This is a genomic window from Chryseobacterium sp. BGARF1, from assembly GCF_001677955.1.
GTDB lineage: Bacteria > Bacteroidota > Bacteroidia > Flavobacteriales > Weeksellaceae > Chryseobacterium.
This window is the reverse complement of record NZ_LELA01000020.1, coordinates 1-57,671: the sequence shown is the minus strand read 5'-3', so window position 1 is coordinate 57,671 and position 57,671 is coordinate 1. Positions and strand designations below refer to the sequence as shown.

56 protein-coding genes (1 of these 56 running past the window's edge) are annotated in these 57,671 nt (G+C 33.3%); 33 read left to right on the top strand and 23 right to left on the bottom strand.

What is annotated here, in order from left to right:
• The 8 genes from AB671_RS03960 to AB671_RS03925 all read left to right on the top strand — a co-directional run.
• Positions 1-441, top strand: the final stretch of a protein-coding gene (locus tag AB671_RS03960) for a homogentisate 1,2-dioxygenase (RefSeq protein WP_066676980.1). It extends 747 nt beyond the left edge of the window; only the last 441 of its 1,188 coding nucleotides appear in the window; the start codon falls outside the window, past its left edge; its stop codon occupies positions 439-441.
• Between the two features lie 207 nt (positions 442-648).
• Positions 649-1,923: an acetyl-CoA hydrolase/transferase family protein gene (locus AB671_RS03955; protein ID WP_066676982.1), complete on the top strand. Its 1,275-nt coding sequence runs from the start codon at positions 649-651 to the stop codon at positions 1,921-1,923.
• Positions 1,924-2,041: 118 nt separating this feature from the next.
• Positions 2,042-2,824, top strand: coding sequence for a hypothetical protein (locus AB671_RS03950; protein ID WP_066676984.1), 783 nt, complete (start codon positions 2,042-2,044; stop codon positions 2,822-2,824).
• A gap of 229 nt (positions 2,825-3,053) precedes the next feature.
• Entirely contained in the window at positions 3,054-4,184 is a 1,131-nt protein-coding gene (gene hppD / locus AB671_RS03945; RefSeq protein WP_066676987.1) for a 4-hydroxyphenylpyruvate dioxygenase, read from the top strand.
• Between the two features lie 69 nt (positions 4,185-4,253).
• A complete protein-coding gene (locus tag AB671_RS03940) occupies positions 4,254-4,733 on the top strand; it encodes a hypothetical protein (protein ID WP_066676990.1) in 480 nt (159 codons plus the stop codon).
• A gap of 45 nt (positions 4,734-4,778) precedes the next feature.
• On the top strand, positions 4,779-6,026 hold the full coding sequence (gene fahA, locus AB671_RS03935) for a fumarylacetoacetase (protein WP_066676991.1): 1,248 nt from the start codon (positions 4,779-4,781) through the stop codon (positions 6,024-6,026).
• 122 nt (positions 6,027-6,148) lie between these two features.
• Complete coding sequence (locus AB671_RS03930) at positions 6,149-6,559, top strand: GxxExxY protein (RefSeq protein ID WP_066676992.1); 411 nt, start codon at positions 6,149-6,151, stop codon at positions 6,557-6,559.
• A gap of 94 nt (positions 6,560-6,653) precedes the next feature.
• Positions 6,654-7,475 carry a flavin reductase family protein gene (locus AB671_RS03925; RefSeq protein ID WP_066676993.1) on the top strand — a complete coding sequence of 274 codons (822 nt, stop codon included), beginning with the start codon at positions 6,654-6,656 and terminating at the stop codon, positions 7,473-7,475.
• Positions 7,476-7,543: 68 nt separating this feature from the next.
• On the opposite strand, the gene AB671_RS03920 is transcribed toward AB671_RS03925, so the two are convergent.
• Both AB671_RS03920 and AB671_RS03915 read right to left on the bottom strand, forming a co-directional pair.
• On the bottom strand, positions 7,544-7,753 hold the full coding sequence (locus AB671_RS03920) for a bacteriocin-like protein (protein ID WP_066676995.1): 210 nt from the start codon (positions 7,751-7,753) through the stop codon (positions 7,544-7,546).
• 80 nt (positions 7,754-7,833) lie between these two features.
• Positions 7,834-8,673, bottom strand: a complete 840-nt coding sequence (locus AB671_RS03915) for an alpha/beta hydrolase family protein (RefSeq protein ID WP_066676997.1) — start codon at positions 8,671-8,673, stop codon at positions 7,834-7,836.
• Positions 8,674-8,738: 65 nt separating this feature from the next.
• Here AB671_RS03915 and AB671_RS03910 point away from each other — a divergent pair, with 65 nt between their 5' ends.
• From AB671_RS03910 to AB671_RS03890, 5 genes are all read left to right on the top strand, one after another.
• Entirely contained in the window at positions 8,739-9,995 is a 1,257-nt protein-coding gene (locus tag AB671_RS03910; RefSeq protein ID WP_066677003.1) for a DUF4886 domain-containing protein, read from the top strand.
• Positions 9,996-10,010: 15 nt separating this feature from the next.
• Positions 10,011-10,784, top strand: coding sequence for a HipA family kinase (locus AB671_RS03905; protein WP_066677005.1), 774 nt, complete (start codon positions 10,011-10,013; stop codon positions 10,782-10,784).
• Positions 10,771-11,154, top strand: a complete 384-nt coding sequence (locus AB671_RS03900) for a DUF3037 domain-containing protein (RefSeq protein ID WP_066677009.1) — start codon at positions 10,771-10,773, stop codon at positions 11,152-11,154. Before AB671_RS03905 ends, AB671_RS03900 begins: the two co-directional genes overlap by 14 nt.
• Positions 11,155-11,173: 19 nt before the next feature.
• Positions 11,174-12,196, top strand: coding sequence for an alpha/beta hydrolase (locus AB671_RS03895; RefSeq protein ID WP_066677011.1), 1,023 nt, complete (start codon positions 11,174-11,176; stop codon positions 12,194-12,196).
• 224 nt (positions 12,197-12,420) lie between these two features.
• Complete coding sequence (locus AB671_RS03890) at positions 12,421-14,262, top strand: carbon starvation protein A (protein WP_185114079.1); 1,842 nt, start codon at positions 12,421-12,423, stop codon at positions 14,260-14,262.
• A gap of 326 nt (positions 14,263-14,588) precedes the next feature.
• Here AB671_RS03890 and AB671_RS03885 read toward each other — a convergent pair whose 3' ends face one another.
• Complete coding sequence (locus tag AB671_RS03885) at positions 14,589-16,922, bottom strand: ATP-dependent helicase (RefSeq protein WP_066677013.1); 2,334 nt, start codon at positions 16,920-16,922, stop codon at positions 14,589-14,591.
• 214 nt (positions 16,923-17,136) lie between these two features.
• On the opposite strand from AB671_RS03885, the gene AB671_RS03880 reads away from it, so the two are divergent.
• The 3 genes from AB671_RS03880 to secG all read left to right on the top strand — a co-directional run bounded on the left by AB671_RS03880 (position 17,137) and on the right by secG (position 21,021).
• On the top strand, positions 17,137-18,450 hold the full coding sequence (locus AB671_RS03880) for a M16 family metallopeptidase (RefSeq protein ID WP_066677017.1): 1,314 nt from the start codon (positions 17,137-17,139) through the stop codon (positions 18,448-18,450).
• Between the two features lie 56 nt (positions 18,451-18,506).
• A complete protein-coding gene (locus AB671_RS03875) occupies positions 18,507-20,552 on the top strand; it encodes a M16 family metallopeptidase (RefSeq protein WP_066677018.1) in 2,046 nt (681 codons plus the stop codon).
• Positions 20,553-20,676: 124 nt separating this feature from the next.
• A complete protein-coding gene (secG, locus tag AB671_RS03870) occupies positions 20,677-21,021 on the top strand; it encodes a preprotein translocase subunit SecG (protein ID WP_066677022.1) in 345 nt (114 codons plus the stop codon).
• A gap of 52 nt (positions 21,022-21,073) precedes the next feature.
• Here the strand turns inward: secG and AB671_RS03865 are convergent, their stop codons facing one another.
• Positions 21,074-21,913, bottom strand: coding sequence for a glycosyltransferase family 2 protein (locus AB671_RS03865; RefSeq protein ID WP_066677024.1), 840 nt, complete (start codon positions 21,911-21,913; stop codon positions 21,074-21,076).
• A 1-nt stretch (position 21,914) separates the two neighbouring features.
• Positions 21,915-22,526, bottom strand: coding sequence for a recombination mediator RecR (recR, locus tag AB671_RS03860; RefSeq protein WP_066677026.1), 612 nt, complete (start codon positions 22,524-22,526; stop codon positions 21,915-21,917).
• A 179-nt stretch (positions 22,527-22,705) separates the two neighbouring features.
• On the opposite strand from recR, the gene AB671_RS03855 reads away from it, so the two are divergent.
• From AB671_RS03855 to AB671_RS03820, 8 genes are all read left to right on the top strand, one after another.
• Entirely contained in the window at positions 22,706-23,308 is a 603-nt protein-coding gene (locus AB671_RS03855) for a hypothetical protein (RefSeq protein WP_066677028.1), read from the top strand.
• A gap of 29 nt (positions 23,309-23,337) precedes the next feature.
• Positions 23,338-23,805 (top strand): hypothetical protein, encoded by a 468-nt coding sequence (locus AB671_RS03850; RefSeq protein ID WP_066677032.1) that lies wholly within the window; start codon positions 23,338-23,340, stop codon positions 23,803-23,805.
• A gap of 48 nt (positions 23,806-23,853) precedes the next feature.
• The gene (locus AB671_RS03845; protein ID WP_066677034.1) at positions 23,854-24,345 is read left to right on the top strand and encodes a hypothetical protein; all 492 of its coding nucleotides are present in this window, start codon (positions 23,854-23,856) and stop codon (positions 24,343-24,345) included.
• A 125-nt stretch (positions 24,346-24,470) separates the two neighbouring features.
• Positions 24,471-25,916, top strand: coding sequence for an aminoacyl-histidine dipeptidase (locus tag AB671_RS03840; RefSeq protein ID WP_066678075.1), 1,446 nt, complete (start codon positions 24,471-24,473; stop codon positions 25,914-25,916).
• Between the two features lie 134 nt (positions 25,917-26,050).
• Positions 26,051-26,284, top strand: a complete 234-nt coding sequence (locus AB671_RS03835; protein ID WP_066678073.1) for a hypothetical protein — start codon at positions 26,051-26,053, stop codon at positions 26,282-26,284.
• Entirely contained in the window at positions 26,268-26,567 is a 300-nt protein-coding gene (locus AB671_RS03830; RefSeq protein ID WP_066678072.1) for a type II toxin-antitoxin system RelE/ParE family toxin, read from the top strand. The genes AB671_RS03835 and AB671_RS03830 overlap by 17 nt, the downstream gene beginning before the upstream one ends.
• Positions 26,568-26,644: 77 nt before the next feature.
• Complete coding sequence (locus tag AB671_RS03825) at positions 26,645-27,109, top strand: GNAT family N-acetyltransferase (RefSeq protein WP_066678071.1); 465 nt, start codon at positions 26,645-26,647, stop codon at positions 27,107-27,109.
• Positions 27,110-27,123: 14 nt separating this feature from the next.
• Positions 27,124-27,705 carry a TIGR00730 family Rossman fold protein gene (locus AB671_RS03820; RefSeq protein WP_185114086.1) on the top strand — a complete coding sequence of 194 codons (582 nt, stop codon included), beginning with the start codon at positions 27,124-27,126 and terminating at the stop codon, positions 27,703-27,705.
• Positions 27,706-28,111: 406 nt separating this feature from the next.
• Here the strand turns inward: AB671_RS03820 and AB671_RS03810 are convergent, their stop codons facing one another.
• Both AB671_RS03810 and AB671_RS03805 read right to left on the bottom strand, forming a co-directional pair.
• Positions 28,112-28,441 (bottom strand): 2Fe-2S iron-sulfur cluster-binding protein, encoded by a 330-nt coding sequence (locus AB671_RS03810; RefSeq protein WP_066678068.1) that lies wholly within the window; start codon positions 28,439-28,441, stop codon positions 28,112-28,114.
• 78 nt (positions 28,442-28,519) lie between these two features.
• Complete coding sequence (locus AB671_RS03805) at positions 28,520-29,575, bottom strand: NAD(P)/FAD-dependent oxidoreductase (RefSeq protein WP_066678066.1); 1,056 nt, start codon at positions 29,573-29,575, stop codon at positions 28,520-28,522.
• Positions 29,576-29,729: 154 nt separating this feature from the next.
• On the opposite strand from AB671_RS03805, the gene AB671_RS03800 reads away from it, so the two are divergent.
• Positions 29,730-30,500 carry a DUF3108 domain-containing protein gene (locus tag AB671_RS03800; RefSeq protein ID WP_066678065.1) on the top strand — a complete coding sequence of 257 codons (771 nt, stop codon included), beginning with the start codon at positions 29,730-29,732 and terminating at the stop codon, positions 30,498-30,500.
• Positions 30,501-31,790: 1,290 nt separating this feature from the next.
• On the opposite strand, the gene AB671_RS03795 is transcribed toward AB671_RS03800, so the two are convergent.
• The 4 genes from AB671_RS03795 to AB671_RS03780 all read right to left on the bottom strand — a co-directional run bounded on the left by AB671_RS03795 (position 31,791) and on the right by AB671_RS03780 (position 36,514).
• Positions 31,791-32,435, bottom strand: a complete 645-nt coding sequence (locus AB671_RS03795) for a response regulator transcription factor (protein WP_066678064.1) — start codon at positions 32,433-32,435, stop codon at positions 31,791-31,793.
• The gene (locus AB671_RS03790; RefSeq protein ID WP_066678078.1) at positions 32,432-34,171 is read right to left on the bottom strand and encodes an ATP-binding protein; all 1,740 of its coding nucleotides are present in this window, start codon (positions 34,169-34,171) and stop codon (positions 32,432-32,434) included. The genes AB671_RS03795 and AB671_RS03790 overlap by 4 nt, the downstream gene beginning before the upstream one ends.
• A gap of 269 nt (positions 34,172-34,440) precedes the next feature.
• Positions 34,441-35,451, bottom strand: a complete 1,011-nt coding sequence (gene pheS, locus AB671_RS03785) for a phenylalanine--tRNA ligase subunit alpha (RefSeq protein WP_066678062.1) — start codon at positions 35,449-35,451, stop codon at positions 34,441-34,443.
• A gap of 412 nt (positions 35,452-35,863) precedes the next feature.
• The gene (locus tag AB671_RS03780) at positions 35,864-36,514 is read right to left on the bottom strand and encodes a YceI family protein (RefSeq protein ID WP_066678060.1); all 651 of its coding nucleotides are present in this window, start codon (positions 36,512-36,514) and stop codon (positions 35,864-35,866) included.
• Positions 36,515-36,587: 73 nt separating this feature from the next.
• Between AB671_RS03780 and AB671_RS03775 the strand changes: the two genes are divergently transcribed.
• A complete protein-coding gene (locus AB671_RS03775) occupies positions 36,588-37,526 on the top strand; it encodes a sulfate/molybdate ABC transporter ATP-binding protein (protein WP_066678058.1) in 939 nt (312 codons plus the stop codon).
• A 269-nt stretch (positions 37,527-37,795) separates the two neighbouring features.
• Here AB671_RS03775 and AB671_RS03770 read toward each other — a convergent pair whose 3' ends face one another.
• Positions 37,796-38,128, bottom strand: a complete 333-nt coding sequence (locus tag AB671_RS03770; protein ID WP_066678057.1) for a zinc ribbon domain-containing protein YjdM — start codon at positions 38,126-38,128, stop codon at positions 37,796-37,798.
• 194 nt (positions 38,129-38,322) lie between these two features.
• Here AB671_RS03770 and AB671_RS03765 point away from each other — a divergent pair, with 194 nt between their 5' ends.
• Positions 38,323-39,528, top strand: a complete 1,206-nt coding sequence (locus AB671_RS03765; RefSeq protein ID WP_066678056.1) for an RsmB/NOP family class I SAM-dependent RNA methyltransferase — start codon at positions 38,323-38,325, stop codon at positions 39,526-39,528.
• 27 nt (positions 39,529-39,555) lie between these two features.
• Here the strand turns inward: AB671_RS03765 and AB671_RS03760 are convergent, their stop codons facing one another.
• Positions 39,556-40,512 carry a hypothetical protein gene (locus tag AB671_RS03760; protein ID WP_066678052.1) on the bottom strand — a complete coding sequence of 319 codons (957 nt, stop codon included), beginning with the start codon at positions 40,510-40,512 and terminating at the stop codon, positions 39,556-39,558.
• A 118-nt stretch (positions 40,513-40,630) separates the two neighbouring features.
• On the opposite strand from AB671_RS03760, the gene AB671_RS03755 reads away from it, so the two are divergent.
• The 4 genes from AB671_RS03755 (at position 40,631) to AB671_RS03740 (ending at position 46,191) form a co-directional block, all read left to right on the top strand.
• On the top strand, positions 40,631-42,295 hold the full coding sequence (locus AB671_RS03755) for a GLPGLI family protein (protein WP_066678050.1): 1,665 nt from the start codon (positions 40,631-40,633) through the stop codon (positions 42,293-42,295).
• Between the two features lie 318 nt (positions 42,296-42,613).
• Positions 42,614-44,281 carry an asparagine synthase B gene (asnB, locus tag AB671_RS03750; protein ID WP_066679670.1) on the top strand — a complete coding sequence of 556 codons (1,668 nt, stop codon included), beginning with the start codon at positions 42,614-42,616 and terminating at the stop codon, positions 44,279-44,281.
• Positions 44,282-44,425: 144 nt separating this feature from the next.
• Positions 44,426-45,241 (top strand): hypothetical protein, encoded by an 816-nt coding sequence (locus AB671_RS03745; RefSeq protein ID WP_066679671.1) that lies wholly within the window; start codon positions 44,426-44,428, stop codon positions 45,239-45,241.
• An 86-nt stretch (positions 45,242-45,327) separates the two neighbouring features.
• Positions 45,328-46,191: a GLPGLI family protein gene (locus AB671_RS03740; protein WP_082987224.1), complete on the top strand. Its 864-nt coding sequence runs from the start codon at positions 45,328-45,330 to the stop codon at positions 46,189-46,191.
• Here AB671_RS03740 and AB671_RS03735 read toward each other — a convergent pair.
• Positions 46,185-46,580 (bottom strand): hypothetical protein, encoded by a 396-nt coding sequence (locus AB671_RS03735; RefSeq protein WP_066679672.1) that lies wholly within the window; start codon positions 46,578-46,580, stop codon positions 46,185-46,187. The two genes, AB671_RS03740 and AB671_RS03735, sit on opposite strands and share 7 nt — an antisense overlap.
• Entirely contained in the window at positions 46,580-46,714 is a 135-nt protein-coding gene (locus AB671_RS22905) for a hypothetical protein (RefSeq protein ID WP_262484069.1), read from the bottom strand. Before AB671_RS22905 ends, AB671_RS03735 begins: the two co-directional genes overlap by 1 nt.
• Positions 46,715-46,803: 89 nt before the next feature.
• On the opposite strand from AB671_RS22905, the gene AB671_RS03730 reads away from it, so the two are divergent.
• Together AB671_RS03730 and tyrS are read left to right on the top strand one after the other, a co-directional pair.
• Entirely contained in the window at positions 46,804-47,427 is a 624-nt protein-coding gene (locus AB671_RS03730; protein WP_066679673.1) for a TetR/AcrR family transcriptional regulator, read from the top strand.
• A 198-nt stretch (positions 47,428-47,625) separates the two neighbouring features.
• Positions 47,626-48,825: a tyrosine--tRNA ligase gene (gene tyrS / locus AB671_RS03725; protein WP_066679674.1), complete on the top strand. Its 1,200-nt coding sequence runs from the start codon at positions 47,626-47,628 to the stop codon at positions 48,823-48,825.
• A 113-nt stretch (positions 48,826-48,938) separates the two neighbouring features.
• Here the strand turns inward: tyrS and AB671_RS03720 are convergent, their stop codons facing one another.
• The 8 genes from AB671_RS03720 to panD form a co-directional block, all read right to left on the bottom strand.
• On the bottom strand, positions 48,939-50,453 hold the full coding sequence (locus AB671_RS03720) for a helix-hairpin-helix domain-containing protein (RefSeq protein ID WP_066679675.1): 1,515 nt from the start codon (positions 50,451-50,453) through the stop codon (positions 48,939-48,941).
• 297 nt (positions 50,454-50,750) lie between these two features.
• On the bottom strand, positions 50,751-52,109 hold the full coding sequence (locus AB671_RS03715) for a PP2C family serine/threonine-protein phosphatase (protein WP_066679676.1): 1,359 nt from the start codon (positions 52,107-52,109) through the stop codon (positions 50,751-50,753).
• Entirely contained in the window at positions 52,110-53,153 is a 1,044-nt protein-coding gene (locus AB671_RS03710; protein WP_066679677.1) for a TerY-C metal binding domain-containing protein, read from the bottom strand.
• 112 nt (positions 53,154-53,265) lie between these two features.
• Entirely contained in the window at positions 53,266-53,904 is a 639-nt protein-coding gene (locus AB671_RS03705) for a vWA domain-containing protein (RefSeq protein WP_066679678.1), read from the bottom strand.
• A 92-nt stretch (positions 53,905-53,996) separates the two neighbouring features.
• Complete coding sequence (locus tag AB671_RS03700; protein WP_066679679.1) at positions 53,997-54,662, bottom strand: TerD family protein; 666 nt, start codon at positions 54,660-54,662, stop codon at positions 53,997-53,999.
• Between the two features lie 157 nt (positions 54,663-54,819).
• A complete protein-coding gene (locus AB671_RS03695) occupies positions 54,820-55,395 on the bottom strand; it encodes a TerD family protein (protein WP_066679680.1) in 576 nt (191 codons plus the stop codon).
• 389 nt (positions 55,396-55,784) lie between these two features.
• Complete coding sequence (locus AB671_RS03690; protein ID WP_066679681.1) at positions 55,785-56,798, bottom strand: lysylphosphatidylglycerol synthase transmembrane domain-containing protein; 1,014 nt, start codon at positions 56,796-56,798, stop codon at positions 55,785-55,787.
• Between the two features lie 3 nt (positions 56,799-56,801).
• The gene (panD, locus tag AB671_RS03685; protein ID WP_066679682.1) at positions 56,802-57,152 is read right to left on the bottom strand and encodes an aspartate 1-decarboxylase; all 351 of its coding nucleotides are present in this window, start codon (positions 57,150-57,152) and stop codon (positions 56,802-56,804) included.
• Positions 57,153-57,671: the final 519 nt, after the last annotated feature.

The following is a 57,671-nucleotide window of genomic DNA, read 5'->3' as shown; positions in this document are numbered from 1 at the left end:
ATCAAAAACTTCGAACCAATTACAGGAAGAATCCACCAACCGCCACCAGTTCACCAGACTTTTGAGGCACATAATTTTGTAGTTTGTTCGTTCTGTGCAAGAATGTATGACTATCATCCATTGGCAATTCCTGCACCTTACAACCACTCGAATATAGATTCTGACGAAGTTTTATTCTACACAGAAGGTGATTTCATGAGCCGTAATCATATCGATCTAATGGATTTCACCCTTCATCCGGGAGGTATTGTTCACGGACCTCATCCTGGAGCAATGGAAAGAAGTATCGGTAAAAAATTCACCGAAGAATACGCAGTGATGGTAGACCCTTTCCGTCCTCTGAAAATTACTGAAGAAGCGATGAAAGTAGAAGACCCGTCGTACAAAACTTCTTGGTTGGAAGACGAAGACCATAGCTTGGAAGACCGTTCGCAGGAATAATACAGCTTTTGGCAATTAGCTTTTAGCTCTAAACTTGTTATAAAAAATATTTGAGGACTGAATTTATACATTCAGTCCTTTATTTTTAACCAGCTTTCACCAAAACATGATAAATATTTTCTATTATTTATTTTCCGTACAAACAATATGAAGTAACTTTAAGGAATCAAAGAAAACCTTAGATTTATAACTGTAAAATTTTAGAAAATGTACAATTATATTAGTGCAGAAGAAGCTGTATATACTGTAAAAAGCGGAAACCGTGTATTCTTTCATGGAAGTGCATGTACCCCGAATCATTTAATTGACGAATTAGCAAGACAGTCGCACCGTGTTGATAATGTAGAAATTGTTTCTATTACCCAACAGGGAAATGTGGAAGTTGCCAAACCTGAATACAAAGATAAATTTTTCGTCAATTCTTTGTTTGTTTCCACACCTGTAAGAGATGCAGTGAATTCTGACAGAGGAGATTTTGTCCCGGTTTTTTTAAGTGAAATTCCGATTCTTTTCAGAAAAAACATTTTACCGCTTGATGTAGCATTTATTACAGTTTCTCCGCCCGACAAGCATGGTTTTTGTACATTGGGAACGTCTGTGGATGTTGCAAGAGCCGCAGTTGATACCGCTCAAACCATTGTCGCCATCGTCAATCCTTTGATGCCGAGAACGCACGGCGACGGAATGATCCACATCAGCAAAATTCATAAACTGGTTTGGCACGAAGAAGAACTTCCAACTGTTGATTACGGTGCCAAAGTAGGTCCTGACGAAATGCTGGTTGGGAAAAACGTTGCTGAATTGATTGATGATAGATCGACTCTTCAAATGGGAATCGGAACCATTCCGGATGCCGTTTTAAAATGTTTAGGAAATCATAAAGACCTTGGTGTACACACCGAAATGCTGAGCGACGGAGTGATTGATTTAATTCAAAACGACGTTATTAACAATAAATACAAAGGTTATCACAATAATAAAACCATTACAAGTTTCTGTTTCGGAACAAAAAAATTGTACGATTACGTAGACGACAATACCGTTTTCGCGTTCAATGATGTAAGTGCGGTGAATTTTCCGATCAATATCATGAGAAACAAAAAAATGGTTGCAATTAATTCTGCTATTGAAATTGATTTAACCGGACAGGTTTGTGCTGATTCTATCGGAACAATGCAGTACAGCGGAATCGGCGGACAAATGGATTTCATGAGAGGCGCTGCTTTAAGCGAAGACGGAAAACCGATCATCGCCATCACTTCAAGAACCAAAAAAGGAATTTCCAGAATTGTACCTTTCCTAAAACAGGGAGCCGGAGTTGTCACAACAAGAGGTCATATTCATTGGGTTGTAACAGAATACGGAAGCGTTTATTTATATGGAAAAAATCTTCGCCAGAGAGCTCAGGAACTCATCAGTATTGCACATCCTGATGATCGAGAAATGCTGGAAAGAGCAGCTTATGAGAGGTTTAAACACTAAAAAAATAAAAAATATAGCTTTTTAAATTAAAAAAGTTCTTACATTTAGGTAAAATAACCATGAAGTTTTTGGCAATCGTTTTGCCAAAAACTTTTTGTTATATATAAATAGTACGCAAATGAAGACGATTTATAATTCTATAAAAGAAAAAGTTGCAAAACATCCGAAAATTCAAGATTCAGTTTTAGGAACAGTAAATGAATGGAAAAGGAGTCATTATATCATTCTTTCAGAGATCATTAAAGAAGAATTAGCTTCGTCTGAAGAACTCAAAAACGATAAACGGTTTGAGCTCGGAAATACAATTTCGCACATTACTTTACAGCGTTTTTTTGAAAGCGATTATCAAGATAAAACACACAATGATCTACGTTTTTTAAAGACACTTGATAAAATATGTATTTTTTTAGGCTTTAAAGACCTCAACTCATACATTCATGATATTAAGGAAAATCAAATACTCGAAGAAAAGGTGATCAGTGATGTTTTCTCAAGTGATATCGTTTATCAGTATTGTGCCACAGTTTTCAATTTATATAAAAATTTCCCTGTATTAAAAATAGACCTATTCAAAGAATTGGTATTTGACAATTCACCTTTTCTTGAGAGAGCCTCAGCTTTCAGTAAAGAACTTTGTGAAAGACAGTTTGAACTTGTCACTAAAAACAACCGTTCAAATTTTGAAATATTTGATGTAAATATTGTAACAGATGAGCCTGATAAAAAGATCCTTGAGACCCAAGAATTTTGGAATCTCCTCTTCAAAGTCGGAGAAACAGGGGAAGAGCACTTTGTGAATCAGCTCAACACTCAAATTTATTTTATTCGCAAAATAGATAATGTGTGGAAAATATGGGATAATTACAACCCAGACGCAGGAAGATTAAATAATAAAAAATAAAAGCCGTAAATAATTACGGCTTCCTTTTTTGAAATAATTTTATTTTCTGCATGTTGTATCTTTAACAAATGTAGAATAAATAACAAAACAACAATAAACTTATCCATACTTAAACAAACTTTAATTTTAATTAAAAATAAGACAATCGGTTGCATAACGATTTTGTTTTTAATTATTTACAGGAATTTTGTAATTTGCAAACCATTAAATAAAAGTAAAAATAGAAAATATGTCAACACTTACATTTGCCGAAAAAATTGCTCAGGCAGAGAACTTTTTGCCAATTAACGGTACAGATTACATTGAATTTTATGTAGGAAACGCTAAGCAAGCGGCTCATTATTATAAAACTGCATTTGGTTTTCAGTCTGTTGCTTATGCAGGGCCTGAAACTGGAGTAAGAGATCGTGCATCTTATGTTCTACAGCAAGGAAAGATCAGATTGATCCTTACAACAGGTTTAAAATCTGACTCTCCAATCAATGAGCATGTAAAAAAACACGGTGATGGTGTTAAAATTTTGGCACTTTGGGTAGATGATGCATATTCAGCTTTCGAAGAAACTACAAAAAGAGGTGGAAAGCCATATTTAGAGCCAGTAACTCTTACTGATGAGCATGGTGAAGTAAGAATGTCCGGAATTTACACGTACGGAGAAACTATTCACATGTTTATCGAAAGAAAAAATTATACAGGTCCTTTCATGCCTGGTTACCAAAAATGGGAAAGCGATTACACCCCTGAAGAAGCAGGTCTATTATACGTTGACCACTGTGTAGGGAACGTAGATTGGGACAGAATGATTCCTACTGTAGAATGGTATGAAAAAGTAATGGGGTTTGTAAACATCCTTTCTTTTGACGACAAGCAGATCAATACAGAATATTCTGCATTGATGTCTAAAGTAATGTCTAACGGAAACGGTTTCGCAAAATTCCCGATCAATGAACCTGCAGAAGGTAAAAAGAAATCTCAGGTAGAAGAATATCTTGATTTCTACGAAGGTGAAGGGGTACAACACATCGCTGTTGCAACAAAAGATATTATTCATACCGTAACTGAATTGAAAAAACGTGGTGTAGAATTCCTTTCTGCTCCACCGGAAGCTTACTACGAATTGGTTCCTGAAAGAGTAGGCCATATCGACGAAGATCTTAAAAAACTTCAGTCTTTAGGGATTCTTATTGATCATGACGAAGAAGGATATTTACTTCAGATCTTCACAAAACCGGTAGAAGACCGCCCTACTCTATTCTTCGAAATTATTGAAAGACACGGTGCACAAAGTTTTGGTGCAGGTAACTTCAAAGCATTATTCGAAGCATTAGAAAGAGAGCAAGAAAAAAGAGGAAATCTTTAAGCTAAAATAATAAACAGAGTTTTGTCAGGATGCAGATCTTGACAAAACTTTTTTATAAAGCACAGTATTATGATTAAATTTTTCAGCGGACTACTACTTATCGGAACTATTTTTTTTGCCAACGCTCAATACGGATCTTTGGATGCTATACTCACAAAATTGGAGGAAAGAAAAGGCATTAATCAAAATTTGACCGATGTTGATATTGACGGTAAAAAATTTGTTTTGATCAAAGATTTCGCCGACCACACCGAAAGAAATTTCATCGTCATTAAAGGAAAAAATGCAACATACGTTGAAATGTTTGACGATAAGTCAACCAACGAAAGTACCTCTAATGTATTTTCTGGTGACATTGTGAGAAGCAGAAAAAATATTATTTCGCTGAGAGCTGACCTTCTTGAAAATAAAAAAGTCCCGATCCCGGTGACCAAAACACTGTTGCTTACAAAACAGGATGACATTCTCTACCTCATCGACGTCAACAACAAAGACAGATGGATCGATGAAGCATCTTTTTCTAAAGCGAAGATCAAAGCTAAAAAATAAGATCAACATCGGTCTTATTCTAATCTAAATTAAATTACAAAAATTATGAAATCATTTGTAGAATATTCATCTAATTCAGACTTTTCCATTCATAACATTCCTTTCGGAGTAGCGGTTTTCGATAAAGAATTCATAGGATGCGCCACAAGAATCGGAGATCAGATTATTGATCTTGCAACTTTGTACGATCTTGGATTTTTTGAAGGAATTAAAGATCTTGATGATAATATTTTTGAAGCTTATACTTTAAATGAATTTATCGAGCTTGGAAAACCTGTTACCAATGCGGTACGTCTTAAAATACAGGAATTATTGCTTGAGGGTTCTATTTTATCTAAGGATGAAAAAACAATCGAAGAAGCATTTTACGATATAGATCAGGTAAAAATGATGATGCCTATTCACATTCCAAATTACACTGATTTCTACAGCAGCATCGAGCACGCAACCAATGTTGGGAAAATGTTCAGAGATCCTGAAAATGCACTACTTCCAAACTGGAAACATTTACCGGTAGGCTATCACGGAAGAGCTTCATCAATTGTAGTTTCAGGAACTGAAATTAACCGTCCAAAAGGTCAGATGAAACCAGCAGATGCAGACAAGCCGGTTTTCGGACCTTGCAAACAATTGGATTTTGAATTGGAAATGGCATTTATTGTCAACAAAAACACCGAAATGGGAGAAAGCATCTCTACAAAAGATGCCGAAGACGCTATTTTCGGAATGGTCGTTTTCAACGACTGGTCTGCAAGAGATATCCAATCTTGGGAATATGTTCCTTTGGGACCATTTTTGGCAAAAAATTTCGGTTCATCAGTTTCTCCATGGGTTGTAACTCTGGAAGCTTTAGATCCATTCAAAACTACTTCTCCAACACAAGATCCTGAAGTTTTAGATTATTTAAAATTTGAAGGAGACAAAAATTACGATATCAATTTAGAAGTTTATTTACAGCCTGAAAATGGTGAAGAAAACCTAATTTCTGAAAGCAATTACAAACACATGTACTGGAACATGACGCAACAATTGGCTCATCACACGGTAAATGGTTGTAACGTTGAAGTTGGTGATCTATATGCAAGTGGAACTATTTCAGGAAGTGATCCTAAATCTTTCGGTTCTATGCTAGAATTAACTTGGAGAGGGCAAAACCCAATTCAACTAAGCAATGGGCAGGAAAGAAAATTCATCGACGATAACGACACTGTAACGATGAAAGCTTGGGCTGAAAAAGACGGTGTAAGAGTTGGTTTTGGTGAGGTTGCTGGTAAAATTATTCCTACTAAATAAACGAAGTTAAACACTTAAAATTTTAAAACATTAGTCACAGAGAAGTTTTATAATATCTTGCATATTATAGATCACATAAGTTTAAAAATCAAAGATTTTTAATAATTTCATGCAATACTGATATGGAACTAACAAAGAAATATATCAACGAGCTTACTTACAAAATAATAGGAGCTTGCATTGAAGTTCATAAAATTGTTGGTCCCGGTTTATATGAAGATGTTTATCATAAATGTTTAGAAAGAGAATTTGATTTGCTAGGACTAAAATACAGAAGTGAACTAGAAATTCCTTTAACATATAAAGAGCGTCATATTGACTGTAAAGTAAAATGTGATTTTCTAATTGAAGATATTATCATTTTAGAGATTAAATCTGTCGAAGAAATCCATAAAATTCACAAAGCTCAAACAATGAATTACATGAATCTCTTGAAAGTTCCAAAATCTATATTAGTAAATTTTAATGTGTATAATTTATATCACGAAGGTACTGAAACCTTTGTAAGTAAACATTTTGAAATACTCCCATAATGAAAATCTTTGATTTTCAAACTCATGTGTTCTAAAATATTTTCAATTAAACTAAAAACTCATGTGCCTTATGTGTCAAATCAATTTTATCTAAATGAAAACAGTAATCCCATCCGAAATAACTCCCGTACAACTACAAACGATAATGCAGACTGCCGTTTCGCCACGTCCAATCGCATTGGCTTCTACGGTTGATAAAAATGGAGAGATCAATTTATCGCCGTTCAGTTTCTTTAATATGTTCAGTACCGTTCCTCCAATCTTGATTTTTTCACCTTCGAGAAGAGTTCGTGACAATACGACAAAGCATACTTTAGAAAATGTTTTAGAAACTTCTGAAGTAGTGATTGGAACCGTTAATTTTCCAATTGTACAGCAGATTTCTTTGGCTTCGACAGAATATGGTGACGGAGTGAACGAATTTATCAAGTCTGGTTTAACCATGAAAGATGCTGATTTGGTTAAACCTAAATTAATTGAAGAATGTCCTGTTAATTTTGAATGTAAAGTTTTAGAAGTAAAACCTTTAGGCGATCAAGGAGGCGCTGGAAATTTAGTAATTTGTGAAGTTCAGAAAATTCATATCAGAGAAGAATATCTGAATGAAGAAGGAAATCTGGATCAGAAAAAACTGGATATGGTCGCTAGACTTGGTGGAAACTGGTATTCTAGAAATAACGAGAATAATCTTTTTGAAGTTCCAAAACCTTTAGTAACGAAAGGAATTGGTTTTGATTTACTTCCAAATGCTATAAAACTCAGCAAAGTCTTTACAGGAAATGACTTAGGAATGTTGGCCAACGTAGAAGTTTTACCTTCTGAAAGTTGTCATAATGACGAAAACATTCACCTGGAAGCTCAGAAATTATTATTGGATAGTAAAATTGAAGAAGCCTGGAAAATTCTAGTTAAGTAAATTTCAAGTTGAAATTAAAATAAAAAGGAGTGAAAATTTTCACTCCTTTTTATTTTTAAATCGAATATTTAATAACAACATTGGCTACGTCCATCAGAACCAGTAACTATTGTACCAAAGTCAGGAGCAAAGCATGATGGAGCAAGACACCTGTCACCTCCATCACTAAAATAATATTTATAACAACCTGTTGCAACACATCCTTTTGATTCCAAGCCTCCTCCAGAAATATTTTTCTGAGCTTCTCTGCTTAATTTTTTTAAGTTTGATTTTTTCATAAAAACTTTTATTTAATGGCATTAATGTTTCACTAAAGTATGAAAATTAATAGCACCAAAAATAATATTTAACAATAAAATCAAATATTTTGCTTGATAAATTCAATCGACTTTTCAACAACCTCGTTCAATCCTTTTGGTAGCGCATCATCTTCCCAAGGTTCTTTAGCTCCAAAAGTGTGATTTTCATTTTCAACGAGATACAATTCTGAAGTTGGATTTAGAATATGAAGATGTTCTGCATTTTTCACATTTACGCTTTCGTCTGAAGTACCATGAATAATTAAAACCTGAGCTTTTGCCATTTCCATTGAGCGTTCTACATCAAAACGATATTCATCATTTTTAAAGTTTTCAAAAAACTGAAAATAATGAGGCATTTGCTGTTTTGTCCTTCCATTTTCAACATAATAAACTCCATTCTCTTTCCATTTTTCAAAGTTTTCTTTTGTAGGAAATCTCTCTAAAGTATCTACGCTTGCTAAAGTGATCAGGACGTTAATTCTTTCGTCTTCATAGGTTTTAATAATAGAGGTCCCTCCTCCTCGACTGTGACCGATCAAAACAACTTTTTGCTTATCGACTTTTGAATCTTTGATAAAATGATCGATAACACATCCTAAATCCGACAATTCTTTTGAATAATTGTTATTTCCAAAAGCTTCCAAATCAGCAAAATTTTCAGGGTTTTCAACGGTAGTTCCATTATGCGAAAAATTAAATTTAACAAAGAAAAAGCCTGCTTCTGCAAACTTTTCTGCCATTATATTCCAAGCACCCCAATCTTTGTAGCCTTTATATCCATGAACGAAAATAACCAACGGCAGTTTCTCATTGGTTTCAGGATAAAATACATCAGCAAGGAAATCTTTGGTTTCTGGATTTTTAAGAACGATGTTGATCTCTTTTATTAATTTCATAAAATATTAATTATTGCATACCAAAATTACAGTTACATTTGTAATATTCACTCTAATTTAAATATATGAAAAAAACTTTACTCTTTTTATTTTTAATTTCCTTTTCATTCACAATTGCGCAGACCACAAAAAAAGTCTTTTTTGTAGGGAACAGCTACACGTACACCAACGATCTACCCGAATTGGTTAAACTCATTGCAGTTTCTACCGGAGATGTATTAAATTACCAAACCCATGCAATGGGAGGAGCTACGCTAAAGCAACACGCACAGAACCAATCAGTAACCTCAGTCATCAACCAAGGGAATTGGGACTATGTTGTGCTGCAGGAACAGAGTCAAATTCCATCGTTTCCCAATAATTATATACAGTCTGAAATGCATCCTTACGCAAAACAGCTTGCAGATCTAACCAAAGCTTCGAATGCTTGTGGCAATCCTATATTTTTTATGACTTGGGGTTACAAAACCGGTGATGCTACAAATTGTGCGAATGGAAACACACCAGTTTGTACTTACGAAGGCATGGACAACCTTATCTACAACCGATATATGGATATGGCACAAATCAATGAGAGCCTCGTTTCTCCGGTTGGAAAAGTATGGAGAACGATAAGACAGCAGCAACCTTCTATGGATTTATATTCAAGCGATGGCTCACATCCCAGCTATTTGGGTTCTATGGCTGCTGCTTATACTTTCTACACTATTTTGTTTAAAAAAAATCCTGAATTAGCAACTTTTAATGGGAATTTAACTGCTACAGAATCACAGGTTATAAAAAGTATCGTCAAAAGCACAGTCTATGACAATCTTGATATGTGGCTAATTGGAGCAAATGATGTCGCCAGTAGATTTAATTATCAGACAACTGGTACGTCTGCCATTCAGTTTACAAACCAAACACAAAATGCCACCACTTTTGCATGGACTTTCGGAGATGGAAATACCTCTACTTTAGAAAATCCTTCTCATACATATCTTGCTACAGGAAACTATCAGGTAACCCTCACGACCAATGCGTGTGGAAGAAATTCTACTAAAACAAAAACAGTTTCTGTTAGTAATTTGGGAACTCAGGAAGAAAAAATTAATCAGGTTCAAATCTATCCTAATCCTGCTCACAGTTTTATCAACATTATTACTGATCAAAAACTGTCTATTGCTTCCTTATCAGATGCTTCAGGACGTATTCTCAAACATGATCTCAATAAAACAGAAAATGGCTATAATATTCCTCTTAATCATGTAACCACCGGAACTTATTTTTTGAAATATAAGATCGGAGAAAAAGAATACACTAAAAAGATTATCAAAAAATAGTCTTAGTTTTGCATCATGTTGGATTTAAGAACAGTTACCGTACAACGCTATATACTTCCGCTTCGTGAAGGAGGATCACTTCCTGCTTTGGCAGAAGCTGATGATGATTTTAAATATGTGTTGAAATTTCGTGGAGCCGGTCATGGTGTAAAAATGTTGATCTCAGAACTTTTGGGAGGGAAAATTACTGAAGCTTTAGGTTTACCAATTCCGGAGCTGGTTTTTGCTAATCTTGATGTAGATTTTGGGAGAACAGAAGCCGATGAGGAAATTCAGGATCTATTAAAAAATTCTGAAGGCTTAAATTTAGGACTTCACTATCTTTCAGAATCGATTGCGTTCGATTCGAGTGTGAAAGTAGATTCGCTTTTAGCTTCAAAAATCGTTTGGCTGGATGCATTTATTACCAATATAGACCGTACTTTCAAGAATACCAATCTTTTGATGTGGCATAAAGAATTGTGGATCATTGATAATGGTGCTTCTTTTTATTTTCATCATTCATGGCAGAATTTTGATACCGCTGCAAAAACACCTTTCAAATATGTGAAAGATCATGTTTTGCTTCCACAAGCAACAAAATTAGATGAAGCAGACCAATTTGCACATTCAGTTTTAAATGAAACACTGTTCAGAGAGATCGTTAATACAATTCCACAAGATTGGCTGCATTGGAATGATGCCGAAGAAAATCCTGATGAAATTCGTGAAGTGTATTTCAACTTTTTGAAGACCCGATTAGAAAATTCTCAAATCTTTGTAAACGAAGCCAAAAATGCAAGAGGATAAAATATACGAATACGCCGTAATACGTTTGGTACCCAAGGTTGAAAGAGAAGAATTTTTCAATATTGGATTGGTGATGTTTTCAAAAAGAGAAAAATTTATCAAAGTAGAATTTCACCTCTGTCCTGATAAATTTAAACTGATGCGCAGCAAGCTCGATCATGATGATATCATTAAAAATCTGGAGAGTTTTAAAAATATTGCTGAAGGGAAAAAAGAAGGCGGCCCGATTGCTTTACTCGAAATTCCAGATAGATTCCGTTGGCTGACAGCTGTAAGAAGCGCGGTTGTACAGACATCAAGACCACATCCAGGAAAATCGAAAGATCTAGACCAAACTTTTGGTAAACTTTTTGAAGAGTTGGTAAAGTAGCAAACCAAAGCAATATCTTATGAGAGCACTCCACTCAAACACAAAAAATAATAGGTTTTTAAGGAACCTATTTTTTTTATTCTTACTGACGATTTCCACTTTTGGATTTTCACAAAAACAGAAAAGTACGCTCCTTTTTGAGAACGCCAATGTATCCGAAAATATTGTTTACAAAACCGATGAAACGGGTAAAGATATTCAGCTAGATATTTACCGCCCGAAAAATACAGAAAATAAAAAACTTCCTGTTGTGATGTACGTTCACGGCGGAGCTTGGGTTGAAGGTGATAAAGTAATTACTGCAAATAATTACGTTGAAAGCACCATTTTACAACTTTTAGAAAAAAACTATGTTGTGATCAGTATTAATTATCGTTTAGTTACCGAAAACATTCATTTTCCGGCACCGATCCAGGACACAAAAGATGCGGTAAGATGGGTTCGTAAAAATGCAGATAAATACAATCTTGATGAAAATAATATTGGAATGTGGGGCGTTTCAGCAGGTGCACATCTTTCGCTTTTAAGCGCTTATACTCAGGATAAAGATTTTGTGGGAGATTCAGAACTTTCAAAATATTCGGCAAAAGTAAATTATGTCGTTGATAATTTTGGGCCAACTGATATGAACAGGCTTCTTCACACCCGTGCTCCAAAACCACTTTTATTGACCGTAGGCTTAATTTCAAAAAAGATTATTGATATCAGAAGTAAACTGATCAAAGGAATAACTGGTCTAGACGGTAAAGAAAACAAAAGAGAAGTAGTAGAATTTTGTAAAACAATTTCTCCTCTAAATTATACTCAAAATACGGTTCCAACTTTAATTTTGCATGGCAACAAAGATAAAATTGCACCTATAAGACATTCTAAAAGACTCAACAAAATGTTGAAGAAAGAGAAAACAATTCATAAATTTATTATTGTAAAAAAAGGAAATCACGGGTTTTCCACAACAGAAAAAGCTTATCAGGAGGAACTTAACAATGCAATGGTCGACTTTATTTTATCTCAGGAAAAAGCCAATTCCGTCAATCATTAGAAAATTAATATCATAATATAGTTTTTCAAAAAGAAGCAATAAACAACACTTTAAAAATCAAATCATTAAACTAAAAATAGAAATATATCACTCATTATTTCGCTAAGTTGATATACATATTGACAAATTTTATACAGAAAATAATTAACTTGGTCAAATGCTTAAATTATTCATAATAAAAAAGCAAAAACATTAATTATTTACTCACATAAAAGAAAAACAACATGGAATTTCTAAATGGAATTAATGCACTGACCTTGGTATTCACCTCACTGCTTATCTTTGCGATTGCTTACCGTTTTTACGGAATTTATTTAGCCAATAAAGTGCTCCGTTTAAATGACAAAAATACAACTCCCGCCGTAGAATTTGCCGACGGAAAAGATTATGTTGCGACCAATAAAAATGTTCTTTTCGGACATCACTTTGCGGCTATTGCAGCTGCAGGACCATTGGTAGGCCCGGTTTTAGCAGCTCAGTTCGGATATCTTCCGGGAGCGATCTGGATCTTAATTGGCTGTGTTTTAGGAGGTGGAGTTCACGATATGGTGGTACTTTTTGCATCCGTAAGACACAAAGGACAAAGTTTGGCAACCATTGCATCCAAAGAGATCGGAAAAACCACGGGAACGGTTGCCGGTTTTGCTATTTTATTCATTTTAATTTTAACACTTGCCGGACTTTCTTTAGCCTGTATTAATGCAATGCACGAAGCATCATGGTCATTATTTACTGTGGTCATCACGATGCCGATCGCGATCATTATGGGATTGATCATGCGTTACAGAAAAAACTCGGTAACTTTTGCAAGTATTTTGGGCGGTGTTCTTTTAATTGCCGGAATTATTGGTGGACATAATTTAATGCAGAATGAAACGATGAACAATATGTTCACATGGGATATCACAACCATTTCTATTGCAATCCCATTATACGGATTTTTGGCTTCTGTATTGCCGGTTTGGTTGCTTTTGGTTCCAAGAGATTATCTTTCAACGTATTTAAAAATCGGAACGATTATCATGTTGGCTATTGGAGTAATTGTTATTCACCCAACCATTCAAATGCCGGCTTTAACTGAATTTATTAACGGAGGAGGTCCCGTAATTGGCGGCCCTGTTTTACCTTTTATCTTTATTGTAATTGCATGTGGAGCGATTTCAGGTTTCCATGCGGTAATTGCAACAGGAACAACTCCAAAAATGCTGAACAGAGAAAAAGAAATTTTATTTGTGGGGTACGGAGCGATGCTTGTAGAAGGTTTTGTTGCATTAATGGCATTGATTGCTGCTTGTACTTTGATGCCCGGAGATTATTTTGCCATCAACACACCAAAAGATACCTATGACGCTTTTTTAGCAACACATCCTAGTTTACACGGTGTTGATATTGATTATTTTTCAGAAAGAATAGGAATTGATCTTCATGGAAGAACCGGAGGTGCTGTTTCTTTGGCAGTCGGAATGGCTCATATTTTCAACAAAATTCCTTACATGGATCAGTTGATGGCATACTGGTACAATTTTGCAATTATGTTTGAGGCGGTATTTATTTTAACCGCAATTGATGCCGGAACCAGGGTTGGAAGATTTTTCTTACAGGAAATGTTGGGTTCTGTTATTCCTAAATTTAATGATAAAAACTGGACTCCCGGAATTATCATCAGTAGTTTATTGTTCACATTTGCTTGGGGATATCTGGTTTTTACCGGAAACGTAAGCAGCATTTGGCCACTTTTCGGGATTAGTAATCAGTTGCTCGCAGCATGCGGTTTGATAGTCTGTACCACAATGCTCATCAGATTAAATCGAGGAAAATATGCGCTTTGTTCTGCAATTCCCGGAGTTTTCATGGCGATTATTACATTTTGGGCTGGTTATATTCAGGTAATGGATATTTATATTCCAAAACAACAATATTTATTGGCAACACTGGCGGTTGTAGCAATGGTGTTAATGCTTGTGGTTTTTGTTGGTGCCTTCAGAAAATGGTATCAACTATTGCAAGTTAAAACTTCACATACCGATTTCTATGGCGAGACGGTGAAGGAACTGGTGGAAAGATAATCTGATAATATTCTTTTGTCTTGAAACAAAAGAATCAAAAATTCAAGACTTAAAAACTCCGTCTAAAATTTCAAAGAATTTCCTAAAATTTCCAAAAACTCGGGCGGAAACAGATATTAGTTATCAATCCTAAATTATTACCGCCACTCAAACAGTGGAAATTTTTAAACGGTAATTCTTTAAAATTTCTTAACGCCTCCGTTTTCTATGTCATTATTAATCAAAAAAAACAACAGAAGGCACAATACTTATTGTGCCTTCTTTATTTCATTAAAAACAGATTTTCGTTGTTATTAAATTTCCATTTTGCTTTCTAAACTGTAGATCTAAATCTTTGTCAGTTTAGCATATTTTAAAATCAAATTCTTTTCACCTTCGTGTAAGAAAACTACTTTCGCTTTGATATTTTGTGGATCTGTTCCATCTAAGAAAGCGACTTCACCAATTCCGAAACGGTCGTGTCTTACTTTGTCCCCAACCTCAATATCTTGCGAAGATGCTCCACTCGGGTTGATGATTCTTGCTGTCGCTACAGGTTTTAATTTTCTTGGCTCGGCAATCGGTTTATCCTTTTCAGTTTTAGAGATGGTTTTCTTTTCTATTTTTCTAAAGCTCTTCATTTCTGAAGGATGCTCGTCAAAAATATTAGAAGTAACCCCTGAATTGTTGATAAATCTCTTTTCGAGAGCAGGATTTAAAAATTCGATATATTCTTCATCTACTTCACTTAAAAATCGTGAAGGTTCGGCATCAGTAATTTTTCCCCATTGAAAACGGGAAGTTGCATAAGAGAAAAACACCTGTTTTTCAGCTCTCGTTAAAGCAACATAAAACAAACGTCTTTCTTCTTCCAGATCTTCACGGGTTGCCGAGCTCATAAAGCTTGGGAAAAGATTTTCTTCTAATCCTACTAAATGCACCACCGGAAATTCAAGACCTTTTGAAAGGTGAATCGTCATTAAAGAGACCATATCTTCCTCGTCATCTTTTCTTTGCGTGTCTGCAGAAAGAGCAATATTTTCAAGGAAATTAGGCAAACTAGGATCTCCATCTTCTATCTGCATCTGTTCTTCAATGAAACCCTGCATCGAGTTCATTAATTCCTGAACGTTTTCTACACGCGAAATTCCTTCCGGAGTCTGGTCGTCTTTTAAAAACTTAATCAAACCGCTTCGCTTTGCCACTTCCATCGCAACGCTGTACGCCGTTTCTGTTTTAAGCAAAACCTGAAACGCTTTGATCATCGACCAGAAATCGCTCAGTTTGGTTAAAACTCCATTATTAAATTTCAATTGCGGAGCATAAATCCCCAAATTGTCTAAAACTTTTGACACCGGAAGATTTTGTGAATCTGCAAAAACAATTAATTTATTCTGAGTCGTCTCACCAATCCCTCTTGTCGGATAATTAATGATTCTCATCAACGCTTCAGAATCATTTTCATTCACCAAAAGACGAAGATATCCGATTAAATCTTTCACTTCTTTTCTTTGGTAAAAAGACAAACCTCCATACACTTTATACGGAATATTTTTACGTCTCAAAGAGTCTTCAAACGCTCGTGTCTGAGAATTGGTACGGTATAAAATAGCGAAATCGCTGAATTTTCTCTGTTCTCTGTTTCTCAGCTCCCAAATATTTCCGGCTACGAAATTGGCTTCATCAGCATCGGAAAGTGAGCGGTACACTTTAATTTTTTCCCCTTCTTCGTTTTCACTGAAAACATTTTTCTTGAACTGCTGAAGGTTTTTCGCAATGACAACATTTGCTGCATTAACGATATTTTGCGTTGAACGGTAATTCTGTTCCAAAGAAACAGTCACCGCATCAGGGTAATCTTTTTTGAAATTTAAAATATTGTAAATATTCGCACCACGGAAAGAGTAAATCGACTGTGCATCGTCTCCTACCACACAAATGTTTTCGAATTTTGAAGCCAAGGCTTTCACAATCAAATACTGAGAGTGATTCGTATCTTGGTACTCATCTACCAAAATATATCTGAATCTGTCCTGATATTTTGCTAAAACTTCAGGAAACCTTGTTAAAAGTTCATTGGTCTTCAACAACAAATCATCAAAATCCATCGAACCGTTTTTGAAGCAGGCTTCTACATATTTTTCATAAATTTTTCCGATGAATTTCATGTTGGCTTTTTCGTCAGCTTCCATTAATTCTGGATTATTATAATATGCTTTTACGGTAATCAGGTTATTTTTATAATTTGAAATTCTAGACTGAACTTTTTTAGGCTTATACAGATCAGCATCAATATTCATGTCTTTCAACACTTTTCTGATCACATTCAAAGCATCTTGCTGATCATAAATTGTAAAATTGGAAGGATAGCCCAAATAATGTGCTTCACTTCTCAGAATTCTTGCAAAAACAGAGTGAAAAGTTCCCATCCAAAGGCTTCTCGCATTGCTCTGGCCTACCACTTTTGCAATACGTTCTTTCATTTCTTTAGCCGCTTTATTGGTAAAAGTTAAAGACAAAATATTGAAAGGGTCTATTCCATTGGTAATCAAATGTGCAATACGCATTGTTAGCACACGTGTTTTTCCGGAACCCGCTCCTGCAAGTACCATCAAGGGGCCTTGTAAAGTGGTAACGGCTTCAAATTGTGATTCATTCAGTCCTTTCAAATAATCCTCCATGCTGCAAAAAATTTTGGATGACAAAATTAGTGTATTATGAGGACAATTCAAATTTGTATTTAATTTCCATTAATAAAGAGAAACTGAATGAAGTTTTAGAACGAAAATCAGATGCTATAAATTCAGTCATCATTTAAAATTCTTAAAAAAACATTAAAAACCTTGTAACAATCCATTCAAATAAAACACTAATTGACAAAACAATTTCTATTTTATGAAAAAACGACTTCTTAGTGTTGCTGCTGCTGCCTTTTTTGGAGCGATGCTGAATGCACAACAAATCAAATTTGAAGAGTATGATTTACCAAACGGTTTACATGTAATTTTGCATCAGGATAATTCTGCACCAGTTGTAACAACAGGGATTATGTATCATGTGGGAGCAAAAGATGAGGTAGTTGGAAGAACAGGTTTTGCACACTTTTTTGAGCACCTTCTATTTGAAGGAACGCCTAATATTAAGAGAGGGGAATGGTTTAAAATCGTTTCTTCAAACGGTGGACAAAACAACGCAAACACAACAAACGACAGAACATATTACTACGAAACTTTCCCATCAAACAACGAGCAATTAGGTCTTTGGATGGAGTCTGAAAGACTTCGTCATGCAGAGATCAACCAAATTGGTGTAGATACACAAAGAGAAGTTGTAAAAGAAGAAAAGAGAATGAGAATGGATAACCAGCCTTATGGAAATCTTTTCACCAACGTACAGAAAAATCTTTTCACCAAGCATCCATATACATGGTCTACGATTGGATCTATGGACGATTTGAACTCTGCTAAATTAGATGAGTTTAAAGCTTTCTACAAGAAATATTATGTTCCAAACAATGCAACTTTAGTTGTAGCAGGAGATATTAAACCTGAACAGACTAAAAAATGGATTCAGGAATATTACGGAGCAATTCCTAAAGGAACAGTTTATCCTAAAGATTTCCCGAAAGACGAGCCTATCACCAAAGAAAAAGAAGTAACAGCATACGACCCAAACATTCAGCTTCCTGCTTATGTTTTTGCATACAGAACGCCGGGTAACAAAGAAAAAGATGCTTACATTTTAGATATGCTTTCGTCTTATTTAAGCAACGGAAAGTCCTCAGTTTTATATAAAAAATTAGTAGATCAGGAGAAAAAAGCGCTTCAGGTAGCAGCTTTCAACCAAGGTCTTGAAGATTACGGTATTTTCGCATTCTTTGCAATCCCGATGGGAGCAACAACGAAGCAGACCTTGCAAACAGATATCGATGCGGAGATTAAAAAACTTCAGACGACTTTGATATCTGATGAAGATTATCAAAAACTTCAGAATCAGTATGAAAATCAATTTGTAAATGCTAACTCAAGTATTGAAGGAATTGCAGCTTCATTAGCTACAAACCACGTATTAATGGGAGATACTAACCTAATCAATAAGGAAATCGAAATTTACAAATCGATTACTAAGCAGGACTTACAGAATGCGGCGAAAAAGTATTTGAATTCTAACCAAAGAATCATCCTTAACTACTTACCTGAAAAAAAGTAATCGTATAAAAAACTCCGTGTTTTAAAATATGATTATAAATTTTTAAATTTTTTACAATGAAAAAACAATTGACCTATATAGCCGTAGCATTTTTATTCTCAGGAATGCTTTCTGCACAAAAAATTGATATTAATGCAATGCCAAAGCCAGGACCAACTCCTACCATCAACATTGCGAAGCCAAAAACTTTTCAACTTAAAAACGGAATGATCGTAATGGTAGTTGAAAACAACAAATTACCAAGAGTAAACGTGAGTCTTTCTATGGACAGACAGCCTTATTTCGAGGGTGATGTAACCGGAGTAAGCGAAATCATGGCAGATCAGCTTGGTAACGGAACAACCACTTTAAGCAAAGATGCATTCAACAAGAGAGTAGACTTTTTGGGAGCTAACCTAAACTTCTCTTCTGCAGGAGCTTCATCAAACTCTCTTTCAAAATATTTCCCAGAGGTTTTAGGCTTAATGTCTGATGCAATAATCAATCCTAAATTTTCTGCTGACGAAATCACAAAATCTAAAGAAAGAGCTGTTGAAGGTTTAAAATCTTCAGAGAAAAGTGCAGATGCAATCGCATCAAGAGTTTCGAACGCATTAGCTTACGGAAAAAATACTTCAAGAGGAGAATTTGAAACAGAAGAATCTATTAACAAAATTCAGTTAGCGGACGTTCAAAATATTTACAAAAAATATTACGCTCCAGACAATGCTTACCTTGTAATTGTTGGTGATGTAAAATTTGACCAGGTAAAGCCAATGATTGAAAAAGCTTTCAACAACTGGAAAAAAGCTGATACAAAATTCCCAGCTTTAGAGCCGGCTTCAAATGTTGCTAAAACTGAGATCAATGTAGTAGACGTTCCTTCTGCAGTACAATCTGTAGTTTCTGTAGGAAATCTGAACACATTGAAAATGAAAGATGCCAACTACTTCCCTGCAACAATTGCCAACTACATTCTTGGTGGCGGTGGAGAAGCTAGACTTTTCATGAATCTTCGTGAGAAAAACGCATTCACTTATGGTGCCTACTCTAGCTTAACAGCCAGCAAATATTCACCTTCTTTCTCTGCTAAAGCTAGCGTAAGAAATGAAGTAACAGATAAAGCTGTAAAAGAATTCATGAACGAGTTGAATGCTATTTCTACAGTAAAACCTGAAGAATTGGCAAATGCTAAAGCTAAATTGAAAGGAAGCTTTATCATGGCATTAGAGCAGCCTGCAACGATTGCAAGATTTGCAGTTAACCAAAAAGTTCAGGACCTTCCGGCTGATTTTTACACTAACTATTTAAAATCTATTGATAAAGTAACTGCAGCTGACGTTTCTAACGCGGTAAAAGCAACTATTTTACCAAATCAAAGCAGAATTTTCATCGCTGGTAAAGCATCTGATATTTCTGAAGGGCTAGAAAAATTAGGTTATCCTGTAAAATATTTCGATGCTAATGCAAATCCTGTTGCAAAACCAACAGTTCAGAAAGTTGATGCAAGCGTAACTGTAGCTTCTGTTGTTGATAAGTACATTAATGCAATTGGCGGAAAAGCGAATTTAGCAAAAGTGAATTCTTACACAATGACTTCTTCAACTTTTATGCAAGGGCAAACCATCGATATAAAAACAACAAAAGCTCAAGGAGGAAAAGAACTTCAAGTAGTTTCTGCCGGTGGAATGACACTTCAAAAACAAGTTTTCGACGGTAAAACTGGTTATTCTGAGCAAATGGGACAAAAAGTTGAGATGACTAAAGAAGAAATCGCTGACAACTTGAAAAACACTGAGCTTTTCGAAGAACTAGGTTTTGCTAAATCTGCAGATTATAAATTGGCAGGAATTGAAAAAATCAACGGTGAAGATTCTTATGCAATCAAAGCTGGTGATAAAGCTTATTATTACAGTGTAAAAACTGGTCTTAAAACAGGTGAGACTGAAACAGTATCTGCACAAGGGCAAACTTTTACAGTTCCTACAACATTTGCAGATTACAAAGATGTTTCTGGTGTAAAAATGCCTTACACGATTACAGTTAATCAAATGGGTATGGATATGGTGATGAAAGTAAAATCATACGAAATAAACCAGGCTAAAGATTCTGACTTCAAATAAGAATTAATATATTTTAATGAAAACGGTAGCAATTGCTGCCGTTTTTTTATTTTTAGCACAAATCTTATTTTGCCGTTTGGTAAAAAAACATTAGATTTGCCCATTCAAAAAGATATTAAAATTAATGGATACTATATTTACACTATTAATGATTCTTATTATGATTGCCAGCGTTTTATTGGTAATCGTTGTTATGGCTCAAAACCCAAAAGGTGGCGGTCTTTCTAGTACTTTCGGAGGTGCATCTTCTACACAGTTTGGAGTACAGAGAACGAATGATTTTATGGAAAAATCAACTTGGACTTTAGGAGCGGTAATCATCGTTCTTATCTTGATAAGCGTTGTCGTGACTGGTAAACCTAAACAAGTAGCACCAGCTATTCCTCAAGCTCCAACTAAAGAAGCTCCGGCAGGAAAAGCTCCGGCTTCTGAGTCTTCAGCTCCGGTAAGTGTTCCGGCAAATAAATAAGAAATACTTTATTTAAGATAAAAATGAAAGCAACTCGATTGAGTTGCTTTTTTTATTTGAGTTTGATTTTTTCTATTTTATGCCTTAGCTTTAATCCTGCTTTCATAAATGAATATTGCAAGGGTTTACTTTCTCTGTAATACTTATCAATAAAAATCTGCATCGCTCCGTAAAATCTTTCAAGGTATACCTCATCTTTCACCGTACTTTCACCTTTATGATGAAGAATAGAAGCCTTTCCGTAATAGTAATTTTGATACCCATTATTCAACAACGTATAACAAATATCAATATCTTCACCATACATGAAATAGCTTTCGTCTAAACCTCCAATTTTTTCGTAAACCTCTTTTTTAACCAGGAAAAATGCTCCGGTGATTACTTCTACTTCTGCGACTCCATATTCATCAATATCGTTTCGATAATATGATTTTGAATTTTTCTTTTTAAAACTGGTAAATAATTTTTCGAAAGAATTCATCATATCCGGAACCGAACGCTTGCTTTCCGGAAGAAAATCTCCGTTGGCATCGTGCATTCTTACCCCAAGACAACCAAAATTAGTTTTAGAATCAGCAAAATCTAAAATTTCTTTTAAGTAAAAGCCTTCCAACTCTGTATCAGGATTTAAAATAAGTACATATTCTCCGATTGCTGTTTTTATCGCTTCATTATTGGCTTTGGCAAAACCTCCATTCTCTTCCGAAGCCATAAAATGTACTTTTGGAAATTCCGGAATGAGGTCGCCCCAAGAACTGTCTGTAGATTTGTTATCAATCACAATAACTTCATAATCGACTCCATCATTATATTTCTCAATAGAAATCAAACAGTTTCTTAACAGTTGAGTCACATTGTAATTAACGATAATGATTGAAAGTTTTTTTCTCATTTTAATCCTTTTCGTTATACGGAAGTCTGTTGGTAATCGATCTGCCTAAAGAAATTTCGTCTGCATATTCCAGTTCATCGCCTACTGAAATTCCTCTTGCTATAGTTGAAAACTGAACACCCGAATTTTTGAATTTTTTGTAAATATAATAAGCGGTTGTATCGCCTTCCATAGTTGCACTTAGAGCAAAGATAAATTCTTTTGCCAAGCCTTGCTGTAGCTTCTTTTCAATACTTGGAATATTCAATTGATGAGGCCCCACTCCTTCCATTGGAGAAATTTTCCCACCCAAAATAAGGTATTTCCCTCTGTATTTTCCGGTATTTTCAATAGCGATAACATCTCGTACATCTTCCACAATACAAATCAACTCGTTACTACGTTTGTCGTTGCTACAGATTTCACAAATATCAAAATCTGAAAAATTGTGGCATTCTTTGCAGTATTTAATTTCATTCACTAAATTAATGATTGAAGTTCCCAAACTTGTCGCTCTGGAATTAGGTTGTCTAAGTAAATGAAGAGCAAGGCGCAAAGCGGTTTTCTTCCCAATACCCGGAAGTCCGGAAATCTCTTCAACTGCTTTTGCCAATACTTTACTTGGGTAATCCATAGTACAAAAATAAGAATTAAACTTGTAAAACATCCCTAATCAATATGCATTTGCAACGATAACTTTGAAGAGTAAAATTTCTGTAATAGCCTCAGCCTGCAGAAATAGTTACTTATCACTCATAAATCTTAAAAAACCATTATCTTTGGTCATCAAAATATTAAACAGAAATAAACTAAATGGTACTCAACAACCTCAACTATCCGCTGGATCTTAAATTTAAGATCACAACTTTAGCCAGCGATTTCAACATTACAGACCGACACGGAAATTATGTCGCTTACGTTCGTCAGAAAATGTTTAAACTAAAAGAAGACGTTATCGTTTTCAACGACGAAAGCAAAACCAAAGAACTGTTCAGAATTCAAGCTAATCAGTGGATTGATTTTAATGCATCTTACTCTATCAAAGATACGATTGGAAAAAACTTTGGAAGACTTGCCAGAAAAGGAATGCGCTCTATCTGGAAATCATCTTACAATGTTTTAGACGAAGCTGACCAGCAAAAATTTACAATTACAGAAGATAATGCTTGGGTGAAATTTTTCGACGGAATGGTTGGTGAGATCCCAATTGTCGGAATGTTTACCGGATATTTCCTTAACCCGTCTTACACCGTAAAAGGAATAGATGGAAAAGAATATTTTAAGCTAAAAAAGATGCCTTCATTTTTTGGCAGAAGATTTCAATTAGACCGATTAATCGATATTGATGATGAAGATGAAAGTTTGGTTGTCTTATCATTTTTGATGATGGTTTTACTTGAAAGAGCAAGAGGATAATTTCACATTAATTATTTATCCCTAAATTGATGAAAATTTCATTTGATCTTGATGATACAATTATTTCTACAAATAAGTTTTCTTTAGAAAAAGAATCATTTTGGTCAAAAATTATTGGAGCTGAAAGAATTCGATTGGGAACAATTAAATTATTTAAAGAATTAAGAACCCAAGATTATCAAATTTATGTTTATACAACTTCATATAGAAGTAAAGTAAAAATTAAATTAATGTTTTTATGTTATGGAATTCCCGTTGATTTTGTAATCAATCAGTATTTGCATGAGAAGAGAGTTAGAAAAAACGGAAAAAATGTTTCAAAATTCCCTCCAGAATTTGACATTGATATTCATATTGATGACTCTTTTGGTGTAGAGATGGAAGGAAAAAAGTTTGGTTTTAAAACTATAATAGTTTCAGCTAACAATGAAAACTGGGTTAATGAAATTTTAGAAAAAATTGATATAGTTACCACAAGCAAAAGCAGAATGGTATAATTATTAGTTTAGTTTAAGATTCAAAAACGAAAATTTAAAAAATTAAAAATGAAATATTTTATCATTCTCTTTTCAGCCTTAACTTTGGTTGCCTGTAAAAAGGAAAAAGAAACCGTTCCAAATTCAAAGCCATCAGATTCTCTGAATATTGTTCAGGATTCGGCAAAAACAGATCCTACACCTGAGAAAGTTTTAGTTGATGTATTTCCTTTCCCGAAAGAAATCAAAGAATGCTCTTGCTATTTTGCAAAAAACAAAGCAGATTTTGAAAATGAACAATACATTTACGCTGATGATGCCGGAAAAACGGCTTACATGAAACTCGACGGAAAAAGAATTGCTATGAATTTAATTTCTTCAAGCGATATGGAAGCTGGCGAAGAGCTAACCAAGGAAATTGAAAATGAGAATTATAAAATCTCTGTAAAAGGTAAAAAAATAAAACACGAAGAAGCTTTGCTTTTTGAAGGTACTTTAACCATTGAAAAACCAGACGGAAGCAAAACGACCATTCCTATTTATGGTGAATGTGGCTGTTAAAAGCAATTAGCAATTAGCAATTAGCAATTAGCAATTAGCAATTAGCAATTAGCAATTAGCAAAAATATTGCTCCTGAATTTCGGGAGCATTTTTTATTTCGTAATTTTGATAAAAATAAATTTTTATGGAACTATCCAATATAGAACCGCAGATTATCTGGAAAAATTTTTCCAAATTAAATGCTGTTCCGAGACCGTCAAAAAAAGAAGAAAAAATAATTGCTTTCATCAAAGAATTTGGTGAAAATTTAGGACTGGAAACTACAGTAGATGAAGTAGGAAATGTGATTATTAAAAAACCGGCTACTTCGGGAATGGAAAACCGTAAATCGATTGTTATGCAGTCTCATTTAGACATGGTTTGCCAAAAAAACAATGACGTAAATTTCGATTTTGAAACTCAAGGAATCCAGATGGAAGTTGACGGAGACTGGGTAAAAGCCAAAGGCACCACTTTAGGGGCAGATAATGGTTTAGGAGTTGCCACGATTATGTCGATTCTAGAAAGTTCAGACATTCCACATCCTGATTTGGAAGCTCTTTTCACGATTGATGAAGAAACAGGAATGACCGGAGCTTTAGGTTTAAAACCTGGACAATTAACCGGACAAATCCTTTTAAATTTAGATACAGAAGAAGATGACGAAATCGATATCGGATGTGCAGGTGGAATTGACGTTACTGTAACCCAAAACTACGCAACAGAAGTTTCTAACGGACAAATCGTAAGAATTGAAGTAAAAGGTTTACAGGGTGGTCATTCAGGAATGGATATCCACAAAGGTTTTGGAAATGCCAATATCATTATGGGCAGAATTCTTTACAAAGCTTTGGAAAATCAAAACGTACAATTAATTTCAATTGATGGCGGAAGTTTGAGAAATGCAATCCCAAGAGAATCTGTAGCTTTAATTTCTGTGAGAAATTCTGGTGAATTTATTGAAAATGTAACCAACGGAATTAAAAAAGAAATTTTAGAAGAGTTTGCTTCTGTTGAAGCTCATCTTCAAATTAATATTGAAAATTCTACAAGTTCAGAAAAAGCGCTTTCTGTAGAAGATTCAAAGAAAATTATTTTAGTTTTAAAATCTCTTCATAACGGAGTTTACAGAATGAGCCCTGATGTACAGGATTTGGTAGAATCATCAAACAATGTGGCAAGAGTAGAATTAAAAGAAGGTGGTCTGAAAATTTTAAACCTTTCAAGATCATCTGTTGATTCGTCTAAAGATTCGGTGGCTGAACAATTGAAATCGGTATCAGAATTAGCTGGAATGAACGTTGAATTCAGCGGTTCTTATCCAGGGTGGAAGCCAAAACCAGGTTCTGAAATTGTACAAGTTTTAGAAAAAATATACACTGAAAAATTTGCAGAAAAACCTCACGTTGTTGCTTGTCATGCAGGTTTAGAGTGCGGAATTATCGGTGCTAATTACCCAGAAATGGAAATGGTAAGTTACGGACCAACCATCAGAGGAGCTCACTCTCCTGATGAGAAGGCAAATATCTCTTCAACTCAGAAATTCTGGAGTTTCACGAAAGATATTTTAGCGAATATTCCATTGAAATAAGAATGTAATTTTTATATTGAAAATATCCAAAGTCGAATGATTTTGGATATTTTCGTTTCTTTTCTTCACAGATTTGAAGTTTTAGAATTAAAATTTAATTTAAAAATCATAAATTTGAATAAGAAATATGAATTATGAACTCACAAATTCTAAACGAAAAGCTTGAACTAATTCAATGGTTATCAACCTTGGAAGATACTTCTATTATAAAAAAGCTAACTCAGTTCAGAAAAGAAGAGACAAAAGATTGGTGGAATTCTATTTCAGATGAAGAGAAAAAATCAATTGAAAAAGGAATAGCAGAAGCTGATGAAAATGATGTAAAACTGCATTCTGAAGCGAGAAAGCTCTATGAAAAGTGGTTATAATATTTCGTGGACTCCAAATGCATTGAGCGAGTTGGAGGAAACAATTGAATATCTTCAAAAAAACTTTTCAGATAAAGAAATCTCAAAACTTGCCCATAAAATCGAAAGTTTTTCGGAAATCATTTCTCAGAATCCATATATTTTTCCAAAGTCTGAACAGACAAACATTCACAAAGCGATTATTCTTACTTTTAATACTGTATATTATCGTATTAAGGACAACAATGTAGAAATCTTATCATTTTTCTCTAATAGACAGTTTCCTGTTAAAAGAAAAATTTAAACTCAAAATTTATTGATTAATAGTTTTCAGTTTATTTATCAATAATTTTCCTACATAATAAAATTTAAAATACACAAATGAAAATCACAAACACTTATCAACTCAGCCAAGAACAAAAAGAACAGATTCTGCAATTGTGGAATAATGAATATCCTGAAAAACTAGCTTATAAAAATATCGATGAATTTGAAAACTATCTTGAAAAGCTCAATGAGGTCAATCATTTTCTTTTATTGAATGATGATGAGAAAATTCAGGGTTGGGCAATTATATTTGAAAGAGATAATGAAACGTGGTTTGCGATTATTCTTTCAGAAAACCTTCATGGTAAAGGTTGGGGTACAAAAGTTTTAAACGAACTGAAACGACATAAAAATGAACTGAACGGTTGGGTTATCGACAATAGCAATGATAAAAAGCTTAACGGTAATTTTTATAAATCTCCATTAGAATTTTATTTAAAAAATGAATTTGAGATTTTATCTGATGTAAGACTTGAATTAGAGATCATGTCTGCCGTAAAAATAAAATGGACAAAATAATTAATAATATAACAATGAAAAGTATTACTGTATTTTGCGGATCAAGTTTTGGTTCGGACGAAATATATAAAGAACAGGCAACTTTATTAGGACAAACTTTAGCAAAAGAAAATATCCAACTTATTTATGGAGGCGCCAATGTAGGATTGATGGGAGCTGTAGCAGACGGAGTTTTGGAGAAAGGCGGAAAAGCAATTGGAGTTCTGCCCCACTTTCTGCAATCAAAAGAAATTGCACACAACAATCTTACGGAGCTTATTTTGGTAGAAACCATGCACGAAAGAAAAACCAAAATGAATGAACTTTCCGATGGTGTGATTGTTCTTCCAGGTGGCTATGGTACGTTGGAAGAATTTTTCGAAATGATTACCTGGGCACAACTTGGGCTTCATAAAAAACCAATTGCTATTCTGAATATCAACGGATTTTATGATGATCTAATTAAACTCGTTCAGACAATGGTTGATAAAGGATTTTTAAAACAAATCAATCAGGAAATGCTTTTGGTGAGTGATTCTATTGATGAGCTTTTAGAAAAAATGAAAAATTATCAGGCTCCGGCGGTTGGGAAATGGATTTCAAAAGAGGAAGTTTAAAGATACGTATTGAGACTCAAATTTAAGTTTAGGAACCTCATCCGATACGTCCTAAATTTATTCAGATAGGTTAAATATAATTTGCAACCCGTTATTTAGATGTTTCGATACGTCATACAATCCAAACCGATAGGTTCTTTACTGCTTCCTTGAGGTCATTCATTGCAGTGTTTGGGTCAATTATCCCAATTGATACGTTGCACAACCTATCGGGATGAGTCTTTAGGAGGTTGGGATATTTAAAAGACCTATCCGAGTCCTTAATATATACCGTCACATATATCATTAACTTGTTCGAAGCTTTATACAACCTCTTTGAACCTTCGAATAACATATTTCTACAAAAAAAATACCCCTCGAATCTGGTTCGAAGGGTATTTTTATATATTTTAATATTCTTAAAATATTAAGGATAAGGCGCAATTGCCACAGCCAGACCTTCCATTGAAGGCACCATATGTAATTGGCAACCCAATCGGCTATTGCTTTCTACATGATAAGCTTCTGCCAACATTGCGTCTTCCTCATCGCCCATCGGCTCAAGTCCCGGATCTTCCAGTACATAAACCTGACACGAAGCGCACATTGCCATCCCGCCACAAACTCCGATGGTGCCTTCTTCTGCTAATTCATAAGCACGGATGATTTCCATCAGGTTCATCGACATATCTGTAGGAGCAGCAATATCATGCGTAACACCTTCTCTATCGGTAATTTTAATATTTATATCGCTCATCTTTCGTTAATGGTTAATGGTTGATGGTTGATGGCTTTTGTTTTACTAACAACTAATAACCAACAACTAACAACGAGATTAATCTATTTTCTTTACAACAGCTTTTTCAGCTTCTTTACGGCTTCCGTCGAAACCATCTACTCCACTTACGGTTGTATATTTTAAAACGAATTTTTTACCAGGATTTAATCTGTTATAAACACTCTGACACATCAAAGTCGCCTCGTGGAAACCACAAAGAATCAACTTTAATTTTCCAGGATAGGTATTGATATCACCAATTGCATAAATCCCGTCTATATTGGTTTGATAATCTAATGCGTTGTTTACAACGATAGCATTTTTTTCAATATTTAAACCCCAGTTTCCAATCTCACCCAATTTTGGAGTCAATCCGAATAATGGAATAAAATAATCTGTTTCAATATCGTAAGGATCTTGTCCGTCAATCGCTACGGTAATTGCTTCAACTTTTCCGTCACCTTTTACTCCCGTTACTTCCGCAGGAGTAATTAATTTAATTTTTCCTTGATTTTTTAGATCTTGTACTTTTTCTACAGAATCTAAAGCCCCACGGAATTCGTTTCTTCTGTGAATCAAAGTCACTTCACTTGCCACATTAGACAAGAAAACGCTCCAGTCTAAGGCAGAATCTCCACCTCCGGCAATAACTACTTTTTTATTTCTGAAATGTTCTGGTTCTTTTACGAAATATTCCAAACCTTTTTCTTCATAGTCTGCCAAGTTTTCAAAAGTAGGTTTTCTAGGCTCAAAAGTTCCCAAACCTCCTGCAATAGCAATAGCTTTACATCTGTGAACGGTACCTTTATTAGTTACAACTTCAAACCATTCGTCATCAACTTTTGTATAAGAAACTGCAGTTTCTCCTAAAGTGAATCCTGGTTGAAACTGTTTGATTTGCTCCATTAAATTATCTACCAATTCACCTGCATTTACAGACGGATACCCCGGAATATCGAAAATCGGTTTTTTAGGATACAATTCTGCCAACTGGCCTCCCGGTTGAGGAAGTGCGTCGATGATGTGACATTTCATTTTTAAAAGACCTGCTTCAAACACAGCAAAAAGCCCCGTTGGTCCTGCTCCAATAATCAATATATCTGTAGTGATCATAATATGATGATAATTTAATATTTAATAGCAGCAAATTTACTAATTTTAATGCGAAGCATATTTAATTATACTCAAATAAAAAACTGAGATTTATCAAAAAGACGCAAGAAGCTGATAATTAAAAAATTGGCAGCGTTTTTGTAAACTGTAAATTATGAAGAAGATACTTACTATCATTACTTTATTCGCTTTTTTTCTGGGCTACTCTCAATTGGCTAATGTAGCAGATGGAGAGTCGATTAGTCTAAGAATACATTACGGATTTCTAAATGCCGGAACAGCGAACCTTACAACCAAGAAAGTTAATTATAAAGGAGTTCCACATTTATACGTAAAAGGAACAGGGCAAACGACGGGCGCCGTGAAAGCTTTTTTTAAAGTTGAAGATTTATATGAAAGCTACATTAATATCGGGACAGAATTGCCTAGCTTTTATGTAAGAAATGTAAAAGAAGGCAGCTATACACAGCATTTTCAGACCGTTTTTAATCACGATAATCAAACATTGATCTTAACCGATAAAAAAAATCCGGCAAATGGTTCTAAATTAATTAAATCGGCAAAAGACGTGCAAGATATGCTCTCTTGTTTTTATTATCTAAGAAGTAAAACACCTGCAGAACTAAAAGTAGGAACCGTTATTAACATGAATGTATGGATCGATGATGAAATGTTTCCTTTTCAGCTTAAAGTAACGGGAACAGAAAATTTAAAAACAAAATTCGGAACGATTAGTGCTTTAAAGATCATTCCTTCTGTGAAAAGCGGCAGAGTCTTTAAAGAAAAAGAAGGTGTTACAATGTGGGTAAGCAACGACTACAATCACATTCCTTTATTACTGAAAGCTGAATTGGCAGTTGGTTCTTTAAAAGCAAGTATTGATGATTACAAGAATGTGAAATTCCCTCTAAAGTTTACTAAATAAAACGCTATTAAATATAAGCTCATAGTTTTAAGTTGACCTATCTTTTTACACGAATGCACAAATAGTATTAAAGAAAATATTTGTGCATTTGTGTATCAATAGTTTATAAATTTTCAGAAGATAATAACAAAATGTACTCATAGCTCCTACTTTTTAGACCAATAAAAAAGCCTCAGAAATTTCTCTCGAGGCTTACCAACCTAAATTAACATACTTGTGGAACTATTTTCCCAGGTATTATTATGAAAAATTTTCCCGGTACCAATAACACAGTTTTCCAACTCTGTTATTAGTACTTAGGGCTATATCATTTGTGTTTATGTGTTATAATAAATTTGTGTTTATTTTTAGCATCTTTTCGCAGAGCTTTTCAGCTCTGCAATAAGACACATATATTTTCATCATTTGTATTTTTGAAATTAACCTCAAATTTTAAATCTATCTTTCTTTAAATATTTTCAAAATACTGAGCTTTTTTCGTTTATCATTTGTACTGTAAAAGTAGGAAGATTTAGAAATGTTTTCCGCATACTTGTTGTAGATGTATTTCTATGCCTGCATAGATATTTATCTACAAAAACATTGCGCTGTTTATGAACAGCTATTGCAATTATTTCCAATAGACCCACAACTGGATTAGAAGATTTTTAAAAAGAAATTATTGATGATCATAAAAATACAAAGCGCTTCATTTAGCTGTGCAAAAAAAGCCTCCGGAAAAATCCGAAGGCTTACCAACCTAAATTAACATGCTTTGAAATCATTTCTAGGGATTATTACCATGAAAAACGTTATCCCTAAAATACATATTAAAAAAACTATTTTTAAATCTGTGATTATGCTCACAGTTTTCATCATTTGTATTTAATAAATATATTTATTGATTGTAAGGCATCGTTTACAGAGCTTTTCAGCTCTGCAATGATGACACTTAGGTTAATCAATTTGTGTTTATATGTTATACTGATTTGGTTTTACTTTTTAGTATCCAGTTGCAGAGCTTTTTTCAGCTCCGCAATCAGACACTTAATTTTTTTTCATCATGTGTGTTTTTAAATCAGCTTCAATATTTTAATTTATTATTATTTGAATATTTTCAAAATTCTGAACTGACTTTTAGATTAATGACCTTAAAAAAACTTTTTGATAAATTCTTTTTTCGTTCATCTTTCATACTGTAAAAATAGCAAGATACAGAGGTATCTTGCTAATATTTGTTGTAGATGTATTTCGATGCTGTTGTAGATATTTATCTACAAAAATAGATTAGGAAAATAAATAAGAATAAAACTAATGGTAGTTTTTGATTAAGTCTGCTAAATCAACTACATTTTCGATATGTAGTTTATCAAAAATCCGTTTCTTAATGGTACTGATTGTATTCTGCTTTACATTAAGATTATTGGCAATTTCGAGATTCCCGTAACCTTTTGCGTACAGCTCGGCAATCTCCAGCTCTCTTTCAGTAAGTTTTTGTAAAGGATTGATGCTGCTTCGATTTTGCAAAGAATCAATTAAAATATCCTGAGTAATAGAGGAGATATACTTTCCGGTTTGATGAATTTTGAGAATCGCTTCTTTTATTTCACTTTCTTCACTCAGTTTACTTAGGAAGCCGTTGGCTCCGGCATTAATATATTTAATAGACTGTGTACTTTCGTCTACTCCAGAAAACACCAGAATTTTAATATCTGGCTTAAGACTTCTGATATCAGAAATTATATTCAGACTGTTTCCATCTGGAAAAATAGCGTCTATTACTACAATTTCTATTTGTCGCATTCCTACAGCTTCTAAAACTTTCTGAAGCGTTGATGCATGAAAAATCTCGCCTTCAAAACCAATTTCTTCGATAAGAAATTCTACGCCCTGCCTTATGAGGCTATGATCATCTGCAAGTAAAAAATTAATGGTTTTAGTTTTTAAATTATTCATTTATTGACATTCAAATTAATAGTGAAACTTACTGTTGTTCCTATATTTTGTTCGCTATCTACCGAGATATTTCCAGAATACAACTCTACAATTTCTTTACATAAACTCAATCCTAAACCTGCACCCAGGTTTTCTACATCTTCAGATAAAACACCTTGGTAATAAGGTTCAAATATTTTCTCGAGATCAGATTTTGAAATTCCCACTCCCGTATCACTTATTATGGTTGTTAAAGCAACAGTATTTTCATCGATAGATTCTGCTTTGGTAATTACCTTGATTTCTCCGTTCTCAGTAAATTTGTTTGCATTGGCAAGTATATTCATGAAAACCTGATTGATCTTTGTATTATCAGAATACACCTCAATTTTCGGGTCTATATTTTCTTCAACAAGAAACTTATTATTTCTTGTTTCAATATAAGGTTCTATCGAATTTAAGATAGAAGTTATTTCATTTTTAAGATTAAAAATCACCGGTATTAACTGGTTTTCTACATGTTGATTTTTGGTATATTCTAAAATCTGATTGGCCTGCATCAATAAGGTATTATTGGTAAAACTGATCGACTTTAAGTATTCTTTAATGCTATCATCATTCGTTTTTTTATTGATCTTTCTGATGAAAATTCCAATAATCTTCAAGGGTGAACGCAGTTCATGACTCAACATTCCCAAAATTCTGTTTTTAAAATTAAGGTTCTCATTAATCTGCTTGTTGGCAGCATTGAGTTGATTTTCATATATAAATGCGATTCTTGTAAGATACATTATTAATATAGACACAATAAACATCAAAACCATTGCTCCCAAAATCAGATTTGTTCTAATCTTATTGTTTTCAGAATTTCGCAGAGCATATTCTTTTTCAAGATCAGCCTTAGAATCTTTGATCGCAAAATCGTAAATATTCATCACCCCATTACTGTAAATAAGAAGTTTATTAAATATGGTATAAAATTTACTGTTGTTATTTTGTTTTCCGATTACCTGTACCTGCATTTTCTTTATTTCTCCGGTATAATAATTTTGAACAAGATTCATTACACTGTCTACATCAGCTTTTATAGCAGTTGCTTCCGGAATCTTTCCTTGTTTCACGGTAATAATTGTACTCTCTTTACGTACGTTCTCTTTCCCGGATATTGCATCTCCCAAACGTCCGAAAAGACCTTTTTTCTTAACCGTATCAGCAATTGTTTTTGTTTCTACGTGAAAATCATATTTATCCAAATTATAATTGCTCTCATACTTTTTCAGCGAAGGTAAAGGAGTGGGAGCTTTGAAATTTGATTGGGTAGAATATTGATAAGTAGAATCAACCAAAAGCTTCAGGTTTTTACTGCCTAAAGAGTCTTTTTTTTGAAATGATAATATATTTTTTAATTTAGGAAATTTAGCCTCATAGCTATTAATGTTGTCTAAATTTGCGCCTAATTTATCTAAAGATGCGAAATAAGAATCCAAATACTTTTTGTCAGCATTTACAAGATATTGCTGAAGAGAATTTTGAGCGTTTAAAAGCTCTTTTCTGGAGTTATCTGTTAAGTTTTCAAGAGAATTTACTTCTTTTAATTGATTTTCAATGAATGCTAAATTCTTTCTATTGATAAATTCGTTATAAAAAAAGCCTGCAATGATAAGCTGTATCAATAAAATACAAAAGATAAGAGAGTAATGAACGATTTTTCTGAATCTAAAATTTAACGATTTAGGTTGGTTATCTGTTGACTTCATATACATGTATTTAAAGCTTTTTGCGATCAGTATCAGATTTGAACTCTTAGTTACAGACTGCAAAAACATTCTGGTATATTATCATTTGTTTAGAATGATATATTTTGTAAATCGGAAAAAATCCTATCACAACACTTATACTTTATTCTCTGAATTCTATAAAAAAATGTATTTTTTTCTTAAAAAAGATTCGTCTTTAAGTGATTTATAAAGTTAATAAAAAATCCCGTGAAAATTCACAGGATTAAAAATTATTTATGTTAAATTAATTACAATGTTTTAAACTGTTCTAAAGTTCTTATATCATTTTCAAAGAACATTCTGATGTCGCTCATTTGGTAAAGAAGCATTGTAATTCTCTCAATACCCATTCCAAAAGCGTATCCTGAATACTTCTCAGAATCAATATTTACATTTTTCAAAACAGCAGGATCTACCATTCCGCAACCCATAATTTCTAGCCAGCCTGTTCCTTTGGTAATTCTATAATCGGTTTCAGAATTTAATCCCCAATATACATCAATCTCAGCACTTGGCTCTGTGAATGGGAAAAATGAAGGTCTCATTCTGATTTTAGACTTTCCAAAAAGCTCAGTAGTAAAAAACTGAATCGTCTGCTTTAAATCTGCGAAACTTACATTTTCATCAATATACAAACCTTCAATCTGATGGAAAATACAATGCGAACGTGAAGAAATAGCCTCATTTCTGAAAACTCTTCCTGGAGACAAAATTCTGATAGGCGGCTCATTTTCCTCCATATAACGAATCTGTACCGAAGAAGTATGTGTTCTTAATAAAATATCCGGATTCTGCTCGATGAAGAAAGTATCTTGCATATCTCTGGCAGGATGATATTCCGGAAGATTCAGCGCAGTAAAATTGTGCCAGTCATCTTCAATTTCCGGTCCGTCTGCAACGGCAAAACCAATGGATTTAAAAATCTCAATAATTCTGTTTTTCACTAAATTAATTGGATGTCTAGATCCTAAATCTAAAGGAAAAGCAGGTTTTGTAAGATCTTCTTTTTCTAAAATAATAGAAGAAGCAGAAGCATTTTTTAAATCTTCTAGCTTTACATTAACCGCTTGCTTCAGAGTATTGATTTTTTGTCCGAATTCTTTCTTCTGGTCATTTGGAACTTCTTTAAATTTTTCAAAAAAATCATTCAGAACTCCTTTTTTTCCATTATACTTAATTCGGAAGTTTTCTATTTCCTCTTTACTTGTCGTATTGAAGCCATTAACCTCAACAAGCAATTCTTCTATCTTTTCAATCATTGTTTTACCCTTTCAAAAAAATGTATTTGCAAAAATACGATTTTCAGTTTAAAAAACCTTTTCAATTTATCATAAAATAATCTGTCTCATGAGAAACAGATTATATAATTGCTATTTAAAGCTGATTTGATTTAATCTAAAAACGCTGTTGCAGCTATACTTATTAAAATTGTAAAAATATTAATTCCCAAAACAAGATTATATTCTTTATTTTTTTTCAAGACTTTAACAAGACTAAAAAAAAAATGCAAAAACTACAAAGACTAAAGATGGAATTGTAAATAGTTCTCCAAAAATCTGGATAATTTGGTTGCTATAGGAGATAAAATAAAGAATCTGAAGACTTAGTAAAAAAATCATGCAAGCTATACTGATTATTAAAACGGCCTTACTCATCATTGCTTTATTTAAATTATTTTTTTTCTAAAGCTTTCACTCTAATCTGAAGTGTCACTTCATTTTTAATGACTCCGTTTGCAGCAGGAGATTGAAATTTCACTCCAAAATCTTCCCGCATAACGTCTTTAGGTTCAGTTGCAATACTTACCTCTGCTCCATTTACTGCAACATTTGCTTTAAACTGCACAGGTTTTGTAATTCCTTTTATCGTTAAATTACCATCTAAAATGGTATTGTAATCGCCTTCTGAAGACGAGCTCACTTTTGTAATTTCGAAAGAAGATGTTGGAAATTTTTCAACCTCAAAAAAGTCAGCACTTTTCAGATGAGTATTCAGCTTTCCTAACTGTTCTGCATCATTTTTTAAATCTTCAGAGCTTAGAGACTCCATATTTGCAACAAACTTTCCGCTTTCCAGCTCTCCGTCTTTTACTGTAACATCACCACTTTCGAATTTAATGGTTCCAAAATGGCTTGTATTTTCAGATTTAAAAACCTTATATCCTTTCCATTCTACATTACTGTTTAAAGTATCCAAAACAAATCGGCTTCCGTCTTTCGTTGTTGTGACCTCATTGGTATCACTTGTTACCGGTTTTTCTTTAGAACAAGAAACAATAGTGAACAAAGCGGGAATAGCGAGAGAAAATAATATTCTTTTCATTTTGATATAATTTATGCATGGCAAAATTACTAAAAATATGCCAGTCTTCTTGAAAAACCCTTATTTTTGCAGTATGCTATTAGAGATAAACAACTTGTACTTTTCTCATTCTCAGGAAAAAACGCTTTTTCAAAACTTCAATCTAAAATTGGATGAAGGTAAAATTATCGCCTTGGCAGGTGAAAGCGGTTGCGGAAAATCTACGTTACTAAGTCTTATCTACGGATTACACGACTGGAACCAGGGTGAAATTTTATTTGAAGGCAGAAAACTCATGGGTCCGAAAGGAAATCTCGTTCCCGGAGAAGCTGAAATGAAATTTGTAGCACAAAATTTTGATTTGATGCCTTATGCAACCGTTGCAGATAATGTTGGGAAATTTATCTCTAACATCAATTTAGTCAAGAAAAAAGAAAAGGTCTTAGAACTTTTAGACGTTGTTGGTTTGGTTGAATTTGCAGATGTTTTGCCCAAAAATTTAAGCGGCGGACAACAACAAAGAGTTGCCATTGCAAGAGCGCTTTCGGTACTTCCAAAGTTGCTTTTACTCGATGAACCGTTCAGCAATCTTGATTTTGCAAGAAAAATTGAACTTCGTGAAAAACTGTTCAGATATGTAAAAGAAAACAACATTTCTTTGGTCATTTCTACTCACGAATTGCAGGATATTATTGCATGGACAGACCAAATTATCGTTTTACAAAACGGAAGACTGATTCAAAATAATAGTGCTGAAGAAACCTATAAAAATCCTTATAATCCTTATGTAGCAAAACTTTTTGGAGAAGTAAATATTTTCAGTGAGAATGAAATTTCAGACTTATCGATTTCCAGATTTTTTTATTATCCGCATCAAATCAAAATCTCAGAAAATGGTTTTGAAGCTGAAGTTTTAGAAAGCAGATTTGCCGGAAACCATTATTGGAATAAAATCAAATTTAGAAACAGAGAAATGGTGATGTTTAGTACTCATCAGCTTGAAAATTCAGTTCAGATTACTTTTGAGGACTAATGTTAAGAAAACATTAAGCACCTTAATGTTAGTATGTTGATAATTTTCAACGAATTAACAATTTTCATCCTACTTATTTCGATATCTTTGTAATACAACAACATAGGGAAATTTTTGGTTAATTCTCTTTCTGCCTTCCAGACCTAAATTAGCATTCTGCAATCCGGTCTTTGAAAGAGTACTCTGTCCAATTCTTTCCTTTTTTTTATTGATTTTTGGCAATTAGTTTTAAAAACAATTCTAATTACCAAAAATCAACATTGCTTATATTAAGCCTTCTTTACAAATTCAGATTTCAAAGCCATTGCACCAAAACCATCAATTTTACAATCAATATTATGATCACTGTTTGGTCTTAGACGGATATTTTTTACTTTAGTTCCTGCTTTTACAGGCTTCGGAGCTCCTTTTACCGGAAGATCTTTCATTACAATGACAGAATCTCCATTTTGAAGTTCATTTCCATTGATGTCTAAAATTTGATCTTCATTTCCGGCTTCTTTAGGATCCCATTCGTGGAAGCATTGTGAACAAACCATTAAATTATCTTGTTCATAAGTAAATTCAGAACTACATTTCGGACAAATAACTACATCGCTCATTTTTATTAATTTTTGCAAAGGTAGTATTTTGAGTTAGAAGTTAGAAGTTAGAAGTTAGAAGTTAGGCAAAAGTAAAGATCAATTGGTCTAAATTTAATTTTCTTTAAACTCATAATTTATAACTCATAACTACAAATCATTAACTCTCAACTTAAATTCGTATTTTTGCAGATTCAAACAGCTTATAGCAATTTATGGAATTAATTCACAGAAACCTGGCAATCGGAATTCACGATGCTTTACAGGAAACATTTTTCGAAAAAAACAAATACGCCGATAAAGTAATAGAAAGGCTTTTGAAATCCCACAGACAATGGGGAAGCCAAGATAGAGCCGTTGTTTCTGAGATCTTCTATAATATCATCCGTTGGAAAAAACGTCTTGAATATTATATGGGTGAAGGAGTAAAACCTACCAACATCTATAAACTAATCATCGCATATCTTCTTTGGAGCAAAACCAATTACAAAAGATTTGAAGAATTTGAAGGCATCAAAATCGCCGACATTACGACAAAACTGAGAAAAGGTACCGTTCCTACCAAAGCGATTGAGCATTCTATTCCGGAATGGCTTGTTGAAACTCTGGAAAGAGAATTAGGAGAAAAGTGGGAAAAAGAAATGCATGCCTTGAATGAAAAAGCACCAACTGTTTTAAGAGCAAACTCTTTGAGAACAACTCCAAGAGAGCTTATTTCTGACCTTGCACACGAAAATGTAGTTGCTTATCCTATCAAAAATTATCCTGATGCGGTACAGCTTGAGGAAAAGAAAAACGTATTTCTTACCACCGCTTTCAAAGAAGGTTTGTTTGAAGTACAAGATGCCTCTTCACAAAAAATAGGCTATTTTCTTGATGTAAAAGAAGGACAAAGAGTGGTTGACGCTTGTGCAGGTGCCGGTGGAAAAACACTTCACATAGCTGCTTTAATGAAAAACAAAGGTCAGATTATCGCATTAGATATTTTTGAATGGAAATTAGCTGAGCTAAAACGTCGTGCAAAAAGAGCTGGAGCTCACAATATCGAAACAAGAGTGATTTCTGACACAAAAGTAATCAAACGTCTTCACGATAAAGTAGACAGACTTTTGATCGATGCACCATGTTCTGGTTTAGGAGTTCTAAAAAGAAACCCTGATAGTAAATGGAAAATCGACCAAGCTTTTATCGACAGAATTAAGACAGAGCAACAGCAAATCATGCAGGATTACTCTAAAATGCTGAAAGTGGGTGGAAAAATGGTGTATGCAACATGCTCTATTTTACCTTCTGAAAATAATAAGCAAGTAGAAGAGTTTATCAAAAACAATCCTAACTATAAAATGATCAAAGACGAAAAAGTAATGCCTAGCGAAGGCTACGACGGATTTTACATGGCTTTGATTGAAAGACTTTCTTAAAAGATCTACACAATAAACTATACTAAACTACTCTATTTTTTGGAGTAGTTTTTTGTTGATTTTATAAACATAAAAGCCATCGTTATTAAACGGAATTAATAATATTTTGTTTGATATTTTATCTTTATTTAATCTAAAGGGATAAAAATCACTGAAATTTTCATCCAATTTTTGTGAAGATGTATTTTCTTCTCTTCCATCAAAATAAGTAAATGTATTTGTATCATTAAAAATTAGAATGCAGCTAGAATCAAATGAATCAAGATAATACTTAAAATCTGAAACTTTATAACTTACATATTCGTTTTTATAAACATTATCTTCTTTTAAATATTTTATGCTTTTTGCAAATACAAATTCATTGTTCTTCCATAAAATTTCGGTTCGTAATCCTCCATTATCCAATAATAATATTTTTGATTGAGCTATTTCACTAATCAAATCTGAATTTTTCTTAAGAATTTTTTGGATGAAATCATCAGAATTAGCAAGAATGGCGACTTTATATTCATCTCTATAGCTATAATTATAATCTACAGTAGTTAAAAACTTATTAATCTTTTTTCTGTTAAGAATAGTATATTCCACTAATTTTAAAACATCAATTACATCAATATTTTTATCAATAATTCTCACAGCTAAACCCCTGTTATTGCTTTTCATGATTACTCCTTCATTTAGTCCAAGAACTTTATAATTGGAATTATCACTTTCTAAAATAATCAACTTCTTATCATTATAACTTCTTTCATATTCAATCATTAAAGTATCCTTAAGATTCAGTCTCTTCGCAAGAATTTCAGAAAGTTTTCCAATAACATGGATTTTCATTTCTTGGGACTCTATTGTTTTATCTCCGAAATTGAATCCTGATCTGAAAAAAGTTTTCACATTCCCAAATCGTTCCATTTTAAATTTTGGTTTGTGGGCAGTATAATAATTAGAAAAAATTAAAAAGATCAATAAAGAAAAAATAGACTTCATGTTTTTAGTTTAAACGGTAAACGAAATTCTAAAATTAATATTTTACATCTAAACCATTACAAAGAGATTTGACAAATCATCATGTATAAATTATCTTTGTAAAAACCATCAATACATTATGTTTAAATCTATTTTAGCAAGTTTTTTTATTTTCTTATCTGTTTTAAGTTTTTCTCAGACGTATGAAATTCAATATGAAAGTTCGTACAACGGAAAAGCGCAGCCCAATCAGAACCAGACAATTGTTTGGATCAATGAGAATGAAAACTTTATTTTAAATACAAAAATCAAAGAGCTGAAAAGCGACTACCCTTTTGAGATTAGCAAAATTGAAAAACCTTCGAACACGATTGTTTCTTATGCATTTTTAAAACCAAATGAAGCTATTTCAACTTCAGATAAAGAATCGATCGCTAAACAGGAATTTGAATTAACAACTCAAACTAAAAAGATCTTAGGTTACAATTGCAAAAAAGCAGTTACAAAGATCAACTCAAACACTATTGAAGTTTGGTATACCAATGATCTGAAAATAAAAGGCGGGCCATCAAGTTTAGGACAAAATTTAGGTCTCGTTTTACAGGTTGAAAGAAACGGAAATTCAGCGACGACAGCAGTTTCTTTAAAGAAAATTAAGACAACAGAGATTGATAAAATTATCACTAAAACCATTCCTACAACAGATATATTGAGCTACAAAGATTTAGTTTGGAAAAGCAAATTTACGACATTGAATATTTTTGAAAATGAAATTATTAATTTCTCAGACCAATCAAAATCTGATGAAAAAATAAAAAGATTTGCCAATGGAACTATTATTTTAAAAAAGATAAAGTTTCCAAAAATTGCTCAGGGTAATAATGTTTTTGTGGAATTAAAGCAACAGTCCAATGGTGATGCTTATGACAGAACAGGAACCGTTTTTTTTATTCCTGAAGAAAAATCACAGACATTTTTTGATGGTTTAGAAAAAGGGGCAAAAACACTTCCCGTTTACGAAAATGGTAACGGAAAACAATATTACGGAGTCGCTTCCAATCAAAATTATCAACCGACGGTAGAATTGATGCGGTTTTTCACTGCTTTCGGAATTAATAAGTTTAATCATATTGAATTAAAGGATAAAACTTGGCAAACTATAAGTCCTTTTCGTCAGGATATTACCGAATTAAAACCTTCCCTTTCTGAAAAAGAACTTTGGATCGGAACGTTTATTGGAAATTACGATAAAGGTGGTCACAAAGTAAGTTTAGACATTACCATTCACAATAGCGAACAAATCGTTAATAAAAATAATAAGGTCATTCCGCTTTTCAATACGACCAACATTATGGAAATGGCAGGGCAGGATTATGCAACGATGTTTAATAACGATAAAGGACTTTTCGTAGAGTTTAATTTAGAAAAAGACCTTAAAAATGCTCAGTTAAGATATATTACAACCGGACATGGAGGTTGGGAAAATGGAGACGAATTCATCCCAAAAGCCAATTCAATTTATATAGATGGAAAATTAAACTTCTCTTTTACACCTTGGAGAACAGAATGCGGATCTTATCGATTATTTAATCCGGCATCAGGAAATTTTGCAGACGGACTTTCATCTTCAGATTTGAGCCGATCAAACTGGTGCCCCGGAACAGTAACCAATCCAAACTTTATTTCTTTAGGTGATTTAAAAGCTGGAAAACATACAATTCAGGTAAAAATTCCGCAGGGAGAACCGGAAGGAACGAGCTTCAGTGCATGGAATATTTCTGGTGTTTTATTAGGAAATGAGTAAAAACAAAACCTCCTTGCAATATTATTACAAGGAGGTAAAAACACAAATGATGAAAAAAAATTATTTCGAGCTACAAAGGTGAGAAAAATATTTGAATTACAAATAATAAATTAAAAAATATTTCTTACAATTATTGTTTCTTTTTGAAACATAGATGTTTTTCTATTGTGAAAAAAATTCTCATTACTACTTTTTTTTCATCGTTTCAATTAATATTTTAAATCAATAAAATAATTTTAATTAAAAATATTAATTATTTGTAAATTTTTATTGCAATTTTTAAACCATACATTTAGCTTTGTATCAAATAAATATAACATGTGTGGAATCGTTTGCCTATTTGACGCAAAGCAGTCAACCGAAATATTAAGACCTCAGGTTCTTGAAATGTCTAAAAAAATCCGTCATCGCGGTCCCGATTGGAGTGGGGTTTTTCAAAGTGAAAAAGTTGTTTTTTCGCATGAAAGATTAGCGATAGTAGACCCAGCTTCAGGAAAGCAGCCGTTGTTTTCAAAAGACGGAAAAATTGTACTTGCCGTAAACGGTGAGATCTACAATCACAGAGAATTAAAACAAGAATTTCCTGATTATGAATTTCAAACTGAATCAGACTGCGAAGTCATTCTTGCTCTTTACCAGAAATATGGAAAAGATTTTATTGAAAAACTCAACGGTATTTTTGCTTTTGCATTATACGACATTGAAAAAAACATTTATCTCATCGCAAGAGATCACATGGGAATTTGCCCACTTTATCAAGGCTGGGACAGAGAAGGAAATTATTATGTTGCCTCAGAGCTGAAAGCTTTGGAAGGAATATGTAAAAAAATTGACACTTTTTTGCCTGGACATTATCTATATAATATTGACGGACATGAGCTTCAGCAATGGTACAAAAGAGACTGGGAAAACTTTGATGCTGTAAAAGATAACGTTACAGATATCCAGGCAATCAGAAAAGGGTTGGAAGATGCCGTTCACAGACAATTGATGAGTGACGTTCCTTATGGAGTACTGCTTTCAGGAGGTTTAGATTCTTCAATTATTTCTGCCGTTACTGCAAAATTCGCAAGACAGAGAATAGAAAGTGGCGATACTCAGGAAGCTTGGTATCCGAGACTGCACAGTTTTGCCGTTGGATTAGTTGGTTCTCCCGATTTGGCAGCCGCAAAAAAAGCTGCGGAGCATATCGGTTCTATTCATCATGAAGTAAACTTCACCGTTCAGGAAGGTCTTGATGCAATCCGTGATGTGATTTACCATTTGGAAACGTATGATGTGACAACAGTCAGAGCTTCTACTCCGATGTACCTTTTGGCAAGAGTCATTAAATCGATGGGAATTAAAATGGTGCTTTCAGGGGAAGGTGCAGACGAATTATTTGGCGGATATTTATATTTCCATAAAGCTCCAAACGCAAAAGAATTTCATGATGAAACGGTTAGAAAGCTTAATAAACTTCACTTATACGACTGTTTAAGAGCCAACAAAGCATTGATGAGTTGGGGAATTGAAGGAAGAGTTCCGTTTTTAGATAAAGAATTTATGGATATCGCGATGAATGTAAATCCGGAAGATAAAATGATTCGAAAAGAAGAAGGAAAAATTGAAAAATGGGTTTTACGAAAAGCATTTGAAGATCTTTTACCAGAATCTATTGCATGGAGACAGAAAGAACAGTTCTCAGACGGCGTCGGCTACTCATGGATTGACACTTTAAAAGATATTGCCGAGAAATATGTTTCAGACGAGATGATGGCGAATGCAAAATTTAAATTTCCTTTAAACACACCGCAAAATAAGGAAGAATATCGTTACCGAACTATTTTTGAGGAGCATTTCCCTAGTGAAACGGCCGCTGCAACGGTACCTTCCGTACCTTCTGTAGCATGCTCTACTCCTATCGCATTAGAATGGGATGAAGCATTTAAAAAGATGAACGACCCAAGTGGAAGAGCTGTGAAAGTACACGAAACTTCTTATTAAAATCAACAATATTTATCAATCCTGTATTCGTACAGGATTTTTTATTCAATAAAATCAATAATATTCTGATAATTTAACTAACAATTAAACTTATTATCTAATAAATAATTATATTTGGAAAATAAAAATAATCTCTGTTGTAAAATGAAAAGAAACATTACTATTTTTTTTGCTTTACTGTGTACAAGCTTAGCTTTCGGACAAGGTAAATACGGAAAAGTTCTCAATTCTAAAAAACTAGCTCTTTCTTATAAAACTGTAAAACCTGTTGATAAAGACGATTATTATCAGCAATATTATTGGTTGGTAAAAGCTGAACAGCTTAAAACTTATCCTCACCTTGCAGATATTAAGCCAGTTGTTTTGTATAACTTCGTAAAAAAAGTAAATCCACAAAACCCTACCAAGAAATTGGATGAAAGAGGAAAAGAGCTTAGACATACTGCAGAATTATCATTGGATCAGTATTTCAAAAACAAAAATTTCCAAAATAATCAAGTATTACTCTTGAACCTTGAAACGTATGTAGATCCTTCTCAAGGAGAATATTTCACAAAAGTAGATGCTGAAAAAATCAAACAGTTGGTCCCTAAAGAATTCTTCGGATTTACTTCTTTAAACAAGAAAACACAGGAAGAAACCAACTATTACCTTTGGGTTGATAAGAAAAATGATAAATTTAACATCGTTGACATTATCCCTAACGAAAAAGAAAATGCTAAATTTTACGCTTCTGTAAAGCAATATCTTCCGAAGTATAAATTTGAGAAGAAATATATGCCAACGGTAAAAAAAGGAAGCAAAGCTGACAAAACAGACAAAGATTTCTTCTACATTATGCCTTTTGAGCAAAATAAAGATAACATCGAATACAAAACTGAGGATTTTAAAACATTCATTCTAAGCCAGGTAAAAAGAGAAGGTGAAGCATGGATTGGAGTAGAAAAGCCAAGAAAATAAAAAAGTTAATCTTTTAATAAAAAGCCCCGAAATAATATTTTTCGGGGCTTTTTATTTATATTAGCAACAACAAAACTCACTAAAATATGAAAATTAAATATTACTTTCTCTCTATATTTTTATTTGGAATTTTCTCTGCACAATCCTACAAAGCTGTTTATGCCTTTAAATGGAAACCTCAGAAAAACGCAACTGAATATTTGCATGAAGATTTTGCATTGCTGATTAATGAAAACAAAACATCAGAATTCTTATCTTACATTAAATTTAAAAGTGATTCTGCCAAAACCACAGTTGTCAATAATTTAAAAAAAGCAGGGCAAGGAAGTATGTCTTTTGATTTTAAATATGGTGAATCTAAATTTAATGAGGTAATTTCTAAAAATTACACCAACAAAGAAATTCAATTTGAAAAACAACTTCACGACAAACTTTTTGTTGTGAAAAACAATTGTAAAATAAACTGGAAAATAGATGCTGAGAAAGATAAATTCTTAGGATATTCCGTTCAAAAAGCAACCACAGAATTCGGTGGCAGGAAATGGACTGCATGGTTTTCTACAGATATTCCTATTCAGGATGGACCTTATAAATTTTCCGGGTTAGCCGGGTTAATTTTAAAGATGAATGATTCGGAAAATGAATTTATATATGAAATGAGATCAATCACCAAAGAAGCCAATGACATTTCAGAACGAAATTTCGGAGTTTTCAATACCATTAAGCTTAATTCTAGTAAATTTCATAAAATTTGGGAAGAATACAAAAAGCAACCATCTTCTATTTTCAACTATCAAACATCTTCAGATAACGATGCTTGGATGGCAAGCTACACCATTGGCGGTGGAGACCCGAATGATAAAAAATACCGTGACAATTATGATAAAAAGACCAAGGAGTTTTTAAAAAACGTTGAAAATCCAATTGAACTGAAAAATGATTGTCAGTGATCTGTAATTCTATTCAAGATATAATTATTTTTAAAACCCGAAGATCTCATTATATATTTCTCTATTAAATAACAAGAAACTCCACCTAAGAAATACGCTAAAACATCAAAAATATCACTTGTAAATCTTGAAGAGATCATTGGGCAAATTAACTCGAATAACAAAGAAATGTAGATAAATGAGCTTAAATAAAACTGAAGGTCTGGTTTCCAATCGTGATTTAAAACATCATTCATTATATATTTGATAACGTAACTGTACAGCGGGATTGTAATAAAATCTGTCAAATGATCATTGATTATGGGAATTATAATATTATTTTTTCGCAGAATATAAATTCCCAGCCAAATAGCCAATCCTCCCAATAAAAAGTAAGGTATTTTCATCATTACATATGAAATATTGCCATAATAAAACCTAGAATGATCTGTAAAACCTTCACAATAATATTTTGTGCTTTTGCAGACATTTCAGAATTTCGATCTGGAGTATTTTCGTAATCAAAACTTTTTTTATTTTCCATTTTAAAAAATTTCTAATGCAAAGATATATAAAATTAGAACAATTGTTCTAATTTAGCTGAAACTTAATTTCCTATTTTATATTTGATTAATGAACACTAAAGATAAAATTTTGCAGACCGCTTTAAAGCTTTTCAACGAAAAAGGCTATAACAACGTCACAACACGAGATATTGCAGCGGAAATGAAAATCAGTGCCGGAAATCTGCATTATCATTTTAAACATTCAGAAGATTTAATTATCCATTTTTTTACTAATCTAAAATTAGACATGGATCATTTATTGGAAAACTTAAAAAATATTCCAAAAAAAGATCTTTCAGACCTTTATAATTATACTCAGTCATCTTGTGAAATTTTATATACTTACCGATTTATTTTCATGAATTTTGTTGATATTTTAAGAAAAATTCCTGCTATAGAATCGCAATATGCTCAATTGAATATCATAAGAATAGAAGAGTTTCAATCTATTTTCAAAGATTTTCAGGAAGACAGAATTTTCAAAGAAAACATTCCAAATTTCATTTTAGAATCGATGATAACACAGATTTTTATCATCGTAGATAACTGGATCACCTTCAACAGTCTTACTTTAAAATTAAATAAAGAAGAATCGATAAAGCACTACTCTATTATTTTTTTAAACTTGTTTTATCCTTTTCTCACCGAAGAGCAACAACATCTGTATGAACTCAATTACATTAAAAGTTAAATTAAAACTTCTTATCTTTGCAAAACAATGAAACACTTAAACCGCATTTTACGTTTACCGTTTTTCAGTACTTATTATTACCCGTTCTATCGTTCGGGAAGTTTTTCTATATCTAATATTCAATAAAATTTAAATTAAAAATATTGAGAGAGCCCGAACAAATCTGTTCGGGCTTTTTTATGCTTAAAATTCAACAAAATGATACACATGTTAAAAGAAAATGTAGAAATTATTCTACCAGAAAATGGTTTGGAACAAAAATTAAAACAAGCTAAAGAAGAAAACAGAAAACTCATCATCAAACTAGGTTTTGATCCCACTGCCCCTGATCTGCATTTGGGACATGCTGTTGTTTTGAAAAAACTAAAACAGTTTCAGGATCTTGGACATCAGATCATCATCATTGTCGGAAGTTTTACGGCAAGAATCGGTGATCCTACCGGAAAAAACAAAGCAAGAAAACCTTTAAGCGCTGAAGAAGTTCAGCATAATGCAGAAACATATATCAATCAGCTTTCAAAAGTAATTGATGTAGAAAAAACGAAAATTGTATTTAATTCTGATTGGTTAGATTCTCTGAATTTTTCAGAAATCATTCAGTTGATGTCAAAAGTTACGGTGGCCCAACTGATGCGCAGAAATGATTTCAACAAAAGATTTGCAGAAAACTCGCCGATTGCGATGCATGAATTGGTGTACCCAATTTTACAGGGATTTGATTCCGTAAAAATAGAATGTGATATTGAAATGGGCGGAACCGACCAGCTTTTCAACTGCACGATGGGAAGACAATTACAGGAAACTCATCAAATATCACCACAAATTGTGATGTGCATGCCTTTATTAAAAGGACTCGACGGAAAAGAAAAAATGAGTAAATCTTTGAATAATATCATCGGCTTAACAGACGAACCCAACGAAATGTTTGGAAAAACAATGTCGATTCCTGATGCTATAATCAATGAATTTATTGATTTGACCACAGATCTTTCAAATGAAGAAAAGCAAAATTTAAAATTGAGAATCTCTGATGGTGAAAACCCGATGAAGATAAAGAAAATCATTGCGAAAAATATTATTTCTCAATACCATAATGAAGAATCGGCTGAACTTGCTGAACAGTTTTTTAGTAATCAGTTTCAGAATAAGAATTTTGAGGAGAAAGTATTTGAACCGATTTTTATTGAATCTTTATTTCCAAATCAATCAAAAATCAATTTGATTGAGCTTTGTCATCAATTGAAAAACAACGAAAGTAAATCATTTATCAGAAGATTAATTGAAAGTGGTGGAATTCAAATTAACAATGTAAAAATCCAAAATCCAAATACAGAAATTGAGCTTTTAAAAGAGACGAAAATTAAAATTGGGAAAAGAGATTTTTTTGAATTGGTGTAAATCATATCAATACTATTGACTTATTTAAACTAAAAATACTTTTTAGGAGTAAGTATAGTGTTTGGCTAAAGCCGATGAGTTTTACGATTAGAAAAGCGGGCTAAAGCCCGCTCCTATTGATTATTCGCCATCGTCACATAAATAATTCTTCCGCCTTCTTCATTGGATAGCAATATTTTTTTACCTTCAGACAATTCAACCATTGAATTGGGCGGAATCTCTTTTTGCTCGGTTAAATCTTTCATAGAAGTCAAAGTTTGATTCACTAAAACCCATTTATCCTGATAAAAAGTAAAATATCCAACCGGTTTTTTATCTTCGAAAGTCAGACTTTCATTGCGGATCACTTTTCTCGAAACATGCCATTTAAATAAATACTGATTATGATAAACCATTAATCGGTGGTTTTCGGGCTTCCAAACCTCATCATCATATTTAAAATACAGATCGAGGACAGGCAAACTTCCTTTGTGTGAAGTTCCACAGAACGGACATCTTGGAGTTTGGGTATTATCAAAAACATACCATTTCTCGTTACATTCAGGATTATGACAAGGTTGAATTAGATCTACTGTTTTCAGTAAAGCCGTTTCCCATTCATTTGCCAAAGGTCTTTTTATTGGATCATGAAGCCCGTCAATAAAAGCTTTTTTAAACAATTCAGACAAATAAGGCCCCGTAACAGTGTATGGAATTTTGGTAGGGTCTCCCCAAAATGTGTCCCATTTTTTCAAATATTCTGTTCGTACTTTATTGGAAGAATCAGTTGGATGTTCTACAAAAAGAGCTTTTTCACCCATTGAAAATATTTCATCTTTTTCAGAATCCAGATCCCAAATCTTTCCACCCCTTAAAGGATGGCGACGAAGAAGATACATATAAATAAGAACTGCCAAAGCATGAAGATCGGTCTTCTGATTCGGAAGCTGTCTTCCTGTGTCATGCAAATGCAAATGTTTTGTTTTTAAAACTTCCGGAGCAATAAAATCTGCAGTTCCGATGACTTCGGGGGGAAAGAGTTTTGGAACTACCAAACCGTCAATATCAATGATACAGGCAGATCTCGTCACCGGATCTACCAAAATATTATTATAAGAAAGATCTGAATGCGCCAAACCCATCTGATGCAGTTTTTTTATTCCGCGGGTGATATTCATAGCGATTTGAAAGTAACTTAGCCAATCGCCCAGCTCAGATTTATCTAAACGAAGCGGATAATGCTGGTTTCTAAACATCGGAGCCGTAAACCACTTCCCTACTTTATCGCCACCTGCAATATTATCTGAACCAAAATATCCTTTCGCAAAAAAGAATTTCTGACTGTAAATAGGAACCACAATTCCCGTCAGATTATTTTTCTGAACAATATCATATGGCCATCTAAAAACCTCATTCAGATAATATTCTGAAGCATTTCCGTTTTGAATATTAGGCAAATAGGTAGAAACAATTCTTTTGATTCTTTCTTTTTGTTCGTTCTCAAGTGGATTTCTGTAAAAAGCCACCACATATTTTCTGTCTGGTGAAAAATAAACATCTTTGACCCCGCCTTTTACAGGATTTTCATCTACATATTCATACGATTTTGCAATGTCTAAAATTGAGGAAACGGTGGTTGTTTTTTTCATGAGAGTTGATAGATAATAGAATATATTTTATTGAAAGCCGGCGATATTTAATAACTAAATTTTCAACAGTTTGTTTGTCATTCTGAAAGAATCTTCGCTCTAAAAAAAAACAGTTTAGATTCCTGCGGAATGACAAACAAACTATTAAATTTTAAAAATATGATAGGAACAGATATTCAAAAAGTTTTAGTTTTAGTTTTAGTTTTAGTTTTAGTTTTAGTTTTAATATAATTATTTTCAACGTTTTTTAAAAGAATAAAAATACATAAGTATTTCTAAATCGCCATTATATTTTTTTTAATAAATCACCGCCAAAGTTCTGTCATCATGATTTCCTTTACTCCAGAAATCCATCCAAGAAAGTAATTGTTCATCGATTGTTTTGTCATTTTCAAAATCAACTTTCGCATCATCTTCATTTTGACCATTTAAATCTTCAAAAAACACTTTCCAGCTTTCGATGTCTTCCAGTTTATTTTCTGTGATAAATTTCGGGTCGTAAATTCCGTCGGTCATTAAAACCAATTTAGAAAACTCTTTAGTATGAGTAATTTTAAAACGTGAAGAAATAGTATCATCAAAAATTTCATTCATCGTGATAAAACGGGTTCCGCCACCAAATTCACCAACATCCATTGTATTTAACAATTGTACTTCAGAAAAACCTTCATTGATCAGATTAATCGGACAATCACCAACACCAAAACTTAAAATTATATATCCAAAATCGAACTTTTTAACCAAGGCAAAAATTAAGGTGGAATGTAAATCTTTTAAAGTCACTTCATACTCATCTGCCTTTTCCTTCAAAGTTTTAAAAGTATCAGAAACGCCTTGATAAAGAAGTTTTATAATATTTTGTTTAGATTCTGGCTGTTCGTTCTCTCCATTAAAAATTTTATTTAACTCAAGATCAAGTTCAGCTAAAGTTTCTTTATTGTTAAAAAATTCATTGATCGATTGAGTTGCTAATTCAGAACCATATCTCGCCAATTGAGCAGAACCAGCTCCATCGGAAACAGAAATAATATTCCAGGAATCAGGTAATTCATTTACCGCAAAATCATCATCTCTAAATTTCGCTTCATGTGCATGAGAACGGCCTCTTTGCGAAGCCACCACAATTTTTTTATCTGAAAAACTTCCTTTAAACATGGCTTCATCCGCTTTATGAAAAGGCGCTTCTTTATCCGAAGGAATGTTTTTCCACAAATCTTTTGGATCGGCATTAACGAAAAGCTGTGCTTTTTTGAATTCTGAATTTTCTTCATCCTGAATGTGAAAAAACTCAATCTTCAAGTCGTAAGCATCACTTTCAAAAGGAATTCCTTTGATGGTATTTTCTTCAAAATTTAAACCCGCTAAATCCAATCCTGAAATATTTTTAATTCTGATATTCGGAAATTGCTCCATCGGAAAAATAAATTCGTATTTCTTCTTGGAATGTGCATTGGTAATCGGAAAAAATGCATCAGCAAATTCTTCTCTTTCTTTATAAATCATTGCTTCGTGCATAATTTTATTCTGAGCTTCGATAATAAGCTTTAGATTATTCTGAATTTCCGTCTGAGTTAACAGTTTTGAAACTACTTTATCCAATATTTTATGATCATGAATATCATGATTTTTCAAAATCTGCCTTATTGTATTTTCCATTTAGCCCAAAGTTCGATTGATGTCAAAACCTTCGCTGCTGAATCCGTAATGATCACCGGTTCCACACCAAGGACATTCGTTGTAGCCTTCACCTTTTAAACAATGAATTCCACCACACGAACAGGTCGCCAAAGCGATCGGATTGGCACAATGCGGACAAGAAGGAGCGCCATGAAGCTCTTCCACAGAAATTTTCTGGCTGCTTTTCTGCGCCGAAGAAAGTCGGTAATACGAAGCATCGTCTATTCTGTACGTTCCTTCCAATCGGTAATATCGGGTTTGCATTCCTGCAATACCAGAGTCGGTAAATGCCTTTTTATATTTAATTAAATATGATCTTTTTGAGTCTGAACATTTTCCGTTCAACACTACAAAATTATTATCTGGAAATCTTTGTTGAGCTTCCGGATCAACTTTTTCTAAAATACTATGATCGATCTTAGATAAATTAATTCCTTCTTTATTAGCTTCTGTCACACTCTGACTTGTCGTTTTAATAGAGTCAGTCACCCATTTGAAAAACTCTTTGTAGGAGTTTTCTGAATTGTTATTAAACAACAAAACATTATCTGAAAGTGAGCCTAATAATTTATGATTAGTATTATCACCAATGGATATTGCGATCGTATTTGATTTTCCGTGATAGTTTTTATTCCATTTTTCGATGGCAATTTGCGCATCATCAGTGGGAACCCCATCTGTGAAAAGGAAAACAAGAGGTTTCCAGTCGCCTTTTCGGTCGTAAGTGGTTTTTAGTATATCCTTGTCGATACAATCCATTACTTTGAAGAGACCTTTTGCCAAAGAAGTCCCACTTCCAACTGGGATTTTCGGAGGATAGAATGAAATAATATCCTGCAACGGTGTAATCACTTCTGCTTCACCTGCAAAACCGACAACGGAGATCCAGACCGTTTCTAATGAATACGGATCTTTTTTCAGTTCTCTTACAATGGTTGAAATACCTTCCTGCACCTGATCAATCGGTTCACCAATCATCGATTCTGAAATATCTACTAAGAAATAAATGGGAAGTCTTCTCATAATTTTTTATTGCGTTTTATTCGGATAGAATTAATCTCTCGCAGATTATTTTGATTAAGCAGATTTAAAAATAATAATAATAATCTGCAAAATTTGCTCAATTTGCGAGAAATTAAATAATAATATTTAGTTCTGAAGGTGGCGGTGGAAGACTGATGCTTTCGCCTGTTCCTTGAGATTTTCCGCCCATTGTGATGGATGAACTTACCCATTTGAAAAATGAAGATAAGGTTGCAGCATCGGTCGTATCGAGTTTCACAACGTTATCGGTCAATTCTTTCAGGAAGCTTTCATCAGCTTTTGGTCCTGCAGCACAACCTACAATCACTCCAAAATCCATATTTTTGATTACAGGAATCATCTGTCTGTATTTTTGGATATCTGAAGGTTTTCCGTCGGTGAAAATAAAAAGAAGCGGTTTCCAGTCGCCTTTTACTTCTGTTGAACCTTTAATTAGATCCACCTGAAGCAATGCTGAAACCAATTCCAAAGCGGCTCCTGTATGAGTAGGGCCACTATCCGGACAGGTAATTTCCATTGGGTGAAAACTTGCCAAATCGACCATCGGAATAATATTTTTCACATCTCGGTCAAAAGTAGTTACACTTAAATATAGCGTATCCATCGCTTGAGGGTCTGAGCGGAGCATAGAAATTAAGCCGTTGAAGCCATTGTTCAGCGCCTGAATGGGTTCGCCATTCATAGAGCCGGAGGTATCCAGCAGAAAATACGCCAATAATCTTCTGTTCATTATGGGAAACTTTAAAAATTTCACCAATACCGATCTTCAACAAAAGAAAATCAATATTGATGAAATTTATTTATTATTGTTTTATACTTTTATTAGTAAGAATAGTTTTTAAGGATATCTACAAAACTGTCTGAATGATTGGGCTCACCTAAGGCACGAAATTTCCAGTCACCATTGTGTCTGTATGCTTCTGCGAATACCATAGAACATTTTCCATTCATACTTGCATCGCCTGAAAGACTGTATTTTGTAATTTCTTTTCCTCTTGCATCTACGGCACGGATAAATGCATTATCAATCATCCCGAAATGCTGGTTATTTTTTCTTCCCTGATAGATCGTCACCACAAAAATAATTTTTTGATAACGTTCGTCAAGTTGGTCTAATTTTACAATGATCTGCTCATCATCACCATCTCCGGCTCCGGTTCTGTTATCTCCGGTTAACCAAATATGCCCGCTTGGATGCTGCATCGAATTGAAATAAATAACATCTCCCTGATAAAGCCCCATTTGTCTTCCGTCGTTGGTCTGAACCGTTCTTCCTAAGTTGGCAACTTTTCCGTTTCCATCTAAAAGAAATGCAACTGCATCTAAGTCGTACTCTGGTTCTTTACTGAACATTTTCCCGAAAAAACCTCCTTGTTTACGAACATCCCATCCTAAACCAATGGTTACCTGAGACAGATCATAAACACTTTCTCCACGGTCGTTTTTTCTTAAATCAATCGTTTGACCTTTCTGTAAATTAATTGCCATTTTTAATATCTTTTTTGTGTTGTTTGAATTTTATTTTATTTATTTTAAAGCAAAGTTTCCAAAGATTTTTTTCTCTACTAACTGTTTTTAAGTCCGCAAAGGCGTTTTACTCAGCAAAGACCAAAAGTCTTTGATTACGCTATTAAATTATGTTTTTTTATTTGATGATTTGACCTTTATAGTATTTCTCTAAAAAGAAACCAAGATCTGCTCTGTAACCAATCCCTGAAGCTTCAAATTTCCAGCTTCCGTTTCTTTTGTAAAGACGACCGAATTCTACCCCTGTTTCGATAGAGAAATCTTCATCAAGCTCATATTTTGCAATTTCCTGATTATTGCTGTTATCCACTATTCTGATGTAAGAGTTTCTCACCATTCCGAAGTTTTGTTTTTTTCTTTCAAAATCCTCAATGGTTACTACGAACAGAATTTCTTCCACTCTTGGATCTACTTTTTCAAGATCGATAATAATTGCCTCGTCATCGTCTCCGTCACTGCTTTTTCCGTCGGGATCATCACCAGTATGTTGCAAAGCTCCGTCTGGAGAATTTAAGTTATTATAAAAAACAAAATACTCGTCACCAACAAGTTTTCTGTCGGAATCAATCATAATTGCCGAAGCATCTAAATCGAAAGTCTGACTTGTTCCTTCACTAGGATCCCATCCCAAACCGATTGTCATTTTTGTAAGTCCTAATTCTATTTTTTGACCTTTCTGTAAATTAATTGCCATAATCTATAAATATAATTTTTCCCTTAAGATAGATTTGATTTTTGAATTAACCAAATTAATGATAAAAAGTCATACAGTTTTAAAGTTTTTTTAATATTTGAAAAAAAAAATTAAGATTCTGTTTAAATTTTTATTAAATGTTTTTCTATTGCCTTTGTCTTAATTTTCTAAATTAAAATAAACTTTGTTTATTCTTATTTTAACATTAAGGTATTTAGTTATTTAAGCAGTAAATGATTAAGAAATCAACACGTTGATTTTATATTAAGTTTTTTAAGACAATGATCTTAATTTCTTAATGTTAAAAATAAATATCAAATTTAAACAGCCTCTAAGCAAAAAAAATCCTGCTTCAAATGAAACAGGATTTATATATTTTAAAATTAAATTTATTCTTCTATTATATTATTACGTGCTTTTGCCAACATCGGAATGGAAATTAATCCCATCACCAACATCACAAAAATCTGTAACGGAAGCGAGATAAATGAATACGTCAATCCCATTTCACCACCAAACTCAGCACTTTTGCCCATCGCAAGGAATAGTGCCATAAAACCGTACTTCATTGCCAAATTAAAAGCTCCAATTCCACCACTTGCCGGAATAATCATTCCCAAAGTTCCTACAACAATGATGAAAAAGCCGTCAGCAAAAGTAAAATCTGAAGTTTCGGGTAATGCAAAACACACAAGATAAGCTGCAAAATAATAAGAAACCCAGATTCCTAATGTATATATAATGAACTTTCCCTTTTCTTTCAGTTTGAAAATCGAGGTAAGACCTTGAATAATCCCATCAATAAAACCAATAATTTTGCCCAGAACAGGAACATTCACAAATTTATTTTTGAAAACAAAAAATAAAACTCCTGTAACAGCCAATCCTCCAACAACCAGAAATATTTTATTTGGATTAATATTTATCCCTGAATTTTTATAAAAAGCTAAAATTGCTTCATACTTAAAGATTAAAGTCAATCCTAAAAATCCCAACATACAAATCAAATCAACCACTCTTTCCAGAATAATGGTACCAAAAGATTTATCTACAGGAACTTTTTCAACTCCATATAAAGCCGTTGCTCTTGCCACTTCTCCACTTCTGGGAATGGTTAAATTCATTAAATAACCGAAAGACAAAGACCAAAGTGCATTTGAGCTTGAGATTTTATGACCCATGGGCTCTAATAATAAATTCCAGCGAATAGCCCTGAACCAATACGCTAAAAGTGCAAATACGGCAGCAAAAGCTACCCAAATATAATTGGCTTTCGCTAAAGATTTCTGAATGACTTTAAAATCTAATCCTCTCAATGCTAACCACAAAAAAAAGCCTGCAAAAGCAAGCGAAATTACTATGGTTAAAAATGATTTTAAAGTTTTGTTAGATTTCTTCTCCATATTTTAGGTAAGAAGATTGGTTTTTTCGTCCGGGAAAACAATTTTTGGCTGAAACTCTTGTGCTTCTTCCGGTGTCATCTGTGCATAAGCAATGATAATAATAATATCATCACGTTGTACTTTTCTTGCAGCAGGCCCATTTAAGCAAACTTCTCCTGACTTTCTTTTCCCTTTGATCACGTAGGTATCAAAACGCTCTCCGTTGTTGACATTGACGATGTAAACCCTTTCTCCCACTACCAAACCGGCAGCTTCAATAAGGTCTTCGTCAATGGTAATACTTCCAATATAATTAAGGTCTGAAGCCGTAACTCTTACCCTGTGAATTTTAGATTTGAATACTTCTATTAACATGGTGCAAATTTATTAATAATTTTAAGAGCTTGTTTAAAATTTTAATTAAATATTTATTTTGGTTTGCAACTTTACTTTGAGTTTAATTATTAATTTAAGCTGATAAATATTCAAACATGAGGCAAAAAATATCTCAAAAGATGAATTCAATTTAGATGAATTCTAAAAAATCAATTTAAAATGAAATTACAACTCTCATCAATTGAGGTAATTAATTTTATCTAAACTAAAATAACAATAATTATTTTACAAACTTAATAAGCATATCTTCAAAAAAATAAATACTTGATATTAAATTAGGAAATTAATAAATCAAAGAATAAAACCGTAGAATTACGGAAAGTCAATAAACATAAGCAGTTGGCATGATTTTAGTACCTCGAAACGTAGATTTTTCGTAAAAACCAAAATTATCAAATTTTAATTAATTTTAACAAATTGTAAAAAAAATCAATAAGTTTTTACAAAAAATTTGCACAATTTGAAAATTGTTTTAAATTTGCTTCTATAACTAACTAA

Bases quoted from the DNA above. Each gene is read 5' to 3' on its own strand.
- AB671_RS03955 (WP_066676982.1), top strand. From the start codon at position 649: ATGTACAATTATATTAGTGCAGAAGAAGCTGTATATACTGTAAAAAGC.
- AB671_RS03950 (WP_066676984.1), top strand. From the start codon at position 2,042: ATGAAGACGATTTATAATTCTATAAAAGAAAAAGTTGCAAAACATCCG.
- hppD (WP_066676987.1), top strand. From the start codon at position 3,054: ATGTCAACACTTACATTTGCCGAAAAAATTGCTCAGGCAGAGAACTTT.
- AB671_RS03940 (WP_066676990.1), top strand. From the start codon at position 4,254: ATGATTAAATTTTTCAGCGGACTACTACTTATCGGAACTATTTTTTTT.
- fahA (WP_066676991.1), top strand. From the start codon at position 4,779: ATGAAATCATTTGTAGAATATTCATCTAATTCAGACTTTTCCATTCAT.
- AB671_RS03930 (WP_066676992.1), top strand. From the start codon at position 6,149: ATGGAACTAACAAAGAAATATATCAACGAGCTTACTTACAAAATAATA.
- AB671_RS03925 (WP_066676993.1), top strand. From the start codon at position 6,654: ATGAAAACAGTAATCCCATCCGAAATAACTCCCGTACAACTACAAACG.
- AB671_RS03920 (WP_066676995.1), bottom strand. From the start codon at position 7,753: ATGAAAAAATCAAACTTAAAAAAATTAAGCAGAGAAGCTCAGAAAAAT.
- AB671_RS03915 (WP_066676997.1), bottom strand. From the start codon at position 8,673: ATGAAATTAATAAAAGAGATCAACATCGTTCTTAAAAATCCAGAAACC.
- AB671_RS03910 (WP_066677003.1), top strand. From the start codon at position 8,739: ATGAAAAAAACTTTACTCTTTTTATTTTTAATTTCCTTTTCATTCACA.
- AB671_RS03905 (WP_066677005.1), top strand. From the start codon at position 10,011: ATGTTGGATTTAAGAACAGTTACCGTACAACGCTATATACTTCCGCTT.
- AB671_RS03900 (WP_066677009.1), top strand. From the start codon at position 10,771: ATGCAAGAGGATAAAATATACGAATACGCCGTAATACGTTTGGTACCC.
- AB671_RS03895 (WP_066677011.1), top strand. From the start codon at position 11,174: ATGAGAGCACTCCACTCAAACACAAAAAATAATAGGTTTTTAAGGAAC.
- AB671_RS03890 (WP_185114079.1), top strand. From the start codon at position 12,421: ATGGAATTTCTAAATGGAATTAATGCACTGACCTTGGTATTCACCTCA.
- AB671_RS03885 (WP_066677013.1), bottom strand. From the start codon at position 16,922: ATGGAGGATTATTTGAAAGGACTGAATGAATCACAATTTGAAGCCGTT.
- AB671_RS03880 (WP_066677017.1), top strand. From the start codon at position 17,137: ATGAAAAAACGACTTCTTAGTGTTGCTGCTGCTGCCTTTTTTGGAGCG.
- AB671_RS03875 (WP_066677018.1), top strand. From the start codon at position 18,507: ATGAAAAAACAATTGACCTATATAGCCGTAGCATTTTTATTCTCAGGA.
- secG (WP_066677022.1), top strand. From the start codon at position 20,677: ATGGATACTATATTTACACTATTAATGATTCTTATTATGATTGCCAGC.
- AB671_RS03865 (WP_066677024.1), bottom strand. From the start codon at position 21,913: ATGAGAAAAAAACTTTCAATCATTATCGTTAATTACAATGTGACTCAA.
- recR (WP_066677026.1), bottom strand. From the start codon at position 22,526: ATGGATTACCCAAGTAAAGTATTGGCAAAAGCAGTTGAAGAGATTTCC.
- AB671_RS03855 (WP_066677028.1), top strand. From the start codon at position 22,706: ATGGTACTCAACAACCTCAACTATCCGCTGGATCTTAAATTTAAGATC.
- AB671_RS03850 (WP_066677032.1), top strand. From the start codon at position 23,338: ATGAAAATTTCATTTGATCTTGATGATACAATTATTTCTACAAATAAG.
- AB671_RS03845 (WP_066677034.1), top strand. From the start codon at position 23,854: ATGAAATATTTTATCATTCTCTTTTCAGCCTTAACTTTGGTTGCCTGT.
- AB671_RS03840 (WP_066678075.1), top strand. From the start codon at position 24,471: ATGGAACTATCCAATATAGAACCGCAGATTATCTGGAAAAATTTTTCC.
- AB671_RS03835 (WP_066678073.1), top strand. From the start codon at position 26,051: ATGAACTCACAAATTCTAAACGAAAAGCTTGAACTAATTCAATGGTTA.
- AB671_RS03830 (WP_066678072.1), top strand. From the start codon at position 26,268: ATGAAAAGTGGTTATAATATTTCGTGGACTCCAAATGCATTGAGCGAG.
- AB671_RS03825 (WP_066678071.1), top strand. From the start codon at position 26,645: ATGAAAATCACAAACACTTATCAACTCAGCCAAGAACAAAAAGAACAG.
- AB671_RS03820 (WP_185114086.1), top strand. From the start codon at position 27,124: ATGAAAAGTATTACTGTATTTTGCGGATCAAGTTTTGGTTCGGACGAA.
- AB671_RS03810 (WP_066678068.1), bottom strand. From the start codon at position 28,441: ATGAGCGATATAAATATTAAAATTACCGATAGAGAAGGTGTTACGCAT.
- AB671_RS03805 (WP_066678066.1), bottom strand. From the start codon at position 29,575: ATGATCACTACAGATATATTGATTATTGGAGCAGGACCAACGGGGCTT.
- AB671_RS03800 (WP_066678065.1), top strand. From the start codon at position 29,730: ATGAAGAAGATACTTACTATCATTACTTTATTCGCTTTTTTTCTGGGC.
- AB671_RS03795 (WP_066678064.1), bottom strand. From the start codon at position 32,435: ATGAATAATTTAAAAACTAAAACCATTAATTTTTTACTTGCAGATGAT.
- AB671_RS03790 (WP_066678078.1), bottom strand. From the start codon at position 34,171: ATGAAGTCAACAGATAACCAACCTAAATCGTTAAATTTTAGATTCAGA.
- pheS (WP_066678062.1), bottom strand. From the start codon at position 35,451: ATGATTGAAAAGATAGAAGAATTGCTTGTTGAGGTTAATGGCTTCAAT.
- AB671_RS03780 (WP_066678060.1), bottom strand. From the start codon at position 36,514: ATGAAAAGAATATTATTTTCTCTCGCTATTCCCGCTTTGTTCACTATT.
- AB671_RS03775 (WP_066678058.1), top strand. From the start codon at position 36,588: ATGCTATTAGAGATAAACAACTTGTACTTTTCTCATTCTCAGGAAAAA.
- AB671_RS03770 (WP_066678057.1), bottom strand. From the start codon at position 38,128: ATGAGCGATGTAGTTATTTGTCCGAAATGTAGTTCTGAATTTACTTAT.
- AB671_RS03765 (WP_066678056.1), top strand. From the start codon at position 38,323: ATGGAATTAATTCACAGAAACCTGGCAATCGGAATTCACGATGCTTTA.
- AB671_RS03760 (WP_066678052.1), bottom strand. From the start codon at position 40,512: ATGAAGTCTATTTTTTCTTTATTGATCTTTTTAATTTTTTCTAATTAT.
- AB671_RS03755 (WP_066678050.1), top strand. From the start codon at position 40,631: ATGTTTAAATCTATTTTAGCAAGTTTTTTTATTTTCTTATCTGTTTTA.
- asnB (WP_066679670.1), top strand. From the start codon at position 42,614: ATGTGTGGAATCGTTTGCCTATTTGACGCAAAGCAGTCAACCGAAATA.
- AB671_RS03745 (WP_066679671.1), top strand. From the start codon at position 44,426: ATGAAAAGAAACATTACTATTTTTTTTGCTTTACTGTGTACAAGCTTA.
- AB671_RS03740 (WP_082987224.1), top strand. From the start codon at position 45,328: ATGAAAATTAAATATTACTTTCTCTCTATATTTTTATTTGGAATTTTC.
- AB671_RS03735 (WP_066679672.1), bottom strand. From the start codon at position 46,580: ATGATGAAAATACCTTACTTTTTATTGGGAGGATTGGCTATTTGGCTG.
- AB671_RS22905 (WP_262484069.1), bottom strand. From the start codon at position 46,714: ATGGAAAATAAAAAAAGTTTTGATTACGAAAATACTCCAGATCGAAAT.
- AB671_RS03730 (WP_066679673.1), top strand. From the start codon at position 46,804: ATGAACACTAAAGATAAAATTTTGCAGACCGCTTTAAAGCTTTTCAAC.
- tyrS (WP_066679674.1), top strand. From the start codon at position 47,626: ATGATACACATGTTAAAAGAAAATGTAGAAATTATTCTACCAGAAAAT.
- AB671_RS03720 (WP_066679675.1), bottom strand. From the start codon at position 50,453: ATGAAAAAAACAACCACCGTTTCCTCAATTTTAGACATTGCAAAATCG.
- AB671_RS03715 (WP_066679676.1), bottom strand. From the start codon at position 52,109: ATGGAAAATACAATAAGGCAGATTTTGAAAAATCATGATATTCATGAT.
- AB671_RS03710 (WP_066679677.1), bottom strand. From the start codon at position 53,153: ATGAGAAGACTTCCCATTTATTTCTTAGTAGATATTTCAGAATCGATG.
- AB671_RS03705 (WP_066679678.1), bottom strand. From the start codon at position 53,904: ATGAACAGAAGATTATTGGCGTATTTTCTGCTGGATACCTCCGGCTCT.
- AB671_RS03700 (WP_066679679.1), bottom strand. From the start codon at position 54,662: ATGGCAATTAATTTACAGAAAGGTCAAACGATTGATTTAAGAAAAAAC.
- AB671_RS03695 (WP_066679680.1), bottom strand. From the start codon at position 55,395: ATGGCAATTAATTTACAGAAAGGTCAAAAAATAGAATTAGGACTTACA.
- AB671_RS03690 (WP_066679681.1), bottom strand. From the start codon at position 56,798: ATGGAGAAGAAATCTAACAAAACTTTAAAATCATTTTTAACCATAGTA.
- panD (WP_066679682.1), bottom strand. From the start codon at position 57,152: ATGTTAATAGAAGTATTCAAATCTAAAATTCACAGGGTAAGAGTTACG.